Source organism: Raineyella sp. (assembly GCF_034933565.1).
In the GTDB taxonomy this organism is placed as follows: Bacteria; Actinomycetota; Actinomycetes; order Propionibacteriales; family Propionibacteriaceae; genus Raineyella.
In genome coordinates this window covers 1-57,671 of the sequence record NZ_JAYFNG010000023.1, presented here as the reverse complement: position 1 = coordinate 57,671, position 57,671 = coordinate 1, and the positions used below count along the sequence as shown (strand labels likewise).

Sequence of the window (57,671 nt, the reverse complement as noted above, 5' to 3'; positions counted from 1 at the left end):
CTGGTCATCGCCACCAAGGCCGGCTTCGGCGTACGCGACGGGGAACGGGCGGTGGACACCTCGGCGCGGGCCATGCTGGCCGACCTGGACGCCTCTCTGGAGCGGCTCGGCACCGACTGGATCGACCTGTGGCAGGTGCACGCCTGGGGGCAGGCACCGATCGAGGAGACCCTCGCGGCGATGGACCACGCGGTGGCCTCGGGGCGGGTGCGCTACCTGGGCCTGTCCAACTTCGTCGGCTGGCAGACCGCCCAGGCCGCCTCCTGGCAGCGGGCGATCACCACCCGGACGCCGATCGCCGCCACCCAGGTGGAGTACTCACTGATGACCCGGCGCGCGGAGGTGGAGATCCTGCCCGCCGCCCGGGCGATGGGCCTCGGCTTCTTCGCCTGGTCCCCACTGGGGCGCGGCGTGCTCACCGGGAAGTACCGTCGGGGGATCCCGAAGGACTCACGGGCCGCCGCCGAGCACTTCGCCTGGTTCGTCGATCCGTACCTCCAGCCCCGGTCGCGGGCGATCGTGGACGCGGTGGCCCGGGCCGCCGACGGGCTGGGCATGAAGCCGCTCGAGGTGGCCCTGCTGTGGGTACGGGACGCGCCCGGGGTGACCTCGGCGCTGCTCGGCGCCCGGACCGCCGCACAGCTCGAGGAGTGCCTGGCGGTCGAGGAGATGACGCTGCCGGCCGAGATCGCCGCTGCCCTGGACGACGTCTCCGGTGGCGCGCTGACCACCAGGGACGGAGCCGGCCGGCCGCTGCCGCCGGTCCACCACGACTGACAGAACATCCCACCACGGCTGCCGGATCGGAGGACGCGGGTCCAGGCCTGATCAGTCGAGATAGCCGCCCAGGTCCAGCGTCGGCCGGACCCGGATGATCCGGCGGCGCACCCACACCTCACGACTGCCGTCGCGGTAGCGCCGCAGCCGGTGCAGCTCCCAGCCGCCGCGTTCGGCCTCCTCGGTGAGGAGCTGGCGCAGCGCGTTGCGGGACATCTCGCGGCCCACCGAGAACCGACGTACGTCGTAGTCACTCTCGGGTCGCTGGCGGGGCTTGGCTGGCACGCCACCATTGTGCCGACCCGGTCAACGCCTACCACCCACCCGCGATCCGCTCTGATCCGCGCGTGATCCACGCCGGTCCGCGCGTGATCGGCCTTGGTCCGCGCGTGGTCCGCCCGCACCGGGAGCCGATTTGGCGTTGCTCGACGGCTGTGGGTATAGTCCTACATCGCTGCCCGGCACCGCCGGACCAGCGAACAACGCCCGTCCGGGTGGCGGAATTGGTAGACGCGCTAGCTTGAGGTGCTAGTGCCCGTTTTAGGGCATAGGGGTTCAAGTCCCCTCTCGGACACAGAAATGACGGAGGCCCGTCCCCTTGTGGGACGGGCCTCCGTCATTTCTGTGACCCGTCCCGAACGGCACTGTGATCCGAACGGTCGGTCCCCGACTGATCCGAGGGAGGGCCGGCACGTCGTGCCGCGGAGGGAGTCGACGGTCGGCCCCGCACCACCTGAGTCCCAGCGCAACGCCACACCGCACAAGTTCGTCATCACCGGCGTGTCGACTAACCTCGTCCCATGATCTCCGTTCCCTGCCGTCACCGTCCCGGCCGCCCGGAAGACCCGGCGACGCGCGGAACCGACCCGGCAGGGTGCCGATGACGGCGCATCAGGAGCCCGTCGAGGGCCACCCGATCATGCCGCCGCGGTCCGGGCCAGAGGTCGAGACCACCCCCGGGACCGGCGCCGGGCCGACGTCCACGTTCGACCGGCTGCGCGCCGCCCTGACCGGACGCGCCGAACACCCCCGGCTGTCCCGCTGGATCCACCTCATCGTCGCGCTCCAGTTCGTGGTGATGACGGTGTACAGCGCCGGCTACGGCTACCAGCGCGACGAGCTGTACTTCCGGATGTTGCCCCCCGCCTGGGGGTACGTGGACCAACCGCCGTTCACCCCGTTCCTGGTCCGTACGCTCTCCCACCTCAGTGACCACACCTGGTCGATCCGGCTCGCCGCGACGCTGGCGACCTGTCTGGCCACGTACGTCCATGTCCTGATCACCCGTGAGTTCGGCGGCTCCCGACGCGCCCAGGTGCTCTCCGCGGCCGCGTACGCCTTCGCCCTGGTGCCACTGTCCCTGGGGCACAACCTGCTGACGGCCACCGTCGACCTGCCGTTGTGGGGCCTCACGGCCCTGTTCATCGCCCGCGCCACCCTGCGCGGGGACACCCGCTGGTGGATCGCGGCCGGCGTCGTCATCGGGCTGACCACCTACAACCGGTGGTTGATCATCGCCTTCGTGCTGGTGCTGCTGGCCGGCATCGTGCTGACCGGTCCCCGCAACCAGCTGACGGACCGCAACACCTGGATCGGCGGCGGCGTGGCCCTCGTCCTGGCGCTGCCGAACCTGTGGTGGCAGGCGCAGCACGGCTGGCCGCAGCTCACCTTCGGCATGGCCCTGGCCGGGTCGAACAACGCCGACGTACGCCGCGGCATGTGGTCGCTGCTGCCGATCATCATGGGCCCGTTCCTGCTGCCGGTCTGGGCGGCCGGGATCGTCGCGCTGTTCCGCCGCCCCGCATGGCGGAGGGCCCGGTTCTTCGTCCCGGCGCTGATCATCTTCCTGCTGATGATGGTCCCGGTCGCCGGCCAGGCCTACTACCCGGTGGGGCTGGTCTCGGTGCTACTGGCGATCGGGTGCGTGCCGGTCGCCGAGTGGGCGACCACTATGCAGCGGCGCCGGGCCGTGGCCGGTCTGCTCGCGGCGAACGCCCTCACCTCCGTGGTCTTCGACCTGCCGGTGCTGCCGATCGAGAAGAGCCCGACCCGCTACGTCAACCCGCTGGCCCTCGACGCAAGCTTCTGGCCGACGTACGTCCGCCAGGTCGCCGACGCGTACGAGGCCTACTCACCCAAGAACCCGGGCACCACCGTGGTGCTGGCCGGCGACTACGGCGAGGCGGGGGCGATCGACCGTTTCGGACCGGCGATGGGGCTGCCGAGCGTGTACAGCGGACACAACACCCTGGGCTGGCTGGCGCCGCCGCCGAACACCGCGACCGCCGTGGTCGCCGTCGGGATCCCCCTCACGACGCTGTCCGACCACTTCCTGTCGTGCACGCAGGTGGGTCGTCTCGACAACGGGTATGCGATCAAGATGTACCAGCAGGGCCAGCCGATCGTGGTGTGTGACGGGCGGCGCGATCCCTGGCCGACGATCTGGTCGGACCTGGCCCACTGGGGCTGATGGCCCGATGTCGCCCGGGTTGGGGCCCTGGCCGTCGGCCGTCGGCCCTCGGCCCCTCAGCCTCGGGCACCGGTCTCCGGCCCCTCGACGGCGGGCACCGGTCCGGGGCCCGGGTCAACCGCCGCGGCGTACGGCTCACCCGCTGGCCAGGGCCCGGACCGCGTCGAGGGTGTCCGCCTCGCCCGCCGACTTGTCCTCGCGGTAGCGCAGCACCCGGGCGAACCGGAGGGTGACCCCGCCGGGGTAGCGCACCGAGCGCTGCACCCCGTCGAAGGCGACCTCGACGACCTGCTCGGGGCGCACCTGCACGACGTGTCCGTGTCGACCGGTCTCCAGCTCCAGGAAACGCGCGGTCTGCCAGGCCAGCATCTCGTCGGTCATTCCTTTGAACGTCTTGCCGAGCATCACGAACTTCTCGCCGTCGCGGGCGCCGAGGTGGATGTTGGAGAGCAGCCCGGTGCGACGCCCGCTGCCCCATTCGACGGCCAGGACGACCAGGTCGAGGGTGTGGCGGGGTTTCACCTTCACCCAGGCCGCGCCGCGCCGGCCCGCGGCGTACGGGGCGGTGAGGTCCTTGATCACCACCCCCTCGTAGCCGTCGCGCAGCGCGGAGCCGAAGTACTCCCGCACCAGGGCCGGCTCGGATGTGACGATCCGCGGGACGATCGCCTCCGGGGGCAGCGCCCGGGCGAGCGCCGCGAACCGCTCCCGTGCCGGGGCGTCGACCAGGTCCTGCCCGTCGAGGTGCAGGACGTCGAAGAAGAAGGCGCTGAGCGACAGCCTCGTCGAGGTGCCGCCCGGCCGTTGCGCCTCGGTCTCCCGCGGCTCGGCGGTGGCCTCCGTGTCCACCATCTCGACCTCGGCGCTACCGTCCGGCTCCACCGCCCCGGCCCGAGCCGTGCCCGCCGTCTCCCCCATCCCCACCTCGGCGGGAACATGCGTCATCGTCCGTGAGCCGGTCTCCTGGAACGGCCGCGGGCGACCGTCGGGGCCGAGCAGCAGCGCCTCCCCGTCGAGCACCACCGCCCCCACCGGCAGGCCCCGGACCAGGGAGACGATCTCCGGCACCCGCTCGGTGATGTCGTCGAGTGAGCGGGTGAAGACCGCGATCTCGTCGCCGGCCCGGTGCACCTGGATCCGGATGCCGTCCAGCTTGGCGTCCACCGCCACCTCGGCTGCGGCGAAGCCGGCGAGGGCGGCCCCGACGTCCGGGGCAGGCGAGGCGAGCATCGGGCGTACGGGCCGCAGCGGTTCCAGCCGGAAAGTGGCGAGGGCCTGCGCCCCACCCCCGAGGGCGGCTGCGGCCACCGGACCGGAGAATGCGCTGAACATGGCGGCCCGGCGGACCACCGCGATCGGCAGGTCGGCTGCTTCGGCGATCGCCTCCAGCAGCAGCGCGTCCAGGGCACCCTGGCGCAGTTCCCCGACGATCAGCCGCCGCAGGAAGTCCTGTTCGACGGCCGTCGCTCGCCCTAACAGCGTGGCGACCTGCTGTGCGCGGGCCCTCCCGGAGCCGGGCCCGGCCAGCCCGGCCAGCGCCGCCATCGCGGCGTCCACCTCGACCGGGGTCAGCAACGGCGTGACAGCAGGTGCGGGCAGCGTGAGCAGGGAGCGCCACCCCACGCCCGTCCGCCGCTGCCGCAACCGTCCCGACAGGTACGAGGCGACGATGTCCGCCTCGGTGGCATCCGTGGACCCGGCCAACGTCGCGGCCAACAGGTGACGCTTCTCGAGCCGCGAGCCGGTCGCGGCCACCGCCGTCGAGGTCTGCACCAGCCGGATCAGCAGCATGCCCCGATCATCTCTCCCGGCATCCACGGCGTCGACCCCCTGATCAGCTCGCTGCGTACCAGCGCTTGGTCTGCGGCTCACACCTGGCCTGCGCGGGCGGCCCGACCTCCGCCAGCGGGCGCAGCGGTCACCCGGATCGTCGCCGTAGCTCCTGCCGGGTCAGGGCGGGCCCACCCACCTCGAGACCCGCCAGGACACTCTCCCCCGCCCAATACGGACGCCCCTGTCGCTCGACCCGTACGGCCATCCGGGCGGCGAGGTGTTCCAGCACCGCGGCGACATTGCGTTCCTCGCTGGGCAACGGCATCGGCAGGACGTGGGCCCGAGCCGGATCCCCGGTGCCGTCGACGATCACCCGCCAACCGGGCCGGTGCCCGTCGAGGTGCCATCGCCCCGGGCCGATGTCCGCGCGCACCGGGCTGGTGCCGGGGTTGCCGAGCCGCAGCACCCGGCCGTCGGGGAGGCGGACCACCAGGGCCGTGACCGCCGTGGACAGCGGGCCGGCCACGACCCGACCGCCGGCGAACGCCACACAGGCGCCGGGGTCGGCGAAGCCGTGGGTCTGGCCCCACCACCAGGCGTCGGGGAAGCCCTCCTTGCCCCAGTTCTTCTCCCCGTAGACCGTGGCGCCGTCCAGTCGCCAGGTCTCACCGCCCAGGACCGCCTCACCGGACGCCCGTCCACCGAGCAACCATGGGTGCCAGTACTGGTTCAGCCCGGGCACCAGCTGGAAGCCACTGGATCCGCCGAGCGCCCGGCGCGGCGGCCAGGGGTCGGCGGCGTCGAGGCGGACCATGAGCCGGGCCTCCGGGCCGAGGTCGACCCGCAACGTCCGGTCGTCTCCGGCGAAGGACCCGACACCGGTCAGCGGAGGGCCCGATGCGGGCGGCACCGGTGCGCGCGGGACCGGCCCGGGCGAAACGTGGCCCGGCGGAACCGGTGCGTGCAGGGCCGCCCCCGGCGGTGGCGGTGCGGGCGAAGCGGCCCCCAGGCCGTCCGGATCGGCCCACGCCCCCGACAGGGCACCGGTGCGGAGGAAGCCGTTGCTGCCGGCCAGAGCGACGGTCGCCCATGGGCCGTGCGGACCGCGGTTGACCCCGATCAGTGCGATCACGACGCGGGATCGCGCGACATCGGTGAACCGCCAGTAGTAGCCCTCCATCGCCACGCCATGGGCGCGCCGCGGGTCGCCCCACGGCAGATCGGCACCGGTCGCCCGGTAGGCCGCCACGGCCCGCCCGAGGATCCGCGCCACCGGGCCCGTCAGCGGACCGCCGACCCCGGCCGGACCACCTGGCCCTGCCGGCCTGCCTCGATCGCCGTCAGGCATAGCCGAGCTCGTGGAGCCGGGCATCATCGATCCCGAAGAAGTGGCCGATCTCGTGCACCACGGTGATCCGGACCTGCTCGCGCAGTTCCTCGGGCGTACGGCAGATCCGCATCAGGGGGTTGCGGAAGATCAGGATCCGGTCCGGCAGCACCCCCGAGTAGTCATTGCCGCGCCGGTCCAGCGGGACACCCTGGTAGTAGCCGAGCAGGTACGGTTCGCCGGCCGGCGGGTCGTCCTCGATGACCAGGATGCAGTTCTCGACCAGGTCGAGCAGGCCCGGCGGGACCGACTCGACGGCCGCGTCGACGTACGCCTCGAACTGCTCGGCGGAGATGTCCAGCATGGTGGCCTCCTCACCGGCCCGTCCCGGCGGCACCGTTTCGGGACGGGCCGGTGTGCCACGGCGACGGACGCTGCTCCCCACAGTACGGGACCCGACGATGTTAATGTCGTCACATCCTCGCGCGAGGATGACACGCGATTGGAAGGCTCCCCCACGAGGTCGTAGCGTGGTCTTTGCACATCCTTTCGCATCCGGTGACCCCCGCGGGGGTGGCGCGAAGGACCGCACGGTGTCGTGCACCAGACTGCCCATGTCGGCGGGCGGGCCGGTGGACACCGCCCATGATCGATAGGCACTCGTGAGGAGCAGTCGTGGCGTTCGGCAAGCACAAACCAGGCAGGTGGCCCGTGGAGGCCGAGGAAGTCGACGTCGCGCTGATCGGCGGTGGCGTTCTCAGCGCGACCTTCGGGCTGATGCTGCACATGTTGCAGCCCGACTGGACGATCATCGGCTTCGAACGGCTGCCGAAGGTGGCCAAGGAGTCCTCGAACCCGTGGAACAACGCGGGTACCGGTCACTCCGGTCTGTGCGAGCTGAACTACACCAAGGAAAAGCCCGACGGCTCGATGGACAACTCCAAGCCCATCGACATCAACGAGCAGTTCCAGGTCAGCCGTGAGCTGTGGGCGCACTTCGTCGAGCAGGGCGTGCTCGGTCACCCGGAGACCTTCATCAACGCGTGCCCGCACATGTCCCTGGTGCACGGTGAGGAGGACATCGACTTCCTCCGCCGTCGCTGGGAGGGCCTGAAGGACAACCCGCTGTTCGCGGCGATGGAGTTCTCCGACGACCAGGAGAAGATCAAGGAGTGGGCGCCGAATCTGGTCCAGGGGCGTGACCCGCAGGATCGGATCGCGGTCACGTACGACCCGACCGGCACCGATGTGAACTTCGGCTCCATCACCCGCCAGCTCTTCAACTACCTCGAGTTCCACGGCGTGTTCGTCGAGACCTCGAAGGAGATCACCGACCTCAAGCAGAACTCCGACGGCTCCTGGACCCTGCGCGTCGCCGACCACCGCCGCCGTGACGAGGGCCGCGGCCCGGACAAGTTCGTCCGCGCCAAGTTCGTCTTCAACGGTGCCGGCGGCTGGGCTCTGAAGATGATGCAGAAGGCCGGTGTCCCGGAGGTCGACGGCTACGCCCTGTTCCCGGTGTCCGGTGCCTTCCTGTCGACCACCGACCCGCAGATCGTCGCGACCCACACCGTCAAGGTCTACGGGAAGGCGAAGGTCGGCGCCCCGCCGATGTCCAACCCGCACATGGACGCCCGGATCATCAACACCAACCGGTCGGTCCTGTTCGGGCCGTACGCCGGGATGGATCCGCGCTTCCTGAAGTTCGGGTCCTGGCTCGACATGCCGAAGATGATCCGCTCCGGCAACATCATGGCCGTGCTCAACGTGGCCAAGGATAACCTGGCGCTGATCAAGCTGCTGGCCGGGATGATCTTCATGACCCCGAAGCAGAAGCTGGCGGAGCTGCGGGAGTTCTCGCCGAGCGCCGACATGACCGACTGGCGGATGATCAAGGCCGGTCAGCGCGCCCAGATCATCAAGACCAATGCCGATGGCCGCGGCGGCAAGCTCGAGTTCGGCACCGAGGTGATCACCAACGCCGACGGGACGCTGGCGACCGTGCTCGGGGCGTCCCCGGGTGCCTCAACCGCCGTGCCGATCATGCTGCAGCTGCTGGAGCGCTGCTTCCCCGAGAAGATCGAGGAATGGGCCCCCAAGATCCAGGAGGTCATCCCCACCTACGGCAAGAGGCTCTCCGACGACCCGCAGTTGGCGTACGACACGATGAAGCACACCGCCGAGGTGCTGCACCTCACCGAGCCGGCGGAGCCCGCCGCGAAGTGATCGCCGGGCGGCCCGCCGACCGCTGACGCGCACGACAGGAGGGCGCTTCCCACCGGGAGGCGCCCTCCTGTCGTGTCTGCCGGCCAGAAGGATCGCACCCGCCGGCCGACCTGCCGACGAGTCCACCGAAGGATCCAGCGATCGGCGGGCCGTACCGGTCGGGTGTCGCCGACTGTCAGCCCTTGACCGGGATCTCGCCGCGGCCGACGTCACAGCGGCCGTCGTGCAGCACTCCGTGGCCACCGGCGACGCGGTAGCCGGCGGCGGGCCGGATCACCACGGTGTGCAGCCCGGTGAGCGCGGCCGCGCATGCGTTCACCGCCTGCTCGCCCTGGGCCTGGCCGTCCAGCCAGACGTCGATCCAGGCCGTGGCGCCCTTCGGTGCCGAGTCGCCGGGGGCGTTGAGTCGGTGGCAGGGGCCGTTCTGCGGCTTCGCGCCGTCGCCGCAGGTGTCCTCGACGATGAAGTAGCGCTCGAGGCTGGGGATGTAGAAGCGCGTCCCCTGGGGATAGTCGAGGATGTCCTGGTCACCGTTGAGGACATGGCCCACCGCCAGGGTGACCGGGTCCTCGTACGTGCCGGCGCCCTCCGCCGTGGAGTGCAGCACCGGCGCCGAGATCGTCCGGCCGGCCGGCGTGTTGTCGAAGTACGTGTAGCCGGTGACGTAGACATGCGACTGGACGACTTCCGGCCCGGCCGAGGAGTCCAGCGCCGGGCCGGTGGCCGCGCCCTGGGTGACCAGGGGCGTGGCGCACCCGGCCAGGCCGAACGCGGCGACGGCGAGGGCAACTGCGAGGGCCGTACGCCGCCGCGGGACCGGTGGGGCGAGGGGCACGCTGGTGCTGGACGTCACAGGGGGTTCCCTTCGGGGCTGTTCGCGGAGCGGGCGGTCTGCGGTCTCGTGTCGCGCGGTGCCGTCTCCCGCAGGTCGGGGTCGCGCTGGCCGAGGTCGTGGCGGCCGCCCCCGCCGGGCGCCGGGCGGACGAGGGACCGGACCCCGTGACGGGCCTCCCAGGCCCCGGGCAGCAGCCAGACGAGGGCGAACAGCAGGACCCCGACGACGATCCGAGCGTACGGCAATGGGAGGCCGGCATCCGTCGCGATGGTGCGGAGCTCGGGACGGTCCGCGACCGTCCCGGAGGCCACCACGACCGGCGGGAGCCACAGGTAGAGGGTCACCGCCCGGCGGGCGACGGCGGTGGCCGCCCCGCCCCGCGCCGTCGCATCGGGTCCGACCGGTCCGGCCACCCGTCCGGTGCGCATCAGCAGCAGGGCGCCGGCGGTGCCGACCATCGCGACGTTGATCGGCGCTTCGAGGTCCCAGCCGGTGACGGGATCGCGATGGAACCAGGCCCAGCCGACGCTCGCCCCGACCAGCAGCAGGCAGACCGGCACCACCACCGGCCACGGGAGGCGGTTCAGCAGCCCATGGGCGCGGGCGACGCCGATCAGCCAGGGGGTGCCGAGCACCACCGGCAACAGCACGACTCCCCCGAGCGCCTGTGGCACCGGGACGATGTGGGTGGCGTTGAGCAGGGTCAGCACGAGCGGCAGTACGAGCATGGTCCGCGGCCAGTGCCGGGTCAGCCACACCAGGGCGGGCGCCAGCACGGTCAGCCAGGTCAGGGCTGTGATCAGCTCCAGGTGCGGGCCGAGCAGCCCCCCGGTGAGGAGGTCATGCGGCGCCACCACCGGCAGGATCCAGGCGAGCTGTGACCGGTCCAGGACCGACGGGCCCACAGTCCACACGGCGTACGCCACCGACACGACACCCAGGATCCACAGCGGTGGCAATGACCCGAGCAGTCCCCGGACGATGCCGTGGCCCGGCCGGCCCGGCGCGGTCTCCAGCACCCGGGCGGTGGCCTCGCCGGCCAGCGCCAGCAGGATCGCCGAGGTCGGCAGGAAGGCCACCGTCCAGGCGGCGCGGGGAAGCAGCACCGGGACGACGGTGGCCATCAGGGTGAGGGCCAGCAGAATGTCCGGACCGCTGCTCCGGCGCCGCGGCCGGGAGGACACCGGCAGCGCGCGGGCCGGGGTGTCGGGCAGCGGTGGGCCCGGCCGACCGCCGGATCCGACCACGGGAATGTCCGTCACGTCCTATCGGCTCCTCATCGCCTGCGCACCGGCCACGTCGCGGACCCGGACCGGCTCACGGGCCGCCTGCACCGTACGGACGTCCATTGCGCCGGTGCGGCTCAGTTTGTTCCAGCCGGTACGGGCACCCTTGAGCGCCAGGATCAGCGACGAGTAGAGGAGGTAGGCCCGCAGCGGTTCGTACATCAGCCGGTAGACGGGCACGACCAGCAGGTTGTCCCAGCTCTCCTGCATCAACGCGATCGCGCACGCGGTGAGCACCGCGTGGACGAGCGAGAAGGCGGCGAAGAAGGCCAGCAGCATCGGCCCCTGGCCGCTTTCGACGGCCTGCACGGTGATCACCGCGACGAACGGCAGGAACACCACCGGCACGACGATCGACAGCAGGTAGTTCGGCATCACCCACAGGCCGAGCGCACCGAACCGGGGACGGCCCACCATCCAGCGGTGCTTCCACATCGCCTGGAGAGTGCCGTACGCCCAGCGGGTCCGCTGCGCGAGCAGGTCGTCGACGGTCTCGGGCGCCTCGGTGAAGGCGAGCGCCTCGTCGTTCTGGGTGATCCGCCAGCCCAGCGTGTGCAGGGTGAGGGCCAGGTCGCAGTCCTCGGCCAGCGTGGCGGTCGAGTACCCACCGGCCTCGAGGATCGCCTCCCGTCGCCAGGCGGCGCAGGCACCGGGGACGATCGAGATGGCGCCGAGGGCGTCCTGGGCCGACCGCTCCAGGCCGATCTGACTGAGGTACTCCAGCGCCTGCCAGCGGGTGAGCAGGTTGCGGCGGCGGTTGCCGACCCGGACCACCCCGGCCACCCCACCGAGCCGGCCGTCGGGGTCGACGGCGAAGTGCCGGACGAGGTTGGTCACGGCGCCCGGGGCGACGACGGTGTCGGCGTCCATCGTCACCACGATGTCGCCGCGGACCGACCGCAGCCCGTTGTTGAGCGCCCCGGACTTGCCGGTGTTGGCCTGGCGCACCAGCACCACCCGGGGGTCCTCGGCCGCGACCCGGGCGACGGCGTCGGCGGTGCCGTCCGTCGACCCGTCGTCGACCACGACGACCTCCAGCAGCGGGAAGTCCGAGGCGAGCAGCGACCGTACGGTCCGGGCGATCACCGGTTCCTCGTTGTAGGCGGCGATCACCACCGACACCGCCAGGTCCATCTCCTCGGGACGCGGCCACACCACCCGCGCGCGGCGACAGCGCCGCCGCAGCGCGAGGACCAGGCTGATCAGCCCGGTCACGATGACCGACAGCACCGCGAACCAGAACAGCCCGGTGATCAGCACCCCCGGGGCGCTGTACTCCGCGCGGGCGGACCACAGCAGCGCCCGGTCCCAGATGCTCGGGGTGACGGCGGCGTTGGCGTCGGTGAGGGTCGGGTTGTTCTGCGTCGCCGACTGGAAGGTGTAGCCCTGCTGCTGCAGGAAGGGGATGAGCTTCTCCAGGTACTGCCGGGTCAGCGCCCGGTCCCCGCCGCCGTCGTGCAGCAGGATGGTGAGGTGGTCCTCGTCGGTCGGGGGCAGCCCGATGTCGTCGACCGTCGCCCCGGGACGGGGGTCGATGGCCCAGTCCTCGGTGTCGAACCCGTAGGTCATGTGCTGGAAGCCGAGCTCCTGGCCGCGGGCGACCACCCCGATCATGGTCTTCTCGTCGACCGGGTCGTCGGAGTCGTACGGGGCCCGCCAGAACCGTGCGTCGTGGCCGGTGGCGGCGCGGATCAGCCGTTCGGTGGAGACCAGCTCCCACTGGGACTCCCAGAAGGGCAGGTTCTCCATGTGGGCGTGGTCGAGGGTGTGGATCCCGATCGCGTGCCCCTCCCGGGCCATCCGGGCGACCAGGTCGGGCTGCTGGGCGACGTTGCGCCCCACCACGAAGAAGGTCGCCGGGACGTGGTGCGCGGCCAGCACGTCGAGGATGCCCTGGGTGTCGGCGCCGTTGGGCCCGTCGTCGAAGGTCAGCGAGACCGTACGCCGCGGGCTCTGCGGGTAGCCGTAGTGCTCGATCACGTACGGGTGCCCCTGTACGGCGGCCAGGTCCTCGCCGGTGAAGGTGACCAGGATGGCATCGGTGAACGGGTCCGCGCCGACGAGCCGGTCGCCGTCCTGCCGTACGCACAGCACGCGCTCCAGCGGGCCCGCCCCGATGACCGGGGGGTCGGTGCCGAGCTGGGACCAGTGCAGGCGCGAGAACAACCCGCCGCCACCGGCGGCCAGCGGCGCGGCATAGAGATGGGGCACCGCCACCATGACGACGACGATGACCGGGATGACGACGGCCAGGGCCACCACGCGGATCCGCCGCCACCGACGGCCGGTCGGATCCCGGAAGACCGGAGCCTCCGGAACGCCACGGGCGAGGTCTCGGACCACGGTCTGGGACCTGTCGAACATGGGGGTGACAATCTCCGATCTGGACCGCTGCCCTCGCCGGTCCGTGGATCAGGCTAGGGGTGGCGCGGAACCAGGGGCAAAGCGAGCCTCTCAGAGGTCCTTCAACCGGGCGGAGGGTCAGGCCGTCGGGCCAGCCGGATCGTCCGGCCCGCCGTCACCGCGCAGGTCCTCGCCGCGGAAGCCCTCGTCCCAGGCCTCGCGCACCCGCGGTGGGTAGAGGATGGACCGTGCCACGTTGCGGTACCCGTATCGTCCAGCAGAGTGGCTGCCTGCCGGTCGGTCAGGTCGTACGCGTGGGCCAGCATGCGGACATGCTCGGTGTAGAAGGCATGCAGTTTGTTGACACCCTTGACGAACTCGATCTCGTTCGACGACATCGCTCTCCCCCGCCTCATCGTCCGGCGGGCGTACCGCCGCTGACGCCCCCATCGTGCCATCCGGTGAGGCTGGGGCCCGGTGACGCCATCCGGCATGACGCCATCCCGTAGGGCCGGGGTCCGACGACGCCATCCGGCACCACACCGTCGGCACCACACCGTCCGGTGGGGCGGGAGCCGCGACGCCGTCCGATGGGGCCGGAGCACGACAACCTCGGGGCTTGCCGTCGCCGGCATCGGGCAGGGCCCACAGGAGGAAGGTCAGTCGACGGTCATCGCGGCGAGGTAGCGGCGGGCCACCTCGCTGAACGGGGCAGTGTCGCCTTCGTCGTCGATCAGCCGTAGCAGGAGCCGCAGTCGCTGTCGCACCTCGGGCCGCGCGGCGTGCTGCTCGAGATGCTCGACCATGCGATCGTCGGTGTCGAGCATCGCGGCGGCCTGGCACAGGTCACGGAAGCTCCAGCTCAGCGGGTCGCTCGACAACAAGCGGTCCCCGGGGTGCAGCCATCGGACGTCGCCCATGCCCGCAGCCTACCCGGCTGCCCCAGCGCCACCTGTCGGACAAGCGCCCGATCCAGGTCGGCGTCAGACGGTCAGGCGAGCGCCCGGCCCAGGTCGTCGATCAGGTCGTCGATGTCCTCGATGCCGACGGACAGCCGCAGCAGGTCGTCGTCCACGGCCGACGCCGTGCCCTCGACCGAGGCGTGTGTCATCGCGGCCGGGTGCTCGACCAGCGACTCCACCCCGCCGAGGGACTCGGCGAGCAGGAACACCGAGGTCGACTCCGCGACCCGGATCGACTCCGCACGGCCGCCGGCGACGTTGAAGGAGACCATGCCGCCGAAGTCGCGCATCTGCCGGGCCGCGGTCTCGTGGCCCGGGTGCGACGGCAGGCCGGGATAGTGCACCCGGGACACCAGGGGGTGCTGCTCGAGGAAGGTGGCCACGGCCATCGCGTTGGCACAGTGCCGGTCCATCCGGACCGCCAGTGTCTTCATCCCGCGCATCAGCAACCAGGCGTCGAACGGCGAGGAGACGTAGCCCACCGCGTTCTGCAGGAGCTTCAGGGCCTCGGCGAGTTCTTCGTCGCGCACCACGACGGCACCGCCCACCAGGTCCGAGTGTCCGCCGAGGTACTTCGTCGTGGAGTGCACCACGACATCGGCCCCGAGGACGAGGGGGTTCTGCAGGTACGGCGAGGCGAAGGTGTTGTCGACGCAGACCCGAGCACCGTGCGTGTGGGCCACCTCGGCCACGGCCGCGATGTCACAGACCTGCAGCAGGGGGTTGGACGGCGTCTCGACCCAGACCAGTTGGCCGCCCGAGGCCGACCGGCTGAGCGCCTCCTCGAGCACGGCCGCCTCGCAGAGGTCCGCCACGATCGTCTCGATCCCCCAGGAATCGAGCACCTGGGTCAGCAACCGGGTGGTGCCACCGTACGCGTCCCGGCCCAGGACGACCCGGCTGCCGGGCCGCAGCGTCGTCCGCAGCACCAGATCGGTGGCCGACATGCCTGACCCGGTGATGAACGCCTGGGTGCCCTGCTCCAGCACGGCCAACTGAGTGGCTGCCGCCGTGCGGGTGGGATTGCCGGCCCGGGAGTACTCGTAGTCGCTCCGCATTCGCCCCACCCCGTCCTGCACGAAGGTGGAGGTGAGGTAGAGGGGCGGGACAACAGCGCCGGTGACCGGATCAGGGGTCTGGCCGGCGCGGATCGCCCGAGTGCTGAAGCCATGGTCCATGGCGGTACGGTACCCAACGCGTCCGGCCGCGGACCGCGTCTGGACGCGTCCGGGCCGGCACGGACCGGGGCTTGGAAAGTCAGGTTCGCCTGGCTACGCTTCCTCTGGAACGCTGCCGCCAGAGCCGTCTCGCATACGTTTCCAGTCATTTCGAGCGACGGAGCAGTGATTATATGTCGACTTTTGTTCACCAGATCGAGGGCAACCGGTTCGAGGCCCGCATCGACGACCACGTCGTCGGGACCCTCGACTACACCGTTTCCGGCAACAAGATGGTCATCGAGAGCACCGAGACCATCCGGGACTTCAGGGGTCAGGGAATCGCCCGCAGACTCACCCGCTTCGCCTTCGACGACGCCCGCACCCGAGGGCTCGTCGTCGATCCCAAGTGCCCCTTCGCCAAGCGCTTCGTGGATCTGCATCCCGAGTACACCGACGTCCTCTGACGTCCTGACCCGTCTTCCCCGGGACGTCGCGTCCCCGGGGCCCGATTCGCCCGACCCGACTTCCACCCGACCCGAACGTCGCTCCGGTCCACGATCACCGATCGGCCGCGTCCCGACCGGCGCCTCGCGATCCAGCGCCCCGGACTCCGCACCCCCACCGAGCTGACCATCGCCTGGCGGCAGGTCACGCCCGGTGCCGTGGAGCAGCCCGGGTCCACCGCATGCAGGACATCCGATGCCCCTGTCGCCCCCGCGACGGGGGCATCTCTGCTCCCCGCGAGGCTTCCGGTCGTCCCGAGGCTCATGCCCGCCGACCCAGGTGGCGGCGGGTCAGCTGCCAGAGGCCAGGTTCCTGCTCCCTGGCCAGTCCCTTGGCGGCCAACGATTCGAGCTCGACCAGGCACTGCCGGACCGGTAGGGCAGCTCTGACTGACAGCTCGTCCACCCCTGTCGTCCCACGCCCGGGCAGCGCCTCCAACACGATCGTCTCCGCCTCCCCCAGCAGGTCCACCGGCGTCGGCGGCTCCTGGTGCCCGATCAGGGTGTCCTGGCCCACCGGGGACAGGATCGCGAGGATGTCCTCGTGGCTCGACACCAGCTCCGCCTCGTGGTCGCGGAGGAGTCGGTTGGGAGTCGTGGACAGTGTCGAGGTCACCGGGCCGGGAACGGCCATCACCGGGCGCCCACAGGCCGACGCCCAGGTGACGGTGTTACGGGCCCCGGAACGGTAGGCGGCCTCGACGATGACGGTGCCGCGCGACAGCGCCGCGATCAGCCTGTTGCGACTCAGGAAGCGCAGTCGCGTCGGATGCTCGCCCGGGGCCAGCTCGGTCACCAGGATCCCGCGCCCGGTGACCGCCTCGTAGAGCCCCGCATGCGCCGCCGGGTAGACCTGGTCGATGCCGCACGCCAGCACTGCTGCGGTGACCGCGTCGCCGGCGCCGTCACGCGTCGCGAGGGCCCCGCGGTGGGCCGCCGCGTCGATCCCGTACGCCGCCCCTGAGATGACCGGCATTCCGGCCTCGACGAGCTCATGGGACAGCTCCAGTGCCACGTGCTCGCCGTACGATGTCGACGCCCGCGCACCCACGATCGCAACCGAGGCCCGGGCGAGCTCCGCCAGGTCGCCCGAGCCTCGGACCCACAGGCCCACCGGAACGCCCATCCGCTCCTGGACCGGTTCGCAGGCGGCGAGCACACCCAGCTGTTCGGGCCACTCCGGGTCGCCCGGGATGACGAAACGTGCCCCGGTCCGTTCGGTGCGCAGGATCGCGGCGTCGGTGTCGAAGACCACCGCCCGGCGTGCCCACCGGCTGCGCGAACCGGGCGCCCTGAGCTCCGCCCAGGCGGCCTGGGCCCCGAGGGTTGCGACGGTGCGCCACATGCCCGGGTCCCCCGGCTCGACAACATGCGCCAAGGCGAGTCGGGCCCTGCGTTCGGCCGTCCACCTCAGATCCGGTGGTGTGCTCATGATCGCCCTCCTCCGGGCAGCAGGTGGGTCTCGCCGCGGCGAAGGGCCAGTGCCAGGCCCAGGTCCGCCGCGGTCGGAACGTCGTGCCCCTCCAGGTCCGCCACCGTCCAGGCGAGCCGCAGGGTCCGCTCGACGCCGCGATTGCTCAGCCTGCCCTGCAGGATCTCCGTGTCGAGCAGATGGGTGGTCTGCGGCAGCGGCAGATGGTTGCGCAGATAGGACCCTGGGACCGCCCCGTTGGTGGTCCATCCGGTCCCGGCCAGCCGTCGCTGCTGCCGGTCGCGGGCAAGGGCGACCCGAGCGGCGATCATCGCCGAGGACTCGGGCGTCGGGAGCCGGGCCCCCAGAGCGAGGTACGCGGACGGCGGAGGCTTCATCATCACCGTGATGTCGACCCGGTCACGCAGCGGGCCGGAGATCCTGCCGCGATAGCGATGGACGACGCTGGGCGGACACGTGCAGTCCTTCCCCGACACCCCGAAGTACCCGCACGGGCACGGGTTCGTCGCCATCACGAGCTGAAAGCGTGCCGGATAGCGCACCTCGCCATGTGCCCGGGACAAGGTGACCTCGCCGGCCTCCAGCGGTGTCCGCAACGCATCCAGCACCACGGGCCCGAATTCGGCGGCCTCGTCCAGGAACAGGATCCCGCCGTGCGCCCGTGACACCGCGCCCGGGCGGGCGAGCTTGGCACCTCCACCGACCATGGCCGCGACGCTGCAGGCATGGTGCGGAGCCGACAGCGGGGGTCTGCGTCGCAACCCGCCCACCGGCTCACCGATCAGCGATGCCAGGGCGGCCACCTCCAGTGCCTCGGTGACCGAGAGCTCCGGCAGGATCCCCGGCAGGCGGGACGCGATGAGGGTCTTGCCGACCCCCGGCGGTCCGCTGAGCATCAGATGGTGCCGGCCTGCGGCGGCGACCTCCGCCGCCAACCGCGCCTGCCCCTGGCCGACGACATCGGCGAAGTCCGGCAGGGCATCCTCACCGACACCGGCCGGCCCCGTCGTCGGATCCTCGGGCCCGTGGGCGTCCGGATCGTCGGCCCCGCCGCTCTCCGGCACCGCGCGGTGGAGCGTGGGGGCTTCCCCCCGGAGGAACGACACCAGCTCGCCCAGACTCGCCACGGTGTGCACCTGCATGCCCTCGACCAGAGCAGCCTCGGTGCGCTGCCCCGCAGGGACGACGACCGAACGGTAGCCCCGTGCCTTCGCGGCCAGCACCGCCGGCAGGACACCGCGGACCCGTCGGACCCTGCCCTCCAGCCCCAGCTCACCCAGCAGGATGACCCGTCGGACGGCGTCCTCGGGCACCACCCCACCGGCCGCCAGCACGGCCGCCGCGATGGCGATGTCGTACTGCGAGCCCGCCTTGGGAAGGCTTGCGGGGGTCAGATTGATCGTCAGTGCGGTGCGCGGCCATTCCAGCCCGGTCGCCGCCACTGCCGCCCGGCAGCGGTCCCTCGCCTCGTACACCGCCGCATCCGGGAGCCCGACCAGGACGGTCCGCGGCAGTCCGGGGGCGATCATCGCCTCCACCTCGATCTCCTGGCCGTCCATGCCGACCAACGCGATCGACCGTGCTGTCGCGGTGCGGGGACGCGCCGGCGCCCGGCCGGGTGGCAGGCTGACGTCGGTGCGCACCGGCAGGGCCGTGGCCGACGCCTCCGCCCCACGGCGGGAGGTCATGCGACACCCGCCACATGGGTGATCCGGACCGGCCTGTCGCCAGTGATCACGATGCCGATCGCGTCGAACCGCACCCGGACGTACCCGTGGTGCTGCTCGGCGAGGAAGGCGCGGGTGACCGCCCGCATCCGGGACACCTTGAGCGGGGTGATCGCCTCCAGCGGGTCGCCGAAGTCGTAGCCGACCCGCGTCTTCACCTCGCACACGACGAGCACCGGACCCTGCGGGGACGCCTCGACGGCGAACACATCGACCTCACCTGCCCGGCACCGCCAGTTCCGTGCCAGGACGACCAACCCGGCGTCCTCCAGGGCCTCCACCGCCAGGTCCTCCCCGGCGACGGCCAGGGCGCGGCGCTGCTGCGTACGTTGCTGATCCATGCCGACCACCTCCGAAGGGAGGGTGGTGCGCGGTCAGCGCCGGGAGACCGATCCGTCGGCTGCTGTGGACAGCCGGGCGAAGGACGGATCCGGCTGTGGACAGGACCGGCCACAACGGGCACCGGTCCGGGCATCCTCACGCGGACCCGGGCTCACCGGCACGCACTGGCGAGCTGCGGGGCGGGCCACCGGAGCGCGACCCGGCTCAGGGACGCGGCACACTGAGGTCGGAGTGGTCGATCTCCTCGATCGACACGTCCCGGAACGTCAGTACCTTGGCGCTCTTGACGAACCGGGCAGGCCGATACATGTCCCACACCCACGCGTCGGCCATCGAGACCTCGTAATAGACATCGCCGCCCTCGGTGCGCACCTTGAGGTCCACGGCGTTGCACAGATAGAACCGGCGCTCCGTCTCCACGGCATAGGTGAAGATCTCGACGACTGCCTTGTACTCCTTGTACAACTGCAGTTCGAGGTCGCTCTCGTACTGTTCCAGGTCCTCGGTGCTCATCTCGCAGCCAGCCTAGCCGCGCGGATCACGTTGTCATAGCGCATCCGGTGCTGAGGGCAGGGCCCCAGCTCCTCGAGCGCCTCCTGGTGAGCGCGGGTCGAGTAGCCCTTGTGCTGGGCGAAGCCGTAGCCCGGGTAGTCCTCGTCCATCGCCACCATGACGCGGTCCCGGCTCACCTTCGCCAGCACCGAGGCGGCGGCGACACAGGCTGCCACCCGATCGCCCTTCCACAGCGCCAGCCCGGGGACGCCCAGGCCGTCGACCGCGAACCCGTCGGTGAGGCAATAGTGCGCCGGCACGTCCAGGCGGAGCAGGGCCCGCCGCAACGCTTCGAGGTTCGACGGCTGGATCCCCCGACGGTCACACTCGGTCGAGGGGATCTCCACGACCGCCCAGGCGAGTGCGCGCTCCACGATCAGGTCGTACGCCACGTCCCGCTGGTGCGGCGTCATCAGCTTGGAATCGCGCAGCCCGGGGATCTCCGCTCCGGGCGCGTCGTCGAGGACGACGGCTGCGGCCACCAGCGGGCCGGCGCAGGCGCCGCGTCCGGCCTCGTCCGCCCCGGCGACCGGGCCGAGTCCCCGCGCGACGAGGGCGCGTTCGTACGCATAGAGGTCCGGGGTGGCCGAGGGCGCGGTGGGGCTCATCAGCAGCTGACGCCCGCCGGTTCGATCGTCGCCTGCTGCGGCGCAGCCGTGGTGGCGGGCGGGACCGCGGCGAGTCCCGCGGACTTCTGGAGGAGGGTGGTGCGATTGAACGGGGCGAAGATGGCCCACCCCACCCCTGCCACATCGGTCAGGGGCACGAAGGCATCCGCACCCTGCGGCTCACCGGGCACCACGTCGGCAAGGTGACAGCGCGAATCGGCGCTGGCGTTGCGGTGGTCGCCCATCACGAAGATCCGCCCGGCGGGAACGACGACCGTGAACCGGATGTCGGAGGCGGCGACCTGCTCGCCGGACTCCGAGCGGTACAGATAGGCCTTCTCGTCCACGGACCGGCCGTTGACGGTGAGGTGTCCGACGGCGTCGCAGCAGGCGACGGTGTCGCCCGGCATGCCGACGACACGCTTGATCAGGTAGTTCTGGGAGGTGTCGGGCAGGACACCGACGAACTCGAGGGCCTGGCCCACCGGGCCACGCTTGACCATCGGGTTGGGGCCGAGCCATCCGCCCGAATCACGGAAGACGACGATGTCGCCCCGCTCGACGTGGGAGATCTTCTGGGCGACGACCCGGTCACCGACCTCCAGGGTGTTCTCCATCGATCCCGACGGGATGATGAACATCTGTCCCACGAAGTGCTGGAGCACCGAGGAGACCACCACGGCGCCCACAAGGATGATGAAGGCCTCCTTGACGGCCCGCCAGATCCGTTGCCCCGTGGTGGGGGGAAATTCCCGGGATGTGTCCACGGTGGTCGGTTTCCTTTCCCGGGCGCAGACGAGAGGTCATCGCGATCGTACGCCCGGGATCGGAATCTGCCGAAGCAACGCGTCAGTTGGTGCGCTTCTCCTTGATCTTGGCGGCCTTGCCGCGACGATCGCGCAGGTAGTACAGCTTGGCGCGACGGACATCGCCGCGACGGTCGACCTCGATCTTCTCGATGATCGGGCTGTGCACGGGGAACGTACGCTCCACGCCCACCCCGAAGCTCACCTTGCGGGCGGTGAAGGTCTCCTGGAGACCGCCACCGGCGCGGGCGATCACGACGCCGGCGAAGACCTGGACGCGGGAACGGTTGCCCTCGACGACCTTGACGTGGACCTTGACGGAGTCGCCGGGACGGAAGTCCGGGATGTCGTCACGGAGGGATGCGGCGTCGACCGCAGCAATCAGCTTGCTCATGGTGTTGTCCTCGCCGGTGCCACAGGCCACCTTGCAGTCAGGATGGATGACGACCCCCACGTCACGAGCGATCCCCCTGTGGCAGGAGTCATGAACGTACGGGCAACAGCTGAGCATTCTGCCACAGACCGGTGAGAGCCCTCAAATCCCGGCCCACACCGGACGAGCCACCGGCGCCGGGCCGGTCGCTCACCGGGCCCTGGGCCACTCACACCCGATCAACCAGGACTCAACCATTCGCCGCAGGCCAACGACTCGCACCCGACCAACCACTCACAGCAGGCCCTCCACGCACCCGGCCGACCGCTCGTCCTACGACAGCCGCAGCAGGTCTCAGGCGAGGCGGCGCACCCGGGGCAGGTCGATGACCCGATTGGCGAGGACCGGCAGCTCGGTACGGGCGCGCAGCGCCCGGTCGGGATCGATCTCGACGACCAGCAGGTCGGCGGTGGCGCCGAGCTCGGCGATGACCTCCCCGCTGGGATCGACGACCATCGAATGGCCGACCCCGGTCGGGGCGCCGGTGGAGACCCCCGGCGTCGCACCGGCCGGCACCGCCTGGCCGCAGGCGAGCACCCAGCTCGTGGTGTCGAGGGCCCGGGCACGGCAGGCAAGCCGCCACTGCTCCAGCTTGCCGGGACCGTCCTGCCAGGAGGCCGGCACCACGTGCACCGTCGCCCCGGCGGCGGCGAGGGCGGTGTAGAGGGCGGGGAACCGGACGTCGTAGCAGATCGACAGCCCGACCAGGGCTCCCCCACCGTCCCGGGACGGGACGCTGACCAGGCAGGGCGCCTCGCCGGGGGCGACCGTCCGGGACTCCCGGAAGCCGAAGGCGTCGAACAGGTGCACCTTGTCGTAGCCGTCGTGGATGCCCCGGCCGGTGACCAGCAGTGTGTTGCGGACCCGCGCCCGGCCCGCGTTGCGGCTCGGCCCTTCGGGTCCGCTCGGCTCAGGTTCACCGGGGGTGAACATGCCCGCCATCACGACGATGTCCGCGCGATCCGCATACGCCGCCACCTGCCGGGCCCACGGGCCGTCGAGCTCCTCGGCCACTCCCCTGAGGGAATGCCCGAAGGCCTTCATCGTCGCCTCGGGGAACACCACCAGGTCGGCACCGGCGACCGCGGCGCGGGCCGTCCACTCGCCCACCAGGGTGAGGTTGGCCGCGGGGTCCAGGCCGGAGGACACCTGGGCGAGAGCGATCCGCATGTGCCCACCCTAGACGCCACCGGCCCTCGCCCCGCGGCTGCGGGACGAGGGCCGGTGTCAGGCGGACCGGGGTCAGCCCAGGTGCTTGCCGTCCACCGTCGACAGCGCGCCCCAGAGGTCGCGGTTGAGACGGGAGATGAACTGCAGCGGGATGCCCTTCGGGCAGACGGCGCTGCACTCACCGATGTTGGTGCAGTTGCCGAAGCCCTCCGCGTCCTGCTGGGCGACCATCCCGAGCGCGCGGGAGCGACGCTCCGGCTGACCCTGCGGGAGGGAGCCCAGATGGGTGATCTTGGCCGCGGTGAACAGCATCGCCGAGCCGTTGGGGCAGGCGGCGACACAGGCACCGCAGCCGATGCAGGTGGCCGCGTCGAACGCACGGTCGGCATCGGCCTTCGGCACCGGGGTGGAGTGGGCCTCCGGAGCGGTGCCGGTCGGGGCGGAGATGTAGCCCCCGGCCTGGATGATGCGGTCGAACGCGGTGCGGTCGACGACCAGGTCCTTGATCACCGGGAAGGCCGTGGCCCGCCACGGCTCGACGTCGATGACGTCGCCGTCCTTGAACTCCCGCATGTGGAGCTGGCAGGTGGTGGTCTGGTAGGTGGTCTGACCACGCCCGTGCGGGATGCCGTTGATCACGACACCACACATGCCGCAGATGCCCTCGCGGCAGTCGGAGTCGAAGGCCACCGGCTCCTCGCCGTTCTCCGTGAGCTGCTCGTTGAGGACATCGAGCATCTCCAGGAACGACATGTGCTCGTCGATGTCCTGCAGCTTGTAGTCGACCATCTTGCCCTTGCTACGGGCATCCTTCTGGCGCCATACGCGCAACGTGACGTTCACTTGTAGCTCCGTGTCTTCAGCTCGATGTTGTTGTAGACCAGCTGCTCACGGTGCAGGACCGGCTTCCCGTCCCGGCCGGCAGCCTCCCACGCGGAGACATAGAGGAACTGGTCGTCGTGGCGGAGTGCCTCGCCGTCCTCCGTGCGGGACTCCGCACGGAAGTGGCCACCACACGACTCCCGACGCTGCAGGGCGTCGATACACATCAGCTCACCGAGCTCGATGAAGTCGATCACACGCAGGGCGCGCTCGAGCGCCTGGTTGAGGCCGGCGCCCTCACCGGTGACCTTCACGTTCTGCCAGAAGTCCGCCTTCAGGTCGCGGATCAGGCCGATGGCCTTGATCAGGCCCTGCTCGGTGCGCTCCATCCCGCAGTACTCCCACATGATGTGGCCGAGCTCCTTGTGGATGCTGTCGACCGTACGGGAACCCTGGATGGAGAGCAGCTTCTCGGTGCGCTCCTTGACCGCGGCGATGGCCTCCTGGGCCGCCGGGTGGGAGTCGTCGATGGCGTCGTACGGCGCCCCCGCGAGGTAGTTCGGGATGGTCGTCGGCAGCACGAAGTAGCCGTCCCCCAGACCCTGCATCAGCGCGGACGCGCCGAGGCGGTTGGCTCCCTGGTCGGAGAAGTTGGCCTCGCCGGCGCAGAACAGGCCCGGGATCGAGGTCTCCAGGTCGTAGTCCACCCAGAGGCCGCCCATGGTGTAGTGGACGGCGGGGTAGATCCGCATCGGGGTCTCGTACGGGTTCTCACCGGTGATCTGGGCGTACATGTCGAACAGGTTGCCGTACTTGGCCTCGACGGCCTTGCGGCCCATCCGACCGATGGCCTCGCTGAAGTCGAGGTAGACACCACGGCGGCGGACCACCTTCTCACCGGTCTGCTGGTCCACCTCCTCGATCGCCGGGCCGACACCGCGGCCCTCGTCGCAGCGGTACTTGGCCTGGCGCGACGCGATGTCACGCGGGACCAGGTTGCCGAACGCCGGGTAGATCCGCTCCAGGTAGTAGTCGCGGTCCTCCTCGGCGATCTGGCGCGGGTCCTTCTCACAGTCCTCGGCCTTCTTGGGCACCCAGATGCGGCCGTCGTTGCGCAGCGACTCCGACATCAGCGTCAGCTTCGACTGGTAGTCGCCGTGCTGCGGGATGCACGTCGGGTGGATCTGCGTGTAGCAGGGGTTGCCGAAGTAGGCACCGCGCTTGTGCGCCCGCCAGGCGGCGGTCACGTTGGAGCCCATGGCGTTCGTCGACAGGAAGAAGACGTTGCCGTAGCCGCCGGTGGCCAGGATGACCACGTCGGCGTAGTAGGTCTCGATCGCGCCGGTGATCATGTTGCGCACGACGATGCCGCGGGCGCGGCCGTCGGCGATGATGACGTCCTGCATCTCGTGGCGTGCGTACATCGTCACGGTGCCGGCGGCGACCTGACGCTCCAGCGCCTGGTAGGCGCCGATCAGCAGCTGCTGGCCCGTCTGGCCGCGGGCGTAGAACGTACGCGAGACCTGCACGCCACCGAACGAGCGGTTGTCGAGCAGACCACCGTACTCGCGGGCGAACGGCACGCCCTGCGCGACGCACTGGTCGATGATGTTCGCCGACACCTGGGCGAGGCGGTAGCTGTTCGTCTCGCGGGCGCGGTAGTCGCCGCCCTTGACGGTGTCGTAGAAGAGGCGGTAGGTGGAGTCACCGTCGTTGCGGTAGTTCTTCGCCGCGTTGATGCCACCCTGCGCGGCGATGGAATGCGCACGCCGCGGGCTGTCCTGGTAGCAGAAGTTCAGGACGTTGTAGCCCATCTCGCCCAGCGAGGCGGCAGCGGCGCCGCCCGCCAGCCCGGTGCCGACGATGATGATGTGCATCTTGCGACGGTTGGACGGGTTCACCAGCTTGGCGTTGAACTTCCGCTGGTCCCACATCTTCTCGATGGGGCTGTCGAGCGGCGCCTTGGTGTCATGGATGTCGTTGCCCTCGAGCCAGAGGGACTCAGGAGTTGTCGTGGTCATAGCGTCGTCCTCCTCAGGCGCCCATGGTCGGGATCGCCGGCTGGGTGATCAGGATCCACGTGACCGGGGCCAGGAAGCCGACCCACAGCACACCCGCAACGATCCAGGCCAGCGCGTTGAGGTTGTAACGGGCCGACGGGCCGACGTGCAGGCCGATGGTGGTGAAGGCGCTCCAGATCCCGTGCCGCAGGTGCAGCAGCACGGCGGTCAGGGCGATCACGTAGAACAGCCAGACCCACCACTGCTCGAAGCCGGCCACGACGCGAGCGTACGGGGAGGACTGCATGATGGCCTCGGTCCGCAGCTTCGTCGCAGTGAAGTGCAGGATGTGCGCCACGACGAAGAGGAAGATGATGACGCCGCCCCAGCGCATCGTGCGCGACGCGTACGTGCGCTGCATGCCGCTGCTGTTCTTGCCCGACTCGTAACGCTTGCCGATGCCGCCGACGGCGGCCCAGGACTTCCGGGTCACCACGATCGCGGACACGATGTGCAGCACGACTCCGGCGAGCATCACGACACGGACGATCCAGAGGAAGCCACGGTTGGCCAGGATCGGCTCGAGCATGGTGCGCAGGTGATGCGCGTAGGTGTCATAGGCTTCCTGGCCCGCAAAGAGCTTCAGGTTGCCGTACATGTGAAAGAGCAGGAAGCCCACCATGAGGAGGCCTGTGATTGCCATCACTGCCTTCCACACAACAGTGGAGCGCGCTGCTCGCTGCTTGGTTGTGAGAGTTGCTGTCGCCACGGCCAATACCATAGAGCACCCCACTGACCCCGGTGCGAGGCAGGGCCAAAACTGTGATGGAGTCGGTGATCTACCCGCCGTGGCAGGGCGCGCCGGACGGCGGCCGTCCCGTCGGACGGACCGCTGCCGAAAGTACCCCTGCGGGATTCGTGTCCGCAGGTTCAGGCCGGGGCGCCGGTGCCGGTCTCCGTGCCGGTGCCGGTGCCGGTGCCGGTGCCGGCGACCGTACCGGTCTCCCCGCTGGCTCCGCTGCCTGCGACGGTGTCGGTCCCCCCGACCCCGGGCAGCAGGTCCGGGCGGCGCCGGCGGGTGCGTTCCAGGGACTGCGCCCGGCGCCAGGCGTCCACCCGGCCGTGGTCGCCGGACAGCAGCACCGGTGGCACCTCGAGTCCGCGCCAGCTCGACGGTTTGGTGTAGACCGGGTACTCCAGCAGCCCGTCCTGCCCCTCCGCGTACGACTCCTCCACCAGGCTGTCGGGGTTGCCGATCACTCCGGGGATGAGCCGGACGACCGCCTCGATCATCGCCAGGACGGCGACCTCGCCACCGTTCAGCACGTAGTCGCCCAGGCTCACCTCGCGCACCGGCATGAGCGTACGGGCGTAGTCCGTCACCCGGGCATCGATGCCCTCGTAGCGGCCGCAGGCGAAGAGCAGATGCGGCTCACGGGACCACTCCTGGGCCAGCGCCTGGGTGAACGGCACCCCGGACGGGGTGGGGACGACCAGGATCGGCGGCGCCTGCGGGGCCACCAGCGCGTCGAACGCCTCGCCCCACGGCTCCGGCTTCATCACCATCCCCGCTCCCCCGCCGTACGGGGTGTCGTCGACGGTGCGATGACGGTCGTGGGTCCAGTCGCGCAGGTCGTGCACGCCGACCGCCAGCAGCCCGGACGCCACCGCCTTGCCGACCAGGGACAACCGCAGCGGGGCGAAGTAGTCGGGGAAGATCGACACGACGTCGATCCGTTGGGTCGGTTCGGCCTGGACCGGCGGCTCATGCATCGGCGCCATCGCCCTCGGTCTCCAGGTCGGTGAGCAGCCCGGGCACGTCAGCCAGGGTCAGTGTCCCGGCCGCCAGGTCGACCGCGGGGACCAGCGCCGCGACGAACGGCACCAGTCTGGTCCCCGCCGGTGTGGAGATCTCCAGCAGGTCCTGGGCGGGCAGGTGCACAACGAACTCGACCGTGCCCGCCCGCTCGCCCGCTGCGGTGAGCGCCGTCAGGCCGATCAGTTGCCGGTCGTAGTAGGAGTCCTTCTCCGCCGGCAGCTCCGCCTGGTCGACCTCGGCGGTCAGCATCCAGCCACGGGCGGCCTCGACGGCGGTCCGATCGGGCAGTTCCTCGAACAGCACCAGCAGTCGGCTCTGGTGCCAGTGGGTGGCGGTCACGGTCAGCGTACGTCCGGTGCCCTCCACGACCAGTCGTTCGCCCACGGCGAACCGGCGCTCGGGTTCGTCCGTACGCAACTCGACGGTCACCTCACCGCGGATGCCGTGGGGTTTGCCGATCCTGCCGACCACGACGGTGGTGCTGTCGCTCATGGGTTCCTCTCGAGCCTGGGAATGGTCGTGCCCCGCAGCCGACAGACTGCGGGGCACGGATGTCGTCGTCCCGGGACGCGACCGCCGTCAGCGGCGGCCGTTCCCCCGGGGCCGATCGATATCGGCGAAATCGACCCGGACGGACTCCCGTCCGGCCAGGGCACCGATCACGGTACGCAGCGCGGTGGCGGTACGCCCACGGCGCCCGATCACCTTGCCGATGTCATCGGGGTGCACGTGCACCTCGAGCAGGCGTCCACGACGAAGGTTCTTGTCCTTGACGTGGACGTCGTCGGGATGCGGCACGATGCCCCGGACCAGGTGTTCGAGGGCCTCGGCGAGCACGATCAGGCCTCGGCCTCGTCGGCGGCCTCGTCCTCGGAGGTCCCGGCGGCCGCAGGGGCCTCCTTGGCCTCCGCCTTCTTCGCCGAGAAGGCCTCGACCAGGGGCTCGCCCTTGGCGTCGGCCAGCTGGGCGTTGAAGATCGCGGTCTTGTCGGGGCGCTCGGCCTGCGGGGTCACGCCGGACGGCACGGAGGTGTCGCCGGTGAACTGCTGCCAGTCACCGGTGCGCTTGAGCAGCGCCACGACGGCCTCGGTCGGCTGGGCACCCACACCGAGCCAGTACTGGGCGCGCTCGGAGTCGATCTCGATGATCGAGGGGTCGTTCTTCGGGTGGTACTGCCCGATCTCCTCGATGGCGCGACCATCACGCTTGGAACGCGAGTCCATGATGACGACGCGGTAGTGCGGGGTGCGGATCTTGCCGAGCCGCTTCAGTCGAATCTTGACAGCCACGTGTGTGGATACTCCTGTACGAATGTCCCGGAACGCCCCGGGGATGTCGGATGGGACGAGGATCGGCGTGGGGTCACCGGCTCCGCGGCCCGGGTGGATCCGTGCGCCTCGGCATGAGAGGGGTCCGAGCACACAGATGCAGGCGCCATTGTGCCACGGATCGTCGGGGTCGGGGAAATCGCGGCCCGGCCCGGCTCAGGCGTCCCGGTCGCCGGGGTACACCCGACCGCGCAGGACGACCAGCCGGGGGTGGCGCACCGCTCCCGGGTCCCGGCGCGGATCGGTGTCGTACACCACGACGTCGGCGGAGGCCCCCGGCTCCACGCCCGGCACCCCGAGCCAGGCCCGGCCCCGCCAGGAGGCTGCGCCCAGCGCCCACTCGAGGCCACCGACCCTGGCCAGCAACTCGATCTCCTGTCCGATCAGCCCGTGCGGCAGGCTGCCGCCGGCGTCGGTCCCGGCGTAGATCGGCACGCCGGCCTCCTTGGCCTTGCCGATCGTCTCGAAACGTCGCGCGTGCAGGTCACGCATGTGCGCCGCGTACACCGGGAACTTCGCCTCCCCCGCCTCGGCGATGGCCGGGAAGGTCTCGAGGTTGACCATGGTCGGCACCAGTGCCACCTGGTTCTCGGCCATCAGGTCGACCACCTCGTCGGTGATCCCGGTGCCGTGCTCGATGCCGTCGATGCCGCTCTCCACCAGCTCGGCGACCGACTGCTCGGCGAAGCAGTGGGCGGTGACCCGGGCCCCGAGCCGGTGCGCCCGATCGATCGCCTCGGCGGCCACCTGCTGGGACCACAGCGGGGCGAGGTCACCGGTGCCACGGTCGATCCAGTCCCCGACCAGCTTGACCCAGCCGTCGCCGGCGGCGACCTGCTGCTCGACCGCGGCCACCAGGTCCTCGGGGTCGACCTCCTGGGCATAGTTGCGGATGTAGCGCTTGGGTCGGGCGATGTGCCGGCCGGCGCGGATGATCCGTGGCAGGTCCTCGCGGTCGTCGATCCAGTGCGTGTCGGCCGGCGACCCGGCGTCGCGGATCAGCAGGGTCCCGGCCTCCCGGTCGGCCAGCGCCTGGTGTTCGGAGGTCTCGTGGTCGACCGCGCCGTGGGCGTCCAGCCCGACATGGCAGTGGGCGTCGACCAGCCCTGGGAGGAGCCAGACGTCGCGGGCGACGGTCCGCGCACCCGAGAGGGGACCCTCGACGAACCGTCCCTCGCTGATCCACAGGTCGACCGGCTCGTCTCCGGGCAGCAGCACGCCGTGCAGGTGCAGATCGGGGGCGGGTGCCGACAGATCGTCGGCCGGCACCCGGCCGTGCCGGTGGCTGTGGATGTGCGGGATCCCACCGTCGTGGGAGTGGACGAACGCCCCCGGTCCGTGCGAGCGGTCCGGGGACGTACGGGCGACGGCCGTGTCGGGGTCGGTCATGGCACCTCCTGGGTCGCCCCCAGTCTGGCGGACCGACCGGCCACTGTCAGCCGCTCGAGGGTCAGGGTCGGTGCTGCTGGTCGAACATCTTCTGCAGATCGGGCGAGAGCTGGAAGTCCTTCATCGCCCGCTCCAGGTCGGCACCGTCCGGGACCCCGGCGCCGAAGGCCGAGGCCGCGGCCTGGTCCGGCTGCTCGGCCGTCGGGCCGGAGGCCCGCTTCGCGGGGTTGCCGGAGACCTTGTTCCCCTTCTTCTTCTGCTTCCTCGCCTGCTGCCGGGCGGCCTTCGGCGCCCCCGGCAGTCCGGGCATCCCCGGCATGCCGCCCATGGCGCCACCGGCCATCGAGGCCATCATCTTGCGGGCCTCCACGAACCGGTTGACCAGGTTGTTGACCTCGGTGACGGTGACCCCACAGCCCTTGGCGATGCGGGCCCGGCGGGAACCGTTGAGGATGCTCACGTCGGACCGCTCGGCCGGGGTCATCGACAGGATGATCGCCTCGACCCGGTCGATCTCCTTCTCGTCGATGTTCTCGATCTGGCTCTTCAGATCCCCCATGCCGGGCAGCATCCCGAAGACCTTGGACAGCGGGCCCATCTTCCGGACGGCCTTCATCTGGTCGAGGAAGTCCTGCAGGCCGAATTCCTTGCCACCCTTCGAGCCGGCCAGCTTCGCGGCGGCCTTCGCGGACTGCTCCGCGTCGAAGGTCCGCTCGGCCTGCTCGATCAGGGTGAGGACGTCGCCCATCCCAAGGATGCGCGAGGCCATCCGGTCGGGATGGAAGACATCGAAGTCCGCCACCTTCTCGCCGTTGGAGGCGAACATGATCGGCTTGCCGGTGACCTTGCGGATCGACAGCGCCGCGCCACCACGGGCGTCACCGTCCAGCTTGGTCAGCACGACCCCGTCGAAACCGACACCCTCCTGGAAGGCGTTGGCCGTGTTGACGGCGTCCTGACCGATCATCGCGTCGACGACGAAGAGCACCTCGTCGGGCCGGACCGCCGCACGGATGTCGGCGGCCTGCTGCATCATCTCGGCATCGATACCGAGGCGGCCGGCGGTGTCGACCACGACCACGTCGTACAACTTGCGTCGGGCCTCCTCGAGGGAGTCGCGCGCGACCTGCACCGGGTCGCCCACCCCGTTGCCGGGCTGCGGGGCGTAGACGTGCACCCCGGCACGCTCACCGACCACCTGCAGCTGGTTGACCGCGTTGGGGCGCTGCAGGTCGGCGGCGACCAGCAGCGGCGTGTGGCCCTCCCGCTTCAGCCAGGTGGCCAGCTTGCCGGCCAGGGTCGTCTTGCCGGCGCCCTGGAGGCCGGCGAGCATGATCACCGTCGGCGGCTGCTTGGCGAACCGGATGGTCCGGGTCTGCCCACCGAGGATCTCGGTGAGCTCCTCGTTGACGATCTTGACGATCTGCTGGGAAGGGTTCAGCGCCTGGGAGACCTCGGCGTTGCGGGCCTTGACCTTGACCGCATTGACGAATTCCTTCACCACGGCGAGGTTGACGTCGGCCTCGAGCAGCGCGATGCGGATCTCGCGGGCAGTGGCGTCGATGTCGGCGTCGGTCAGCCGGCCTTTGCCGCGCAGGTTCTTGAAGGTCGCGGCCAGGCGGTCCTGCAGGGTGTCGAACAAGATGGTCCTCGGGTTCACTCAGCGCGATGGTCGTCGGTCAGGGATGGGCCGGGCGGAGGCTCCGCAGCCGGGTGGACGTACGGACGAGCCGATGTCCCGGCGCACCTGACGTCCCAGGATACCCACCCCTGGGACCCTCCCCGCACCCGTGCCGCCCCGGGGCGTACGGGTGTCCGGGACGTACGGGCGTACGGGTGTCCGAGACGTACGGGCGTACGTACGACCCCGGCGTACGCCCGACGGGTCAAGGGCGCGCCGGCTCCAGCAGGGCGTCCACGAAGGTCGCGGGGTCGAAGGGGGCGAGGTCGTCCACGCCCTCCCCCAGTCCGATCAGCTTGACCGGGACGCCCAGCTCTCGCTGGACCTGGATGACGATGCCGCCCTTGGCCGAGCCGTCGAGCTTGGTGAGCACGATGCCGGTGATGCCGATCTCCTGGGCGAACACCCGGGCCTGGGTGAGACCGTTCTGGCCGGTGGTCGCGTCGAGGACGAGCAGCACCTCGCTGACCGGCGCCTTCTTCTCGATCACCCGCTTGATCTTGCCGAGCTCGTCCATCAGGCCGGTCTTGGTGTGCAGCCGGCCGGCGGTGTCGACCAGCACGACATCGACCTCCTGCTCGATGCCGGCGGTGACGGCGTCGAAGGCGACCGAGGCGGGATCCGCTCCCTCCGCGCCGCGGACGGTGGGCACCCCGACGCGCCCGCCCCAGGTCTCCAGCTGGTCGGCCGCCGCAGCCCGGAAGGTGTCGGCGGCGCCGAGCAGCACGTCCTTGTCCTCGGCGACGAGGACGCGGGCCAGCTTGCCGCAGGTGGTGGTCTTGCCGGTGACGTTGACGCCGACCACCATCACCACCGCCGGGGTCGCCCCGGTGCGGTCGACGTGCAGGTCGCGGTCCAGGGTCGGGTCGACCAGCGCGACGAGCTCCTCGCGGAGGGCCGCCCCGGCCCGGGCCGGCTCGGAGATGCCCTCGACGCGCAGCCGGGTGCGGAGCTTCTCGACCAGCTCGGTAGTGGGGCCGACACCCATGTCGGAGGTGAGCAGGGTGTCCTCGAAGTCCTCCCAGGTCTCCTCGTCGAGGTTGTCGCTGGACAGCAGCATCAACAGGCCGCGGGCGAGCGCGTTGTTCGACCCGGCCAGGCGGGCCCGCAGCCGGGCCATCCGGGTCCGCGGTGGTTCGGGCACCTCGAGCGGGATCTCGACCTCGGGGGTGCTGATCAGCGGTTCGCCGGCGGGGGCCTCGGCGGCCGCCTCCGGCTCGGTGACCGGTCCCTCAGCAGGCACCTCGGCGCTCGGCGCCTCGGCGGTTGCGGTGGGCCCGGCAGGGGGCTCCCCGGCGGCGGGCCGTTCCTCGGTGGTGACCCCGCCGGTGGGCTGCTGCCCGACCGACGGCGCCGAGCCGCGGCCGACCTGACGACGATCGGCGCCCGGTGGGAGCCTCTTCTGCGAGGCCGCGACGGCGATGACACCGGCGATCAGCAGGACCGCGACGATGATGCTGACGATGATGGGCGTGACCAGCACGCTGGGTATCGCGAGGACGAACACGTCCCCATCTTGTCATGCGACCGTGTGGGGACCGCTCCGATGGTGCCGGGGACCGGGTGCCGGTGGCCGGAGGAGGATGGCCGGGTCAGGACCACCCCGGGTGGCGGATCACCGGTGGTGGGCGGGCCGGTGGCGGCGGGGAGCGCCTCAGGCGCCGAAGTCGCCGGTCGTCGGCAGGTCGCTGCCGCGCGGTGGCGTACGTCCGTCCGGGCCGGGCCGGGCGCCGAAGGGCAGGTCACCGGCTCCCGGGCCCCGGCCCGGGGTGGCCTCGGTGTCCGGCTGCGTCGGCCGGGTGCCGTCCGGGTCGGCGGATCCGTCGGCCCGGCGCCGGCGGGCGAGGGTGCGCTCGAAGCCCGCCATCCGCGGGGACGGTTCGGCCTCACCGCTCAGCTGGCGCGCGGCCCATTCGAACCCGCCGGCGAGGTCGGGCGCCTTTTCGGAGACCTCGGGCAGGCCGCCACGCATACCCACGACGACGACGCCGGCGATCACCACGGCCAGGACGAGCGCGACCACCACCGCGATGACGACGATTCCCATGGCAGTGCCTCCCCGTGCTGCGGTCTCGAGTGTGGCCGGTCAGGCCCCGGTGTGGTGGTCGGACCGCGGGCGCGGTCGTCAGGATTCAGGTACGGCCGCGGTGAGGTCCACCGTCCGGCCCAGGATCAGTGCTCTGACAAGCACCGACGTCGTCAGCCTACTCGGCCGGTCGCTCATCGGTACCGTCGGACTGCTTGGCCCGGACATTCTTGGCCCGGACACCGGCGAACACCCACAGCTTGCTGAGCACGAAGTTGAACGGGGTGGCGACCAGGGTGCCGATCAGCGTGGCCCAGTAGAGCAGGGTCCGGAAGCCGTTCGAGTCGTCGAACACATCGCGCGGCAACGCGATCGGGGAGGTCGGGTTGATCATCAGGGTCTGCACGATGACATTGACCACGAAGGCGGCCAGGCCCGCGGCGAGGAACGGGAAGAACCCGCGCCACCAGCCACCGTGATGGCGGGACCGGAAGGTCCACATCCGGTTCAGCTGGTAGTTCCAGGTGTTCGCGATGAGGAAGGCCACGGTCGCGTACAGATGGTAGAGCCGGATGCTCCACCGCGTGCCGAACAGGTTGAGCAGGGCCATCTCGTAGTGGGGGTAGATCTTCTTGCAGATGATCACCACCAGCAGGTTGACCAGCACACCGGAACCGCCGACGAGACCGAACTTGAAGAACTGCCGGATGGTGTGCCCGTACGTGGCCGCGAACGACTTCTGGTGGGTTCCGGACGCGCTGGGTGCGGGGGGTCTGGTGGTCACGGCGGTGCAGGCCTATCGGTCGACGGTGGGGAACGGTCCGAGGTCGGGGCGGGGTGGGATCGGCTCAGCGACGGTGCCTGGGCAGCCGCTGACAACGTGGGCAGCGGAACGATGAACGGTTCATGAACGCCTCTCTGCGGATCGGCGCGCCGCACCGGGGGCAGGGCAGGTCCTCCTGGCCGTACGCGTTGAGGGAGCGGTCGAAGTAGCCGCTCTCCCCGTTCACGTTGACGTACAGGCTGTCGAACGACGTCCCGCCCTGGTCGAGTGCTCGCCCCATGATCGTACGCACGGCGTCGAGGAGTGCGTGAACCCGGGTGGCGGCGATGCTGTCGGTCGCCTGCGCGTAGTGCACGCGGGCCAGCCAGAGCGCCTCGTCGGCGTAGATGTTGCCGATGCCCGAGACGACGGTCTGGTCCAACAGGGCCCGCTTGATGCCGGTCCGGCGCCGACGGATCGTCCGCACCACCGACGCCGGGTCGTATGTCTCCTCGAACGGGTCGGGGGCGATGTGGGCGATCTCGGGTGGGACCCCACCGTCGGCCTCACTGACCAGCAGACCGCCGAACATCCGCTGGTCGCAGAACCGGACCTCCGGCCCCTCGTCGAAAGAGAACCGGACCCGGACGTGGGCCTGATCGGGTGATCCCGGTGCGTCGATCCGGAACTGGCCGCTCATCCCCAGGTGGGTGAGGATCGCCTCGCCCGAGTCGAGCGGCAGCCACAGGTACTTGCCGCGTCGGACCGGCTCGAGGAACGTACGCCCCACCAGCCGGGCGGCGAAGTCCTGCGGTCCGGCGAGATGACGGCGCACCGGCCGGGGATGGAGCACCTCCACCCCGGTGAGCGTACGGCCGACGAGGTGCGGCGCAAGTCCGCGCCGCACGACCTCGACCTCGGGAAGCTCAGGCACCGTCGGCGGTGGTGGCCGCAGGGCGGGCGTCGAGGTCCGGCCGGGTGTCCGCCGCGGACTCGGCTGCTGCACGTTCCGCCGCTGCACGTTCCGCATGGAGGGCCCGGTAGGCCGTCTCGGCGGCCTCCTGCTCGGCGTACTTCTTCGACCGGCCGGTGCCGGGGCCGAAATGCTGGTCACCCACCCGGACGTACGCGGTGAACCGCTTGTCATGGTCGGGACCGGCCGAGGTGACCTCATAGGTCGGCGAGTCCGACCCGAGATCGGCGGCGATCTCCTGCAGCGACGTCTTCCAGTCGAGCCCGGCGCCCATCGTGGCCGCTTCGGCGATCAGGTCGTCGAGGACATGGTGGACGAACGTCCGGGCCCCGTCGATGCCGTACTGGACGTGGACCGCCCCGATGATCGCTTCCATCGCATCGGCCAGCAACGAGTCCTTGTCCCGGCCACCGGTGGTGAGCTCACCGCGCCCGAGGCGCAGCAGGTCACCGACACCGAGCGTCCGGGCCACCCGGGCAAGGGCCTGGGTGGAGACGACCGCCGCCCGCAGCTTCGCCAGCCGGCCCTCGGCGAGATCGGGGTACGTCGCGAAGATGTGCTCGGTCACGACAACGCCCAGCACGGAATCCCCCAGGAATTCGAGCCGTTCGTTCGTCGGGATCCGACCGTGTTCGTACGCGTACGACCGATGGGTCAGGGCCAACTCAAGAAGCTGGGGGTCGGGTGCGACCCCCAGCTCATCGAGAAGCTGTTCGGCTGTGGAGGCGGATACTACACCGCCGGTCACGATCAGGCGTCCAGAACCTGACGGCGCTCACCGCGCGGGCCGTACTGGCCGCACTCGGGGCAGGCGGTGTGAGGCAGGTGCTTCGCACGGCAGGCCGGGTTGGCGCAGGTGACCAGGGTCGGCGCGGCGGCCTTCCACTGGGAACGACGATTCCGCGTGTTGGAGCGGGACATCTTCCGCTTGGGGACTGCCACGGGTCTCTCCTTCTTGTCTTCGGGTGCCTGCACACCATCTGGTCGCGTGCAGACGCAAGTGAAAACTATAGGCGCCGGCGGGCGCAGGGCGCAAACGCCCACCGCGATCGGGTCAGTCGCCGGCCGGTGCAGCACCTGCGTCGGCGCCCTCGACGGTCTCGCCGAGCCGGGCGTCGGCTTCCGCCGGGTCCGCGTCGGCTTCCGCCGGGTCCGTGTCGGCTTCCGCCGGGTCCGTAGCGGCGTCGGCATCACGATCCGTCGTCCAGCCGCTGAGCGCACCCCAGCGGGCGTCGACCCCCGGACCGTGCGTGTGGTCGGGTTCGTCGTTGAGATTTGCACCGCACTCGGGGCACAGCCCGGCGCAGTCCTCACGGCACAGCGGGGTGAACGGCAGGTCGAGCACCACCGCATCCCGCAGGGTGGGCTCGAGGTCGAGCAGTTCTCCCTGCATCCGGGCCAGGTCCTCGTCGTCGTCCGCCACGCTCTGGTCCTCATAGACGAAGAGCTCCTGGATATCGACCTCGAGGTCGTCCTCCAGTGGCGTCAGGCAGCGCGAGCACTCCCCCTCGAGCCGGACGGTGGCCAGACCGCTGACCAGTACGCCCTCGGTCACCGACTCCATCCGCAGGTCCAGGTCGACCGGGGAACCGGTGGGGATCCCGATGACAGCATTGCCGATGCCCTCCGGGGCGGGGACGGACTCATGGACCTGACGAAGGGCTCCGGCGCGCCGCCCCAGATCATGGGTGTCGAGGACGAGCGGAGAACGGGCGTCCAACTGGCCGGCGGACGGGCGGTGGGTGGTCATGGCGGGAGTCTATGTCGCCCCCGCTCCCCACCGAGCCTTCTCCTCACCGGGTCTTCTCCCCTCACCGGCCTCGACGCCGGTCCGCACCACCGGCCCGCGGCCAGCCCACACCGCCGGCCTGCACCACCTGCGTGCACCGCCGTGCAGGGCACTGTCTGCACCCTCTCCTAGGCTTGCTGCCGGACGGGACGCGCGGGCCCGGCCGGGAGGAACGACCGATGGCAGCATCGACGGCAGCACTGGGGGGCTGGCGGTCCGAGGCGTACGCGGCGCTCGAGCAGCGGATCGGGCTGGTCGTCGGGGCCCAGGAGAAGGCGTTCCATGCCCTGGGGATCCACACCGTCGGCGAACTGATGCACCATGTTCCCCGCCGGTATGTGGTCGGCACCGAGCTCAGTGACCTGTCGGACCTGCAGGTCGGCACCCACGTCGCCCTGTTGGCCCGGGTCGCGGACGTACGGCCCCATCTCGGCCCACCCGGCCGGAAGAGCCGTGGCCGGCTCGAGGTGCAGCTCACCGACGGCCGCAACCGGCTGCCCGCAACATTCTTCGGGGCCAACCACCTGCTCGAGTGGTGGCAGCGCTCGCTGACGCCGGGGGCACGCGGCATCTTCTCCGCCAAGGTCAGCGAGTTCCGGGGCCAGCCCCAGCTCAGCCATCCGGACTACGTGATCGTGGACGAGAACGGCTTCTTCGTGGCGGGTTCCGACCGGAACCGGTCGATGGCCAGTGTGTTCCGCGGCGGCCCGATCGGGATCTACCCGGCGAGCGCCAAGCTGCCCACCTGGGACATCGCCGAGGCGGCCGGGCTGGCCCTGCACGCACTGGGTGACCTGGCCGATCCCTGGCCGGACTGGGTGCGCGAACGGGCGGACCTGCCGCCGCTGGTCGAGGCGCTGCGGGCGGTGCATCGTCCCGCCGAACTGTCCGAGGTCACCACCGGGCTGGAACGCCTCGCCTTCGACGAGGCCCTCGAGGTCCAGCTCACGATGGCCTACCGGCGGGCGGACCACTCCCGGCTGGCCGCCACGCCGAGACGTGCAGCCGCCGATGGGCTGCTGAGCGCCTTCGACGAGCGGCTGCCGTTCCGCCTCACCGCCGGACAGCAGCAGGTGAGCCACGAGATCGAGGACGACCTCGCCGGCGACCTGGCGATGCAACGGCTGCTGCAGGGTGAGGTCGGCTCCGGCAAGACCGTCGTGGCCCTGCGGGCGATGCTGACCGTCGTCGACGCCGGCGGTCAGGCCGCTCTGCTGGCCCCGACCGAGGTGCTGGCGGTGCAGCACTTCCACTCCATCACCACGATGCTCGGTGACCTGGCGGCCGGTGGCATGCTCGGCGGCACCCGGGTGGTGCTGCTCACCGGGTCGATGACCACCGCGCAGAAGAAGAAGAGCCTCCTGGCACTCGCCTCGGGCGAGGCGGGGATCGTCATCGGCACCCACGCCCTGCTCGCGGAGGCGGTGCAGTTCGCCGACCTCGGCCTGGTGGTGGTGGATGAGCAGCACCGCTTCGGGGTCGAGCAGCGCAACGCCCTGGCGGCGAAGGCCGACCTGCATCCGCACGTGCTGGTGATGACCGCCACCCCGATCCCTCGCTCGGTGGCCCTGACGATCTACGGCGACCTGGAGGTGTCCACCCTGCGGGAGGTGCCCGCCGGCCGGTCCGAGGTCACCACGACGGTGGTCGACGTGGAGGCGCATCCCCGCTGGGTCGACCGGGCCTGGGAGCGGGCCCGCGAAGAGGTCGCGAACGGCCGCCAGGTCTTCGTGGTGTGTCCGCGGATCTCACCCGAGGCAGAGGCGTACGACCCGGCGAACGGTTGGTCGCTGGAGGAGGTCGTCGACCGGCTCGCCGGCACCGCGCTCGGCCAGGTGCGGATCGGTGTGTTGCACGGCCAACTGCCGACCGAGGAGAAGGACCGGGTGATGGCGGGGTTCGCCGCCGGCGACATCGACGTGCTGGTGGCCACGACGGTGATCGAGGTGGGCGTCGACGTGCCGAACGCCTCGATGATGGTGATCTGCGACGCGGGGCGGTTCGGCGTCTCCCAGCTGCACCAGCTGCGCGGCCGGATCGGCCGGGGCCGCTTCCCCGGCCTGTGCCTGCTGCTGGCCGCCACCCGGGAGGAGGACAGCATGGCCCGGCTGGAGGGGCTGGCCGCCACCCGTGACGGCTTCGCGCTGGCCGACCTCGACCTGCAGCAGCGCCGCGAGGGCAATGTGCTGGGCACCGCCCAGGCGGGCTCGCACACCGGCCTGCGCCTGCTGAACGTGACCCGGGACGCGGACCTGATCGGGCTGGCCCGCGACATCGCTGAACAGGCGGTCCGGGACGACCCGGACGGTGCCACACCGGGGTTCCACGACGCCATCCGGCGGATGGAACTGGTCAGTCTCGACGAATGACCCGGAACCTCTGATGCGGGACGCAGAGCCCCACCGCATGACATGGTGCCCGCGGCACGTGACCCGGAGCGCCGACGCAGCACACGGCGGCACATGACGCGGCGACCCCCACATGACCGCGGCCGTTCGCGACACGACCGCGGTGACCTGCCGAACGGCGCCGCCAGGCGAACCTCCCGCCAGGCGGATCTCAACGGTGCCGGAGGGCAGACCTCAGAGGTGCCAGGCCTCCGGCTCGTCGCCGAAGTGGAACCGCCGGCCCGAGAGGTAGTTCGGCCGGATCCGGACGTAGGTGGTCTTGATGGTGGGGACCCAGGGCCGCAACGGCAGCTGCTCGACCGCCGCGATCTCGTCCGGGTCCTCGAGCACCTCGGCGTCGCCGTGCACCACGATGCTCCAGCCGCCCTGGTCACCGTACGAGTCGACCTCGAAGGCCACCCGGGAGTTCACCGTGAGCTCGAACAGCTTGCTGCCCTGGGCAGTCCGGAAGACGACCGACTGCCCGTCCAGCACATAGTTCACCGGGAACATCTCGATGTCGTCACCGATCGTGGTCGCCAGACGCCCGATGGGCTCCCGACCCAGGAGGTCCCAGGCCTCCTCGTCGCTCATCACCGTGATCGCGTCGTTCTCCACGTATGCCATGACCGTCCACCCTCCGTCGCCGCGGTGACCTGACGACCCCCGTGGCCGCATCGCACCGGTGATCCGGAGTCTAGTCAGGCCATGGGCCAGGAAGGCCGCCCTCGGTAACCTGTCGGGTGTGACTCGCATCATCGCCGGGACCCGCGGGGGCCGCCGGCTCGCCACCCCGCCCGGTGCCCGTACCCGGCCGACCACCGATCGCGTCCGTGAGGCGGTGTTCTCGGCGCTGGAGTCGTGGTCGGGGGACGGTCTGGAGGGGCTCGCCTTCCTCGACCTCTACGCGGGGTCCGGGGCGATGGCCCTGGAGGCGGCGAGTCGCGGGGCCACGCCGGTGAGCGCGGTGGAATCGGACCGGCGCACCGCCGACCTGGTCCGCCGCAACGCCCGCGACCTCGGGCTCCCGCTGGACGTCCGGACGCTCCCGGTCGCCGATCTGCTCGCCGGCCCCGCCCCGCGCGCGTACGACATCATCTGGGCCGACCCGCCCTACCCGGTCCCGACCGACGAGCTGGAGCGGGTGCTCGGCGCGGTGTGGGCCTCCGGCTGGCTGGCCGCCGACGGGCTACTGGTGCTCGAGCGCTCCTCCCGCGACCGCGCCCCTCGGTGGCCGGACCGCGTGGACGGTTGGTCGCGCCGCTATGGTGAAACCACGATCCACTACGCCCAGGAGGCTCGGTGAAGGTCATCTGTCCCGGCTCGTTCGACCCGGTGACGCACGGCCACCTCGACATCATCGAGCGGGCCGCCCGGTCCTTCGACGAGGTGGTCGTGGGCGTCGGCCGCAACACCTCGAAGAACGGCCTGTTCACCCTGGACGACCGGCTGGCCATGCTCAGCCAGGCCTGCGCCGACCTGCCGAACGTCGTGGTCGATCCGATCGACGGACTGCTCGCCGAGTACTGCCGGACACACGGCATCGGCGCCATCGTCAAGGGCCTGCGGTTCGCCTCCGACTTCGACTACGAGCTCCAGATGGCCCAGATGAACAAGCAGCTCACCGGGGTCGAGACGATCCTGCTGCCGACCGCGGCCCAGTGGTCCTTCGTGTCCTCCACGCTGGTCCGGGAGATCGCCCTGATGCACGGCGACGTCTCGACCTTCGTCCCGGACTTCGTCGTCACCGCGCTGACCGCCCAGGCCGACCGGCAGCGGACCGCGGGCGCGCCGGGCGACCCGCAGCGGACGGCGAGCAGCCGGCTCACCGACGTCCCGGCCGCATCCGCCGGGGACGCCACATCCGCCCGGGACAACGGAGACAACGGGGACGCCGCAGCGGACGGCCGGCAGGTGACCTCATGACCGACGGCTGGGGCCGACTCGATGACCGGGCCGTCGACTGGCTCGACCGCCTCCTGACCCGCGACACGACCAGCCGGCTGTCCAACCTGCCGGTGGCCGAGCTGATCGCCGAGGAGTGCCGCTCCCTCGGCATCGCGGTGCAGCTGTGTCCCGACGCCACCGGCCGCAAGGCGAACCTCGTCGCCACCCTGCCCGCCGCCGACGGCTGCACCGACGGCGGGGTCGCGCTCAGCGGGCACATGGACACCGTGCCGGTCGACGGCCAGGTCTGGAGCTCCGACCCGTATCGTCCGCAGATCCGCGAGGGTCGGCTCTACGCCCGCGGCGCCGCGGACATGAAGGGCTTCCTCGCCCTCGTCACCGCCGCCCTGCCGCGGTTCGCGGCCGCCCGGCTGAGCGAGCCCGTGCACCTGGCGTTCACCTTCGACGAGGAACTCGCGGCCCGCGGCGCCGTCCGGATGACCGGTGACCTGGCTGCTCTGGGCGTACGCCCCCGGGTCTGCATCGTCGGGGAGCCCACCTCGATGCGGGTGATCACCGGGCACAAGTCGGTCACCATCGTCCGGATCGACGTCCGGGGCCGGGCCGCCCACTCCTCCTTGCCGGCCACCGGATGCAACGCGGTGGAGTACGCCGCCCGGATGTGCACCGCCTTCCGGGCCATCACCGACGGCTGGCGGGAGCACGGACCGTACGACCCCGACTACGGCGTGCCGTACTCCACCGGGGGCATCATGACGATCGAGGGCGGCACCGCCCGCAACATCGTCCCCGAGCGGTGCCGTGTGGTGCTGGAGTTCCGCACCGTCCCCACCCTGGACCCCGCCGACGTCGTCACCCGGCTGCGAGCGGAGGCCGCCGACCTGACCCGCGCCATGCAGGCCGAGCAGGCCGGCACCGGGGTCGAGGTCGTCGTCGAGGATTCGGTCCCGGCTCTTTCGGCCGCTGCGGACTCCCCCGCCACCCTGGCGGCGATCGCGTACGGTGGGATCCCCAGCGACGAGCACGTGACCTACGGCACCGACGGAGGCGCCTTCCACGCCGCAGGGATCGAGACAGTCATCTGCGGACCCGGCGACATCGCCCAGGCCCACGGAGCCGACGAGTACGTCGACATCGCCCAGCTCGAGGCCTGCCAGGACTTCCTGGCGACGATGCTCGACCGCCTGTCCGTGGCCGACTGAACCGCGATTTCCCAGATCGCGGACGGGTCGGCTATTCTGTACCGGTTGCTTTCGTGCCGTGATCCGTACGGTACGACGTGACCGACACGTTTCCAGAAGGAGAACCACCAGTGGCTGCTGTATGTGACATCTGCGCCAAGGGCCCGGGCTTTGGACACAACGTGCCCTGGTCGAAGAAGAAGACGAACCGTCGCTGGAACCCGAACATCCAGCGCGTCCGCGTGACGCTGAACGGGACGACCAAGCGCATGAACGTGTGCACCTCGTGCCTCAAGGCCGGCAAGGTCTCTCACTGACCTCGCCGTCGTGACGGGACTCCCGACGGGTCCTCGTCACACCGTCGCTCCCCGGTGGAGCGACACCCTGCCGGCACGAGCCGGCAACCTGTCCCCCCTGCCGTTCGATCGGCCGCGGAAGCCCAAGAGCTGTGACCACTCAGCGCCGCGCAACGGGAACGACGAAAGGAGTGCAGCCATGGATGCTGCCGAGAAGCAGAAGATCATCGATGAATACGCGACCCACCCCGGCGACACCGGCTCCCCGGACGTCCAGGTGGCCCTGCTCACCAAGCGCATCGCGCACCTGACCGAGCACCTCAAGGAGCACAAGGGAGACCACCACTCCCGACGTGGCCTGATGCTCATGGTCGGCCAGCGCCGTCGCCTGCTGAACTACATCGCGAAGAACGACATCGAGCACTACCGCTCGCTGATCGCGCGGCTGGGCCTGCGTCGCTGACGCTGTCCCCACGATGAGAGGCGGTCCCTACGGGGCCGCCTCTCGTCGGTGTCGGGGCTCGTGGTTGTCACGGCGCGTCGTGCCGCGGCACCGGTCATGGAACCCGACCGGCCCGACCACCTGCCCCTATGCCCGCGACGGCCACGCGCCGACGGCGGCAACGCCCGGCCCCGCACGGGAGGATCACAGCCGGGTCACGCAATGAATCGACCTCACCGGCCCGGTCGGGTAGAATCAGTCCGGTCTGTGACCATTTCACCGGTCATCGACACCACGTCCACAGCCGTTCGCAGGGCCCGGTCGCTTCGGGAGTCCTCGGTCCTCGGTAGTGGTTCTCGGGAAACGCCCGTGACTCCGGTCCTCCGGTGGTCGCCGAGCGGCGTACGCCCGCGGACCTCGATCGAAGACCGGTCTCCGTACACGGACCGGCCGTGTGTCCTGCGGCGTACACGAAAGGAGTCCCCATGGAGGGACCCAACGTCCATTTCTCCGAAGCCATCATCGACAACGGCACGTTCGGCAAGCACGTCGTGCGCTTCGAGGTCGGCGCGCTCGCCCAGCAGGCCGACGGCTCCGCGGCCGTCTACCTCGACGGCGACACCATGCTGCTGTCGGCCACCAGCGCCGCGAAGCACCCCCGCGAGGGCTTCGACTTCTTCCCGCTGACCGTCGACGTCGAGGAGCGGATGTACGCGGCCGGCAGGATCCCCGGCTCGTTCTTCCGTCGTGAGGGCCGCCCCGGCACCTCCGCCATCCTCACCGCGCGCCTGATCGACCGCCCGCTGCGCCCGTCCTTCGTCAAGGGCCTGCGCAACGAGGTCCAGGTGGTCATCACCGTCCTGGCGCTGAACCCGAACGTCCGCTACGACGTCGTCGCGATCAACGCCGCCTCAATGTCCACCCAGATCGCCGGCCTGCCCTTCTCCGGCCCGATCGGCGGCGTCCGCGTCGCGCTGATCGGCGACCACTGGGTCTGCTTCCCGACCGTGGAGCAGGACGCCGAGTCCACCTTCGAGATGGTCGTCGCCGGCCGGGTGCTGCCCGACGGTGACGTCGCGGTGATGATGGTCGAGGCCGGTGGCGGCGAGCACATGGTCGACCTGATCAAGGCCGGCAAGAAGGCCCCGACCGAGCAGGTCGTCGCCGAGGGCCTGGAGGCCGCCAAGCCGTTCATCAAGGTGCTGTGCGACGCGCAGGCCCGCCTGGCGGCCGAGATGCCGAAGGAGCAGCGCGAGTTCCCCGTCTTCGCCGACTACGGCGACGACGTCTACGCGGCCGTCGAGCAGCTGGTCGCCGACGAGATGCGCGAGGTGATGGCGATCCCCGCCAAGCTGGAACGCCAGAACCGCGAGGACGCCCTCAAGGCGAAGGCCGTCTCCTCCCTCGCCGCGACCTTCCCCGACCGCGAGGCCGAGATCAAGGCCGCCTTCAAGTCGGTGCAGAAGAAGATCGTCCGGCACCGTACCCTCACCGAGGGCGTCCGGATCGACGGCCGCGGTGTGCGGGACATCCGCGCGCTGTCCGCCGACGTCGAGATCATCCCCCGGGTGCACGGTTCGGCGCTCTTCCAGCGCGGCGAGACCCAGATCCTGGGTGTCACCACGCTGAACATGCTCGAGATGGAGCAGAAGATCGACACGCTGGCGCCGGAGAACTCCAAGCGCTACATGCACCACTACAACTTCCCGCCGTACTCCACCGGTGAGACCGGCCGGGTCGGCTCCCCGAAGCGTCGCGAGATCGGCCACGGTGCGCTCGCCGAGCGCGCCCTGGTGCCGGTCCTCCCGAGCAAGGAGGAGTTCCCGTACGCCATCCGCCAGGTCTCGGAGGCGCTCGGCTCCAACGGCTCCACCTCGATGGGCTCGGTCTGCGCCTCCACCCTGTCGCTGCTGAACGCCGGCGTGCCGCTGCGCGCCTCGGTGGCCGGCATCGCGATGGGCCTGATGAGCGAGGAGATCGACGGCGAGACCAAGTACGTCGCGCTGACCGACATCCTCGGCGCTGAGGACGCGCTGGGTGACATGGACTTCAAGGTCGCCGGCACCCGTGACTTCGTCACCGCGCTGCAGCTCGACACCAAGCTCAACGGCATCCCGTCCGAGGAGCTGGCCAAGGCGCTGCTGCAGGCCAAGGAAGCCCGGATGACCCTGCTCGAGGTGATGGGTGAGGCGATCGGCGAGCCGGACGAGATGAGCCCGTACGCCCCGCGGATCATCACCATGCACGTGCCGGTCGACAAGATCGGTGAGGTCATCGGCCCGAAGGGCAAGGTGATCAACCAGATGCAGGAGGACTCCGGCGCGAACATCTCGATCGAGGACGACGGCACCATCTACATCGGTGCGACCACCGGCGAGTCCGCCGAGGCCGCCCGCTCGATGATCAACGCCATCGCCAACCCGACGATGCCCGAGGTCGGCGAGCGCTACCTCGGCACCGTCGTCAAGGTCGTCAACTTCGGCGCGTTCGTCTCCCTGCTCCCGGGCAAGGACGGCCTGCTGCACGTCACCAAGCTGCGTGAGCTGAACGGTGGCAAGCGGGTGGAGAACGTCGAGGACGTCGTCAAGGTCGGCCAGAAGATCCAGGTCGAGGTCACCGAGGTCGACGACCGCGGCAAGCTGTCCCTTGCCCCGGTGGTCGAGAAGTCCGAGGCCACCGATCCCGAGCCGCAGGACGCGGACGAGGAGACCGAGGGCAACGGTGAGTCCGAGCAGGCCGCGTCCGACCGCGCCCCGCGTCGCCGCCGCCGCACCCACCGCAAGCCCGCCGAGGGCGGCGAGTCCGAGGACTCCGCCACCGAGGAGTGATCCTCGCCCCCATGGGTCAGCCCGCGTCGCCCCTCCGTCCCGGTACGGGAGGGGCGACGCCCTTTTCCCGCGCCGGCGGTCCCACGCCCGCCCGGGCTGATCCGGACTGCGGCCCTGCCCCGACCGCGCTGCCCAGGTCCGCGCCCGGCCCCGGCCGCGGCGGGGATGCACTGATTTCCGCCCGGCCCTTATCATCATGGGCAGGACCCGCGATCCGGGCCCGCCCCCTGTCCCGGAGGTCTCCCCTGTCCCGGAGGTTCAGCACCATCAACCGCCCGCTCCTGTCGGCCGACGATCTGGCCGGCGACCTGCGCCGTACGACCCTGCCGGGCGGACTGCGCGTCGTCTCCGAGCGTCTGTCCCACACCGCCGCATTCAATCTCGGCTTCTTCGTCGGAGTGGGCTCGCGCCGCGAGACCCAGGCTCTGCACGGCGCCTCGCACATGCTCGAGCACGTCCTGTTCAAGGGCACCCCGCGGCTCAGCGCCGAGGAGATCTCCGCCTCCATCGAGGGGGTCGGCGGTGATCTCAACGCGTACACCGCCAAGGAGCACACCTGCTTCTACGCCAGGCTGCTCGCCGAGGAGGCCGACCGGGCGGTCGGGGTGATGTCGGACATGCTCGCGTACTCGCTGATCCGGCCCGAGCATTTCGCCTCGGAGCGCACCGTCGTGCTCGAGGAGATCGCGATGGGCAATGACGACCCCGGCGACGTCGCCCACGACCTGTCCGCCCGGCGACTGTACGGGCGCAGCGGCCTGGCGAAGCCGGTCATCGGGTCCGTGGAGAGTATCCGGGCGATGGATCGCGATGCCGTGGTCGAGTACTGGCTGGCCCAGTACCGCGCTGACGACATCGTGGTGAGTGCCTCCGGCGCCGTCGACCACGACCGGCTGCTCGAGCAGCTCGCCACCCTCGACGAGGCGCTCGCCCAGCGGCAGGCACCGGCACTGTCCGCCGAGGGTGAGGCGGCCGCGGTCGCCGACCCGGGAGTCGTCGTGCAGACCCGTGACTTCGAGCAGCTCGAGGCGGTGATGTCCTGGCCGGGGCTGGCCCTGCTCGACCCGCGCCGGGCCGCCCTCGACGTGCTGGCCACCGTGCTGGGCGGCGGGATGTCAGCGCGACTGTTCGTCGAGGTGCGCGAGCGGCGTGGCCTCACCTACAGCATCGACGCCAGCGAGATCGCCTACACCGATGCCGGGCAGGTCAGCATCGAATGGGCCTGCGCCCCCGAGCGGCTCCAACAGATCGTCGACGTGGTCCGCGCGGTGCTGGACGACGTGCTGGCCCACGGCATCACCGGCACCGAGCTGGCCCAGGCCAAGGGGCAGATCCGCGGCCAGACCCTGCTCGGGCTGGAGTCCCCCGCGGCCCACATGTCCCGCAACGGGCGGACGGTCCTCCAGGACGACCCGCGGACCGTCGGTGAGATGCTGGCGGCCGTCGAGGCGGTCACGCTCGAGGACGTGCACGTGCTGGCCCGTGAGCTGTTCACCGTCGAGCCGACCCTGGCGGTGGTGGGCCCCTGGGACGAGGACCGTACGGTCTCGCTGGGCTGAGGATCGTACGGCCGGGCGGTCTCGGCTCACGCCGGGCTGAGGACCGTACGGTCTCGGTGCGCCGGAGCCGGCCCGTGATGAGCGTCCCGACGGATCAGGTCAGATTCGCCCGGGCGTCCTCGACCAGCCCGGAGAAGTTGCGGCGGTTGACCGGATCGGCGATCAGCGCGGTGAGGATCACCACGGCCCAGCCGGTCGCACGGTCCCAGATCGCCGCGTCGTACGGTCCGGCGGCCGTGGCGACCTCCCGGAAACGTGCGAAGCCCTCGGCGTCGAAGCTCAGCCGCCCGGTGGCCAGGTCGACCGCCGGATCGCCGGCGGACACATCGCCGAAGTCGATCAGACCGGCCAGTCGTCCGTCCCGCTGGATGATGTTGCGGGCGTGGGCGTCGCCGTGGATCCACAGCGGCGGACCGGACCAGTCCGGCGCCTGCCGGGCCCGCTCCCAGTGGTCCTGCAGGGTGGCGGTGTCGGCCGCGCCCAGGTAGCGCAGCACGGCGGGCCAACGGTCGGCGACAGCGGCGGCACGCTCGATCAGGGGCACGCCCCGGTACGGGTTGTGCGGCGCCTCCCGCGGTGCCGGGCGATGCAGCGCCGCCAACGATCGGGCCAGCGGCCCGGCGATGTCGCGCCGCTGCGGCACCGGCACAGTGGACAGATCCGTGCCGGGGATCCACGGCACGATGGTCCACCGCATCGGGAACACCGGACTGGGCTCCCCGCAGAACACCGGGATCGGCACCGCCACCCCGAGGTCACGCAGCGGGGACGTGGCGGTCGCGACCCAGGCGATCTCGTGCTCGATCAGCCGGGCGGCCAGCCGGCTGGTCGGGAGGCGGACGACATAACTGTCACCCAGCCCGAACATCACGTTGTCCCAGCCCTGGCCCAGCAGGGTGACGCGCGCGCCGGCCAGGTCGGCGAGCTCGGCGGGCAGCTGGGACGCCAGCAGCCCGCGGACCAGCGCCCGGTCGACGAGAGGGGTGTCCGGCACGGATCAGATTCCCAGCAGGTCCTCGATGCCCTCGGTCAGCCCGGGGCGGCTGCCGACGGCCCGGACCGCGGCCAGCACGCCGGTCATGTACGACGTGCGCGCCATCGAGTCCTCGCGGATCGTCAGGGTCTCGCCCGGGTTGCCGAGCAGCACCTCCTGGTGGGCGAAGAGTCCACGCTGACGGACGCTGTGCACGTGGACACCGTCCACGACGGCACCGCGGGCACCGTCGAGCTGGCTGGCGGTGGCGTCGGGGGACGGCGCCACGCCGGCGGCGGCCCGGGCCGCGGCGATCCGGCGGGCGGTGGTGACAGCCGTGCCGGAGGGGGCGTCGACCTTGTCGGGGTGGTGCAGCTCGATCACCTCGACGCTCTCGTAGAAGCGCGCCGCCTCGGCGGCGAACTTCATCATCAGCAGCGCACCGATGGAGAAATTGGAGGCGATGATCGCGTTCGTCCCCGGGTGGGCGGCCAGCCAGCCGCGGACCGTGTCGAGCCGCTCCGGGGTGAAGCCGGTGGTCCCGACGACACAGTGCACACCGTGCGAGATGGCCCACTCCAGGTTGCCCATCACCACATCAGGAACGGTGAAGTCGACCACCACATCCGCCGCCGCCACCGGGCCCCGGTCGTCACCGTGGTCCACCGTGGCCCCCAGCACCAGGTCGGGCGCCGCCTCGACCGCTGCCACGACCTCCCGGCCCATCCGGCCGTTGGCTCCGAACACCGCCACCGTCGTCATCATCTGCTCCTCTGTCATCCGTTGTCGTCAGTCGTCGTCGGCCATCATCAGTCGTCGGCGGTCGTTGCCCGGCGTGACGCCGAGATCCTTGCCCATCCGTCACCCGCCCGGCCAAGTCAGGTGGCAGGCCGGTCAGGTGGCCGACGCGGTCACGTACCGGGCCCGATCCGGCCTCAATCGGCGATCCGGACCCGCAGCCGCACCTGTCTGATGGTGAACGACCCGTCGTCGGAGGTGAACCGCTGGGTGGCACCGTCCGGACGCCAGCCGGCGGACTCCAGGAAGGCCCGCAGTGGGTCATCGGTGGTCCGGATCCACCAGGTGGCCGTACGGAACCCGTCGGAGCGCAGCGTGTCGATCAGCGCGTTCATCAGCCGTGAGCCGTGGCCGTTCCCCCGGGCAGGAGGATCGACGGCGAACTCCGCGACCATCCCGTCCGTCGGCTCGGCGTCCTCATCGTCGCTGGGTGCGGTGGCGGCGAACCCGACCACCCGCTCCCCCTCCAACGCAACCAGCACCCGGCAGCGGGCCTCGGGCGGCTGCACGATGGCCCCGTGCCAGGCGTCCACCATCGACGCCAGATCGGTGCCCGCCAGCAGCAGGCCCTGTTCGTCGGCGCTCCACTCCTGCACCCAGGCCCGACGCTGGAGCGGCGCGATGGCGGCCGCCTCGGCCGGCCAGGCGGTCCGGACGTGCAGCAACGGCGGGGGGTTGTCATTCACGCCTCCAGGCTAGACGGTGGGCGCGTAGCAGACGCGCATGATCACGCGGGCCTTGTCATCGGATGAGCCCCCGCCGGGGTTCGGTCGTCGGTCCACGTTCGCCGGACGGCTCCACCGGCCACCCGACGAGTCCAGCGACCAAAGGGGTGCGCCACCGGACGGGCCGCGTCCCACCCGGGGGTCCACCGACGCTGCACTGTCCCACCGACACTGCTGTCCGGGCTCACGGCCGCCACGCCAGTCGACGACCGGAGGGGCGAGCGCCGGTGGGCTAGGCTGTCCAGGTGTCCCCTTCCGGCTTGAAGACCCCGCCCGCCCTCGCTCCCGGCACCCTGCGTGTCATCCCGTTGGGCGGGCTGGGAGACATCGGGCGGAACATGACGAGTTTCGAGATCGACGGGCAGCTGCTGCTGGTCGACTGCGGCGTGTTGTTCCCCGAGGACGACCATCCCGGTGTCGACCTGCTGCTGCCGGCCTTCGAGCTCATCCAGGACCGCCTCGACGACGTGGTGGCGCTGGTGCTCACCCACGGCCACGAGGACCACATCGGCGCCGTGCCCTACCTGTTGCGTCAGCGTCCTGACCTGCCGCTCTACGGCAGCAAGCTCACCCTGGCGCTGGTCGAGGCCAAGCTCAAGGAGCACCGGCTGGCCCGCGAGGCGGTGCTGAAGGTCGTCGGCGACGACACCCGGCTGGAGGTCGGCAATTTCGACCTGGAGTTCATGGCGGTCAACCACTCCATCCCCGACGGGCTCGCCGTCGCGATCCGCACCGAGGGTGGCACCGTGCTGCACACCGGTGACTTCAAGATGGACCAGCTCCCGCTCGACGGCCGGATCACCGACCTGCGCCGGTTCGCCAAGCTCGGTGAGGAGGGCGTCGACCTGTTCATGACCGACTCCACCAACGCCGAGACGCCCGGCTTCACGCCGCTGGAGAAGGACATCGCCCCGGCACTGGAGCGCGTCGTGGCGACCTCGGAGCAGATGATCATCGTCACCTGCTTCTCCTCCCACGTGCACCGGGTCCAGCAGGTCCTCGACGTCGCCAGCCTGTACGAGCGCAAGGTCGTCTTCGTGGGCCGCTCGATGGTGCGCAACATGACCGTCGCCGCCGACCTGGGCTACCTCACCGTTCCCGAGGACACGCTGGTCGACCTCAAGGACATCGACAGCGTGCCGCGCCACGACCTGATCATCGTGTCGACCGGGTCCCAGGGCGAGCCACTGTCGGCGCTGGCGCGGATCGCCAACCAGGAGCACCCGGTCATCCACCTGGACCGCGGCGACACCGTGCTGCTGGCCTCCTCGCTGATCCCCGGCAACGAGAACGCGGTCTTCCGGGTGATCAACGGCCTGGCGAAGCTCGGCGCCACCGTGGTGCACAAGGGCAACGCGATGGTGCACGTCTCCGGCCATGCCAGCTCCGGCGAGCTGCTGTACTGCTACAACATCGTCCGGCCGGCCAACGCGATGCCGGTGCACGGGGAGCCGCGCCACCTGATCGCCAACGCCGATCTCGCGGTGGCGACCGGGGTGCCGCGGGACCGTGCACTGGTCTGCCAGGACGGTTCCGTGGTGGACCTGCGCAATCACCGGGCCCGGATCGTCGGCCAGGTCGACGCGCCGTACATCTTCGTCGACGGCACCACGGTCGGCGACATCTCCGAGAGCCAGCTGACCGACCGCAAGATCCTCGGCGAGGAGGGCTTCATCTCCGTCATCGCCGTGGTGAACACCCGGTCCAACAAGCTGCTCTCCGGGCCGGACATCCACGCCCGCGGGTTCGCCGACGACGACGCGATCTTCGACGAGGTCCGCGACGAGCTCGCCCATGCGCTGCGCCAGGCGCTGGAGCAGGACGTTGACGACGTGCACCGGCTGCAGCAGACCGTCCGCCGGGTCGTCGGCCGCTGGGTCAACAAGACCTACCGCCGCCGCCCGATGATCCTCCCGGTGATCATCGAGGCCTGACCCTCGGCGGTACGAGGGGCGAACGTCGCGGTTGCGTCGTTCGCCCCTCGTGTCGTTCGTCCCTCCAGCCGCGGCCCACCCTGGCCACAGGCCTTCGGTGTCGTCCGCCTCGTCTCGCGGGTCCCCCCCCCTCGCCCCGTCCGGCCCCGCTCATGGCGGGGCGGCGTCCGGTGTCAGGTCCCGGAGGCCGCCCGTCAGGACCGTACGGCCAGCACCTCGCGGATGCGCGAGACGTCGTCGCGCATCTGCTCGATCAGGGCATCGATGCCGTCGAACTTGACCTGCCCGCGGATCCGGGAGACGAATTCGACCCGGATCCGCACCCCGTACAGCTCCAGGTCGGTGCGGTCGAGGACGTACGACTCGACCCGCAGCTCGTGGCCGTCGAAGGTGGGGTTGCGGCCGACCGAGATGGCCGCCGGCATCGGCGCCTCGGCGGGCCGGTCGGGACGGTGCAGCCAGCCGGCGTAGACGCCGTCGGCAGGGGCGGCCCGCAGGTCGGAGACCAGCAGGTTGGCCGTCGGGAAGCCCAGTTCGCGCCCACGCTGGTCGCCGCGCACCACGGTGCCGGAGAAGCTGATCCGGCGCCCCAGCATGGCCTCGGCCGATTCGAGGTCCCCCTCGGCGAGCGCGGCCCGGATCCGGGTGGAGGAGGTGCGTTCCGCGCCGTCGGTGGTGTGCAGAGGGCTGCGGACCATGTCGATCGCGGTGACCTCGAACCGGCCCCTGCCGAGCTCGCGCAGGGTGTCGACGTCACCGGCGGCGAAGTGGCCGAACCGGAAGTTCTGCCCCACCACGACCCGGGCCGGGGACAGCGGCAGCAGGACGGTGGAGACGAAGTCCTCGGGGGTCTGCTCGGAGAACGCCTTGGTGAAGGCGACCACCTCCACCCGGTCGGCGCCGGCGCCGCGCAGCAGCTCGACCCGCTCGTCGAGGTCGCACAGCAGCTTCGGCTCGTGGCCGGGGCGGACGACGCTGAGGGGATGCGGCCAGAAGGTCATGGCGATGACGGGCAGGCCGGGCTCGAGCCCCCGGGCGTGCGCGAGGACCGCTCGATGGCCCAGATGGACACCGTCGAAATTGCCGATGACGACAACGCTCTGGCTCACACTTCTCCTCGTCCATCGGCGGTTGGGCTTGCCTGCCCGATCGTAGTCGCACCACCGCTGACGACATGACCGGCGACCGGGCCGTGGTGGTCCGGCCGGTCGTGTCGATCAGTGCGGCGCGAAGACGGCCTCGGGCCGTGCATCGGGACCGACCTGACGATACAACGCGAGGAAGGTCCCGTCCGGTCCGTAGAGCGCGGAGAGAGCCGCCGGGAGGGTCAGTCCGGGCAGGGCGCGCCCGTACCCGACCTCGTCGGCCGTCGACGCGTCGACCTGCAACCAGGGGAAGCAGGCACGGGCGGCCTCGTCCAGGGCCAGCACCGTCAGCCCGGGTCGCCCCTCACCCGACGCGGGCCCGACGTCGGGCCGCGCCCCGGCGGTCGCGTCCTCCGCCCGGCCATCACCGGGTGCCCCGGCGACCCGTTCCGGGACCGACCGAGCGGTCCGTTCCGGGAGCGACTGGGCGGTCCGGTCGGGGAGCCGTTGGGCCACCGCGAGGTCGAACCCGCCGACCCTGGTCCGGCGCAGGGCGGTCAGGTGTCCGCCGGTGCCGAGGGCGACGCCGAGGTCACGGGCGAGGGCCCGGACGTACGTCCCGGTGGAACACTCCACGGTGACGTCGAGATCGACCACGGCCACACCGTCCGCCTCGGTGTCGCGCCGGGCGAGGACCTCGAAGCGGGACACGGTCACCGGCCGGGCCGCCAGTTCGACCTGTTCGCCGGCCCGGACCCGGGCGTAGGACCGCTGCCCGTCGACCTTGATCGCCGACACGGCCGAGGGCCGCTGCGCGATGTCCCCGGTGAGCGAGGCCATCGCCGTGGCGATCACCTCGTCCGTGACGCCGGCAGCACCGGCGGCCGAGACGACCTCACCCTCGGCGTCGTCGGTGACGGTGGCCTGTCCCAGCCGGATGGTGGCGTCGTACGCCTTGTCGTGCAGGGCCAGGTGCCCCAGCAGCCGGGTCGCCCGGTTGACCCCGAGGATCAGCACCCCGGTCGCCATCGGGTCGAGGGTGCCGGCGTGACCGACCTTGCGGGTGCCGAGGATCCGACGGACCCGGGCGACCACGTCATGGGACGTCATCCCGGCGGGCTTGTCGATCACGACGAGGCCGGACGGCCCCTGGTCCCTCCCCCCGGCCACGGGTCAGTCGCGTTCGAAGAGGTCGGACGGGTCCACCGGGCCCGGCATGTCGGCCTGGTCGTCCTGGTGTGCCGGGTCCTCGTCGTCATCGACCCCTGCGTCGGCGGACCCGCTGTCCGTGGACCCGCCGGCCGTCGGCTCGAGGTGCACCGGCTTGTCCTCCACCGCCTCGAGGTGCACCGGTTCGCCGTCCGTCGGCTCGTCCTCGTCCTTGCGGCGGTACGGGTCGGACTCCCCGGCGTACGTGGCGTTCTCGCGCTGCTCGGCGAGCGCGGCGTCACCGGCCTGGGCGCGGGCCAGCAGGTCCTCGATGCTCGCGGCGGACTCCGGCAGAGCGTCCAGTACGAAGGCGATGGACGGCGCGTAGCGCAGCCCCAGCCGCTTGCCGACGGTCGACCGGATCAGGCCGGTGGCGGACTTCAGCGCGGCCGCGCTCCCGGCCCGGGCCGCATCGTCGCCGTAGACGGTGTAGAAGACTGTCGCCTCGCGGGTGTCGCCCGTGAGACGTACGTCGGTGATGGTGACGAAGCCGAGGCGCGGATCCTTGATCCGCTTCTCGAGCATCTGGGCGACGATCGACTTGATCTGGTCGGCCAGCTTCAGCACGCGCGGGTTCGGCATGCCGCTTTCCTTTCGTTCAGTGCGGACGACATGAGGGGCGGGGCCCGGGGGGCCCCGCCCCTCACCGTCGCGTCGTACGACCCTCACCCGGTGTCCTCACGGACCATCCGGGTCGGTTCCACCGGTGGTGGATCAGTCGCGCGGCTTCTCCCGCATCTCGTACGTCTCGATGATGTCGTCCACCCGGATGTCCGAGTAGCCGCTCAGGGTGATGCCGCACTCGAAGCCCTCGCGGACCTCGGTGGCGTCATCCTTCTCGCGACGCAGGGTGTTGATCTCCGTGTCGGCCACGACGACGCCGTCACGCAGCAGTCGCGCCTTGGCGTGACGTCGCATGATGCCGTTCTGCACCATGACACCGGCGATGATGCCCGCCTTCGAGGACTTGAAGATCTGGCGGATCTCCGCCTGACCGAGCACGACCTCCTCGAAGATCGGCTTGAGCATGCCCTTGAGCGCAGCCTCCACCTCGTCGATCGCCTGGTAGATGACCGAGTAGTAGCGGATGTCGACGTTCTCCTGGTCGGCGAGCTGGGTCGCCTTCCCCTGGGCACGCACGTTGTAGCCGATGATGACGGCACCCGAGGCCGAGGCCAGTGTGACGTTGGTCTCGGTGATCGCACCGACACCGCGGTCGATGATGCGCACCGAGATGTCCTCGCCGACGTCGATCTTGAGCAGTGCGTCCTCCAGGGCCTCGACCGAACCGGCCGAATCGCCCTTGAGGATGAGGGCCAGTTCCTGGACTTCGCCCTTCTCCATCTGCTCGAAGATCTGGTCCAGCGTCTTGCGACGTGCACCCATCGCCTGGGCGGCGGCACGGTTGCGGGCCTCCCGCTGCTCAGCGATCTGGCGAGCCATCCGGTCGTCCTCGACGGCCAGGAAGGTGTCACCCGCACCGGGCACCGCGGTCAGACCGAGCACCTGGACCGGCATCGACGGCGGGGCAGTGTCCACGAGCTCGCCGTTGCTGGCGATCATCGCCCGGACGCGGCCGTGGGCCGCACCACACACGACGGAGTCGCCGACGTGCAGGGTGCCGCGCTGGACGAGCACGGAGATGACCGGACCGCGGCCCTTGTCGAGGTGCGCCTCGATGGAGACACCCTGGGCGGGCATGTCCGGGTTGGCGCGCAGGTCGAGCGACGCGTCGGCCGTCAGCACGATGGCCTCGAGCAGCTCGTCCAGCCCCTCCCCGGTCACCGCGGAGACGTTGACGAACATGGTGTCGCCGCCGTACTCCTCGGGAACCAGACCGTACTCGGTCAGCTGGCCACGGACCTTGGTCGGGTCCGCCGTCGGCTTGTCGATCTTGTTGACCGCCACCACGACCGGCACATCCGCCGCGAGGGCGTGGTTCAACGCCTCGATCGTCTGCGGCATCACGCCGTCATCGGCGGCCACGACCAGCACCGCAATGTCGGTCGACTTGGCGCCACGGGCACGCATGGCGGTGAACGCCTCGTGACCGGGGGTGTCGATGAAGGTGATCCGCCGCTCGCGGTCGTCCACCTCGGTCGCCACCTGGTAGGCACCGATGCTCTGGGTGATGCCACCGGCCTCCTTGGCCACCACGTTGGAGTGGCGGTAGGCGTCCAGCAGCTTCGTCTTGCCGTGGTCGACGTGACCCATCACGGTGACGACCGGCGGACGGGCCTCGAGGTCCTCCTCGCCGCCCTCGTCCTCACCGAACTCGATGTCGAAGGACTCCAGCAGCTCCCGGTCCTCGTCCTCGGGCGAGACGACCTGGATGTTGTAGTCCAGCTCGGCGCCGAGCAGCTGCAGCGTGTCGTCGGCCACGGACTGGGTCGCGGTCACCATCTCACCGAGCGAGAACAGCACCTGCACCAGGGCCGCAGGATCGACACCGATCTTCTCGGCCAGGTCGGACAGGGACGCGCCACGACGCAGCCGGACCGTCGCGCCCTCACCCTTGCGGATGCGTACGCCGCCGATCGACGGTGCTTCCATCTCGTCGAACTCTTGACGACGCTGCTTCCTGGACTTGCGTCCACGACGCGACGGGCCACCGGGACGCCCGAAGGCACCCTGCGTGCCGCCACGACCGCGGCCACCGCCGCGCCCGCCCTGCGGACCGCTGCTCGGCCCCGTGCCGGGACCGCCGCCGAAGCCACCGGCACGGCCCGGACCACCGGTCCGACCACGGCCGGGGCCACCGGCCCGGCCACGCGTGCCACCGCCGGCCGGAGCCAGCTGGGAGGAGTGGTGCTTGGGCATCATCGCCGGGTTGGGGCGCGGCATGCCTGCCGGTGACGGGCCGCCGGTGCGCGCGCCGGCCGGGCGCGGGCCACCGGGATGCTGCCCCGGACCGGGACGACCGCCACCGTCGGGACGACCACCGTCGGGGCGCGGACGCCGCTGCTGGGTGCCCATCCCCTGGGAGGACGCGAACGGATTGTTGCCGGGGCGCGGGCCACGACG

50 protein-coding genes, 1 tRNA gene and 4 pseudogenes (1 of these 55 running past the window's edge) are annotated in these 57,671 nt (G+C 70.9%); 14 read left to right on the top strand and 41 right to left on the bottom strand.

The features are described from left to right. On the top strand, window positions 1–777 hold the 3' portion of the coding sequence (locus tag VB059_RS07715) for an aldo/keto reductase (protein ID WP_323421436.1). It extends 222 nt beyond the left edge of the window; only the last 777 of its 999 coding nucleotides appear in the window; its start codon lies beyond the left edge, outside the window; it ends in the stop codon at window positions 775–777. 51 nt (window positions 778–828) lie between these two features. On the opposite strand, the gene VB059_RS07710 is transcribed toward VB059_RS07715, so the two are convergent. Further along, complete coding sequence (locus VB059_RS07710; protein ID WP_323421435.1) at window positions 829–1,062, bottom strand: DUF5703 family protein; 234 nt, start codon at window positions 1,060–1,062, stop codon at window positions 829–831. A gap of 203 nt (window positions 1,063–1,265) precedes the next feature. Between VB059_RS07710 and VB059_RS07705 the strand changes: the two genes are divergently transcribed. Together VB059_RS07705 and VB059_RS07700 are read left to right on the top strand one after the other, a co-directional pair. Beyond that, window positions 1,266–1,351, top strand: a tRNA-Leu gene (locus tag VB059_RS07705). Between the two features lie 306 nt (window positions 1,352–1,657). Continuing rightward, window positions 1,658–3,247, top strand: a complete 1,590-nt coding sequence (locus tag VB059_RS07700) for a glycosyltransferase family 39 protein (RefSeq protein ID WP_323421434.1) — start codon at window positions 1,658–1,660, stop codon at window positions 3,245–3,247. A 135-nt stretch (window positions 3,248–3,382) separates the two neighbouring features. Here the strand turns inward: VB059_RS07700 and VB059_RS07695 are convergent, their stop codons facing one another. From VB059_RS07695 to VB059_RS07685, 3 genes are all read right to left on the bottom strand, one after another. Continuing rightward, a complete protein-coding gene (locus VB059_RS07695; RefSeq protein WP_323421433.1) occupies window positions 3,383–5,038 on the bottom strand; it encodes an ATP-dependent DNA ligase in 1,656 nt (551 codons plus the stop codon). Window positions 5,039–5,165: 127 nt separating this feature from the next. Further along, window positions 5,166–6,293, bottom strand: coding sequence for a tocopherol cyclase family protein (locus VB059_RS07690; RefSeq protein WP_323421432.1), 1,128 nt, complete (start codon window positions 6,291–6,293; stop codon window positions 5,166–5,168). Between the two features lie 67 nt (window positions 6,294–6,360). Beyond that, a complete protein-coding gene (locus VB059_RS07685) occupies window positions 6,361–6,711 on the bottom strand; it encodes a metallopeptidase family protein (protein WP_323421431.1) in 351 nt (116 codons plus the stop codon). Between the two features lie 347 nt (window positions 6,712–7,058). Here VB059_RS07685 and mqo point away from each other — a divergent pair, with 347 nt between their 5' ends. After that, window positions 7,059–8,573, top strand: coding sequence for a malate dehydrogenase (quinone) (mqo, locus tag VB059_RS07680; RefSeq protein ID WP_323421430.1), 1,515 nt, complete (start codon window positions 7,059–7,061; stop codon window positions 8,571–8,573). Between the two features lie 175 nt (window positions 8,574–8,748). On the opposite strand, the gene VB059_RS07675 is transcribed toward mqo, so the two are convergent. From VB059_RS07675 to VB059_RS07655, 5 genes are all read right to left on the bottom strand, one after another. Further along, window positions 8,749–9,426: a hypothetical protein gene (locus tag VB059_RS07675; protein ID WP_323421429.1), complete on the bottom strand. Its 678-nt coding sequence runs from the start codon at window positions 9,424–9,426 to the stop codon at window positions 8,749–8,751. Then, the gene (locus tag VB059_RS07670) at window positions 9,423–10,670 is read right to left on the bottom strand and encodes a hypothetical protein (protein WP_323421428.1); all 1,248 of its coding nucleotides are present in this window, start codon (window positions 10,668–10,670) and stop codon (window positions 9,423–9,425) included. Before VB059_RS07670 ends, VB059_RS07675 begins: the two co-directional genes overlap by 4 nt. 3 nt (window positions 10,671–10,673) lie before the next feature. Further along, entirely contained in the window at window positions 10,674–13,058 is a 2,385-nt protein-coding gene (locus VB059_RS07665) for a bifunctional polysaccharide deacetylase/glycosyltransferase family 2 protein (protein WP_323421427.1), read from the bottom strand. Between the two features lie 638 nt (window positions 13,059–13,696). Beyond that, window positions 13,697–13,957, bottom strand: coding sequence for a hypothetical protein (locus tag VB059_RS07660; RefSeq protein WP_323421426.1), 261 nt, complete (start codon window positions 13,955–13,957; stop codon window positions 13,697–13,699). Between the two features lie 71 nt (window positions 13,958–14,028). Next, window positions 14,029–15,177, bottom strand: coding sequence for a cystathionine gamma-synthase (locus tag VB059_RS07655; protein WP_323421425.1), 1,149 nt, complete (start codon window positions 15,175–15,177; stop codon window positions 14,029–14,031). A gap of 71 nt (window positions 15,178–15,248) precedes the next feature. Here VB059_RS07655 and VB059_RS07650 point away from each other — a divergent pair, with 71 nt between their 5' ends. Continuing rightward, entirely contained in the window at window positions 15,249–15,623 is a 375-nt protein-coding gene (locus VB059_RS07650; RefSeq protein WP_323421424.1) for a GNAT family N-acetyltransferase, read from the top strand. A 301-nt stretch (window positions 15,624–15,924) separates the two neighbouring features. On the opposite strand, the gene VB059_RS07645 is transcribed toward VB059_RS07650, so the two are convergent. The 24 genes and pseudogenes from VB059_RS07645 to VB059_RS07530 form a co-directional block, all read right to left on the bottom strand. Next, on the bottom strand, window positions 15,925–17,094 hold the full coding sequence (locus tag VB059_RS07645; protein WP_323421423.1) for a DNA-processing protein DprA: 1,170 nt from the start codon (window positions 17,092–17,094) through the stop codon (window positions 15,925–15,927). Then, a complete protein-coding gene (locus VB059_RS07640; RefSeq protein WP_323421422.1) occupies window positions 17,091–18,782 on the bottom strand; it encodes a YifB family Mg chelatase-like AAA ATPase in 1,692 nt (563 codons plus the stop codon). The genes VB059_RS07645 and VB059_RS07640 overlap by 4 nt, the downstream gene beginning before the upstream one ends. Beyond that, entirely contained in the window at window positions 18,779–19,162 is a 384-nt protein-coding gene (locus tag VB059_RS07635; protein WP_323421421.1) for a YraN family protein, read from the bottom strand. Before VB059_RS07635 ends, VB059_RS07640 begins: the two co-directional genes overlap by 4 nt. A 205-nt stretch (window positions 19,163–19,367) precedes the next feature. Continuing rightward, window positions 19,368–19,676: a DUF2469 domain-containing protein gene (locus VB059_RS07630; RefSeq protein ID WP_153573430.1), complete on the bottom strand. Its 309-nt coding sequence runs from the start codon at window positions 19,674–19,676 to the stop codon at window positions 19,368–19,370. Beyond that, window positions 19,673–20,323 carry a ribonuclease HII gene (locus VB059_RS07625; RefSeq protein WP_323421420.1) on the bottom strand — a complete coding sequence of 217 codons (651 nt, stop codon included), beginning with the start codon at window positions 20,321–20,323 and terminating at the stop codon, window positions 19,673–19,675. The genes VB059_RS07630 and VB059_RS07625 overlap by 4 nt, the downstream gene beginning before the upstream one ends. After that, on the bottom strand, window positions 20,323–21,090 hold the full coding sequence (gene lepB, locus VB059_RS07620; protein WP_416339521.1) for a signal peptidase I: 768 nt from the start codon (window positions 21,088–21,090) through the stop codon (window positions 20,323–20,325). Before lepB ends, VB059_RS07625 begins: the two co-directional genes overlap by 1 nt. An 82-nt stretch (window positions 21,091–21,172) precedes the next feature. Beyond that, a complete protein-coding gene (gene rplS / locus VB059_RS07615) occupies window positions 21,173–21,523 on the bottom strand; it encodes a 50S ribosomal protein L19 (RefSeq protein WP_323421419.1) in 351 nt (116 codons plus the stop codon). Between the two features lie 333 nt (window positions 21,524–21,856). Next, the gene (locus tag VB059_RS07610; protein ID WP_323421418.1) at window positions 21,857–22,732 is read right to left on the bottom strand and encodes a carbon-nitrogen hydrolase family protein; all 876 of its coding nucleotides are present in this window, start codon (window positions 22,730–22,732) and stop codon (window positions 21,857–21,859) included. A gap of 72 nt (window positions 22,733–22,804) precedes the next feature. Then, on the bottom strand, window positions 22,805–23,575 hold the full coding sequence (locus tag VB059_RS07605) for a succinate dehydrogenase/fumarate reductase iron-sulfur subunit (RefSeq protein ID WP_323421417.1): 771 nt from the start codon (window positions 23,573–23,575) through the stop codon (window positions 22,805–22,807). Then, window positions 23,572–25,575 carry a fumarate reductase/succinate dehydrogenase flavoprotein subunit gene (locus VB059_RS07600; protein WP_323421416.1) on the bottom strand — a complete coding sequence of 668 codons (2,004 nt, stop codon included), beginning with the start codon at window positions 25,573–25,575 and terminating at the stop codon, window positions 23,572–23,574. Before VB059_RS07600 ends, VB059_RS07605 begins: the two co-directional genes overlap by 4 nt. 13 nt (window positions 25,576–25,588) lie before the next feature. Continuing rightward, on the bottom strand, window positions 25,589–26,335 hold the full coding sequence (locus tag VB059_RS07595) for a succinate dehydrogenase cytochrome b subunit (RefSeq protein ID WP_323421415.1): 747 nt from the start codon (window positions 26,333–26,335) through the stop codon (window positions 25,589–25,591). Window positions 26,336–26,484: 149 nt separating this feature from the next. Further along, window positions 26,485–27,327 (bottom strand): tRNA (guanosine(37)-N1)-methyltransferase TrmD, encoded by an 843-nt coding sequence (gene trmD / locus VB059_RS07590; protein WP_323421466.1) that lies wholly within the window; start codon window positions 27,325–27,327, stop codon window positions 26,485–26,487. Then, window positions 27,320–27,865 (bottom strand): ribosome maturation factor RimM, encoded by a 546-nt coding sequence (rimM, locus tag VB059_RS07585; protein WP_323421414.1) that lies wholly within the window; start codon window positions 27,863–27,865, stop codon window positions 27,320–27,322. Before rimM ends, trmD begins: the two co-directional genes overlap by 8 nt. An 87-nt stretch (window positions 27,866–27,952) precedes the next feature. Continuing rightward, the gene (locus tag VB059_RS07580) at window positions 27,953–28,210 is read right to left on the bottom strand and encodes an RNA-binding protein (RefSeq protein WP_323421413.1); all 258 of its coding nucleotides are present in this window, start codon (window positions 28,208–28,210) and stop codon (window positions 27,953–27,955) included. A gap of 2 nt (window positions 28,211–28,212) precedes the next feature. Continuing rightward, the gene (gene rpsP, locus VB059_RS07575) at window positions 28,213–28,662 is read right to left on the bottom strand and encodes a 30S ribosomal protein S16 (protein ID WP_323421412.1); all 450 of its coding nucleotides are present in this window, start codon (window positions 28,660–28,662) and stop codon (window positions 28,213–28,215) included. A 195-nt stretch (window positions 28,663–28,857) separates the two neighbouring features. Next, window positions 28,858–30,090 (bottom strand): amidohydrolase family protein, encoded by a 1,233-nt coding sequence (locus VB059_RS07570; protein WP_323421411.1) that lies wholly within the window; start codon window positions 30,088–30,090, stop codon window positions 28,858–28,860. Between the two features lie 61 nt (window positions 30,091–30,151). Then, window positions 30,152–31,732, bottom strand: a complete 1,581-nt coding sequence (gene ffh, locus VB059_RS07565) for a signal recognition particle protein (RefSeq protein WP_323421410.1) — start codon at window positions 31,730–31,732, stop codon at window positions 30,152–30,154. A 244-nt stretch (window positions 31,733–31,976) separates the two neighbouring features. Continuing rightward, a complete protein-coding gene (ftsY, locus tag VB059_RS07560) occupies window positions 31,977–33,278 on the bottom strand; it encodes a signal recognition particle-docking protein FtsY (protein ID WP_323421409.1) in 1,302 nt (433 codons plus the stop codon). Window positions 33,279–33,425: 147 nt separating this feature from the next. Further along, window positions 33,426–33,818, bottom strand: coding sequence for a hypothetical protein (locus VB059_RS07555; RefSeq protein WP_323421408.1), 393 nt, complete (start codon window positions 33,816–33,818; stop codon window positions 33,426–33,428). Between the two features lie 157 nt (window positions 33,819–33,975). Further along, entirely contained in the window at window positions 33,976–34,581 is a 606-nt protein-coding gene (locus VB059_RS07550; RefSeq protein ID WP_323421407.1) for a GtrA family protein, read from the bottom strand. A 64-nt stretch (window positions 34,582–34,645) separates the two neighbouring features. Continuing rightward, on the bottom strand, window positions 34,646–35,494 hold the full coding sequence (gene mutM, locus VB059_RS07545; RefSeq protein WP_323421406.1) for a bifunctional DNA-formamidopyrimidine glycosylase/DNA-(apurinic or apyrimidinic site) lyase: 849 nt from the start codon (window positions 35,492–35,494) through the stop codon (window positions 34,646–34,648). Continuing rightward, a complete protein-coding gene (gene rnc, locus VB059_RS07540; protein WP_323421405.1) occupies window positions 35,487–36,281 on the bottom strand; it encodes a ribonuclease III in 795 nt (264 codons plus the stop codon). The genes mutM and rnc overlap by 8 nt, the downstream gene beginning before the upstream one ends. A 2-nt stretch (window positions 36,282–36,283) precedes the next feature. Next, entirely contained in the window at window positions 36,284–36,475 is a 192-nt protein-coding gene (rpmF, locus tag VB059_RS07535) for a 50S ribosomal protein L32 (protein WP_153573442.1), read from the bottom strand. A 241-nt stretch (window positions 36,476–36,716) separates the two neighbouring features. After that, window positions 36,717–37,283, bottom strand: a pseudogene (locus VB059_RS07530) (YceD family protein); the annotation flags it as partial. A 218-nt stretch (window positions 37,284–37,501) separates the two neighbouring features. On the opposite strand from VB059_RS07530, the gene VB059_RS07525 reads away from it, so the two are divergent. Next, window positions 37,502–39,691: an ATP-dependent DNA helicase RecG gene (locus tag VB059_RS07525; RefSeq protein WP_323421404.1), complete on the top strand. Its 2,190-nt coding sequence runs from the start codon at window positions 37,502–37,504 to the stop codon at window positions 39,689–39,691. 213 nt (window positions 39,692–39,904) lie between these two features. Here VB059_RS07525 and VB059_RS07520 read toward each other — a convergent pair whose 3' ends face one another. Then, complete coding sequence (locus tag VB059_RS07520) at window positions 39,905–40,336, bottom strand: pyridoxamine 5'-phosphate oxidase family protein (protein ID WP_323421403.1); 432 nt, start codon at window positions 40,334–40,336, stop codon at window positions 39,905–39,907. 118 nt (window positions 40,337–40,454) lie between these two features. On the opposite strand from VB059_RS07520, the gene rsmD reads away from it, so the two are divergent. The 7 genes and pseudogenes from rsmD to VB059_RS07485 all read left to right on the top strand — a co-directional run bounded on the left by rsmD (window position 40,455) and on the right by VB059_RS07485 (window position 47,923). Beyond that, complete coding sequence (gene rsmD, locus VB059_RS07515; protein WP_323421402.1) at window positions 40,455–41,015, top strand: 16S rRNA (guanine(966)-N(2))-methyltransferase RsmD; 561 nt, start codon at window positions 40,455–40,457, stop codon at window positions 41,013–41,015. After that, window positions 41,012–41,464 (top strand): annotated as a pseudogene (gene coaD, locus VB059_RS07510) (pantetheine-phosphate adenylyltransferase); the annotation flags it as partial. The gene rsmD and the pseudogene coaD, both read left to right, overlap by 4 nt. A 167-nt stretch (window positions 41,465–41,631) precedes the next feature. After that, window positions 41,632–42,819 (top strand): acetylornithine deacetylase, encoded by a 1,188-nt coding sequence (gene argE, locus VB059_RS07505; RefSeq protein WP_323421401.1) that lies wholly within the window; start codon window positions 41,632–41,634, stop codon window positions 42,817–42,819. Between the two features lie 110 nt (window positions 42,820–42,929). Continuing rightward, entirely contained in the window at window positions 42,930–43,115 is a 186-nt protein-coding gene (gene rpmB, locus VB059_RS07500; RefSeq protein ID WP_323421465.1) for a 50S ribosomal protein L28, read from the top strand. Between the two features lie 178 nt (window positions 43,116–43,293). After that, complete coding sequence (rpsO, locus tag VB059_RS07495; RefSeq protein ID WP_323421400.1) at window positions 43,294–43,557, top strand: 30S ribosomal protein S15; 264 nt, start codon at window positions 43,294–43,296, stop codon at window positions 43,555–43,557. Between the two features lie 464 nt (window positions 43,558–44,021). Further along, window positions 44,022–46,217: pseudogene (locus VB059_RS07490) on the top strand (polyribonucleotide nucleotidyltransferase); the annotation flags it as partial. Between the two features lie 158 nt (window positions 46,218–46,375). After that, the gene (locus VB059_RS07485) at window positions 46,376–47,923 is read left to right on the top strand and encodes a M16 family metallopeptidase (protein ID WP_323421399.1); all 1,548 of its coding nucleotides are present in this window, start codon (window positions 46,376–46,378) and stop codon (window positions 47,921–47,923) included. Between the two features lie 94 nt (window positions 47,924–48,017). Here VB059_RS07485 and VB059_RS07480 read toward each other — a convergent pair whose 3' ends face one another. From VB059_RS07480 to VB059_RS07470, 3 genes are all read right to left on the bottom strand, one after another. After that, window positions 48,018–48,917 carry an aminoglycoside phosphotransferase family protein gene (locus VB059_RS07480; protein WP_323421398.1) on the bottom strand — a complete coding sequence of 300 codons (900 nt, stop codon included), beginning with the start codon at window positions 48,915–48,917 and terminating at the stop codon, window positions 48,018–48,020. Between the two features lie 3 nt (window positions 48,918–48,920). Beyond that, complete coding sequence (gene dapB / locus VB059_RS07475; protein WP_323421464.1) at window positions 48,921–49,658, bottom strand: 4-hydroxy-tetrahydrodipicolinate reductase; 738 nt, start codon at window positions 49,656–49,658, stop codon at window positions 48,921–48,923. A gap of 173 nt (window positions 49,659–49,831) precedes the next feature. Next, entirely contained in the window at window positions 49,832–50,380 is a 549-nt protein-coding gene (locus VB059_RS07470; protein WP_323421397.1) for a GNAT family N-acetyltransferase, read from the bottom strand. Between the two features lie 299 nt (window positions 50,381–50,679). Between VB059_RS07470 and VB059_RS07465 the strand changes: the two genes are divergently transcribed. Then, entirely contained in the window at window positions 50,680–52,353 is a 1,674-nt protein-coding gene (locus VB059_RS07465; protein ID WP_323421396.1) for a ribonuclease J, read from the top strand. A 194-nt stretch (window positions 52,354–52,547) separates the two neighbouring features. On the opposite strand, the gene VB059_RS07460 is transcribed toward VB059_RS07465, so the two are convergent. From VB059_RS07460 to infB, 4 genes and pseudogenes are all read right to left on the bottom strand, one after another. Further along, window positions 52,548–53,462, bottom strand: coding sequence for a bifunctional riboflavin kinase/FAD synthetase (locus tag VB059_RS07460; protein ID WP_323421395.1), 915 nt, complete (start codon window positions 53,460–53,462; stop codon window positions 52,548–52,550). Window positions 53,463–53,570: 108 nt separating this feature from the next. Further along, on the bottom strand, window positions 53,571–54,569 hold the full coding sequence (gene truB, locus VB059_RS07455) for a tRNA pseudouridine(55) synthase TruB (protein WP_323421394.1): 999 nt from the start codon (window positions 54,567–54,569) through the stop codon (window positions 53,571–53,573). A gap of 237 nt (window positions 54,570–54,806) precedes the next feature. Beyond that, a pseudogene (rbfA, locus tag VB059_RS07450) lies at window positions 54,807–55,229 on the bottom strand (30S ribosome-binding factor RbfA); the annotation flags it as partial. A gap of 132 nt (window positions 55,230–55,361) precedes the next feature. Then, window positions 55,362–57,671, bottom strand: a 2,310-nt coding sequence (infB, locus tag VB059_RS07445) for a translation initiation factor IF-2 (protein WP_323421393.1), incomplete at its 5' end; no start/stop codon positions are given.

Excerpts from the sequence above, each read along its gene's own strand:
- VB059_RS07610 (WP_323421418.1), bottom strand. The coding sequence starts at position 22,732 with ATGCGGATCGCTCTCGCCCAGGTGTCCTCCGGCCTGGACCCCGCGGCC.
- VB059_RS07625 (WP_323421420.1), bottom strand. The coding sequence starts at position 20,323 with ATGAGCCCCACCGCGCCCTCGGCCACCCCGGACCTCTATGCGTACGAA.
- VB059_RS07600 (WP_323421416.1), bottom strand. The coding sequence starts at position 25,575 with ATGACCACGACAACTCCTGAGTCCCTCTGGCTCGAGGGCAACGACATC.
- trmD (WP_323421466.1), bottom strand. The coding sequence starts at position 27,327 with ATGCATGAGCCGCCGGTCCAGGCCGAACCGACCCAACGGATCGACGTC.
- rpsO (WP_323421400.1), top strand. The coding sequence starts at position 43,294 with ATGGATGCTGCCGAGAAGCAGAAGATCATCGATGAATACGCGACCCAC.
- VB059_RS07665 (WP_323421427.1), bottom strand. The coding sequence starts at position 13,058 with ATGTTCGACAGGTCCCAGACCGTGGTCCGAGACCTCGCCCGTGGCGTT.
- dapB (WP_323421464.1), bottom strand. The coding sequence starts at position 49,658 with ATGACGACGGTGGCGGTGTTCGGAGCCAACGGCCGGATGGGCCGGGAG.
- VB059_RS07485 (WP_323421399.1), top strand. The coding sequence starts at position 46,376 with ATGGGTCAGCCCGCGTCGCCCCTCCGTCCCGGTACGGGAGGGGCGACG.
- VB059_RS07595 (WP_323421415.1), bottom strand. The coding sequence starts at position 26,335 with ATGGTATTGGCCGTGGCGACAGCAACTCTCACAACCAAGCAGCGAGCA.
- VB059_RS07520 (WP_323421403.1), bottom strand. The coding sequence starts at position 40,336 with ATGGCATACGTGGAGAACGACGCGATCACGGTGATGAGCGACGAGGAG.
- argE (WP_323421401.1), top strand. The coding sequence starts at position 41,632 with ATGACCGACGGCTGGGGCCGACTCGATGACCGGGCCGTCGACTGGCTC.
- VB059_RS07655 (WP_323421425.1), bottom strand. The coding sequence starts at position 15,177 with ATGGACCATGGCTTCAGCACTCGGGCGATCCGCGCCGGCCAGACCCCT.
- VB059_RS07660 (WP_323421426.1), bottom strand. The coding sequence starts at position 13,957 with ATGGGCGACGTCCGATGGCTGCACCCCGGGGACCGCTTGTTGTCGAGC.
- VB059_RS07555 (WP_323421408.1), bottom strand. The coding sequence starts at position 33,818 with ATGGGAATCGTCGTCATCGCGGTGGTGGTCGCGCTCGTCCTGGCCGTG.
- rplS (WP_323421419.1), bottom strand. The coding sequence starts at position 21,523 with ATGAGCAAGCTGATTGCTGCGGTCGACGCCGCATCCCTCCGTGACGAC.
- VB059_RS07630 (WP_153573430.1), bottom strand. The coding sequence starts at position 19,676 with ATGAGCACCGAGGACCTGGAACAGTACGAGAGCGACCTCGAACTGCAG.
- VB059_RS07635 (WP_323421421.1), bottom strand. The coding sequence starts at position 19,162 with ATGGATCAGCAACGTACGCAGCAGCGCCGCGCCCTGGCCGTCGCCGGG.
- VB059_RS07525 (WP_323421404.1), top strand. The coding sequence starts at position 37,502 with ATGGCAGCATCGACGGCAGCACTGGGGGGCTGGCGGTCCGAGGCGTAC.
- rimM (WP_323421414.1), bottom strand. The coding sequence starts at position 27,865 with ATGAGCGACAGCACCACCGTCGTGGTCGGCAGGATCGGCAAACCCCAC.
- VB059_RS07695 (WP_323421433.1), bottom strand. The coding sequence starts at position 5,038 with ATGCTGCTGATCCGGCTGGTGCAGACCTCGACGGCGGTGGCCGCGACC.
- VB059_RS07645 (WP_323421423.1), bottom strand. The coding sequence starts at position 17,094 with ATGAGCACACCACCGGATCTGAGGTGGACGGCCGAACGCAGGGCCCGA.
- VB059_RS07570 (WP_323421411.1), bottom strand. The coding sequence starts at position 30,090 with ATGACCGACCCCGACACGGCCGTCGCCCGTACGTCCCCGGACCGCTCG.
- VB059_RS07640 (WP_323421422.1), bottom strand. The coding sequence starts at position 18,782 with ATGACCTCCCGCCGTGGGGCGGAGGCGTCGGCCACGGCCCTGCCGGTG.
- VB059_RS07685 (WP_323421431.1), bottom strand. The coding sequence starts at position 6,711 with ATGCTGGACATCTCCGCCGAGCAGTTCGAGGCGTACGTCGACGCGGCC.
- VB059_RS07700 (WP_323421434.1), top strand. The coding sequence starts at position 1,658 with ATGACGGCGCATCAGGAGCCCGTCGAGGGCCACCCGATCATGCCGCCG.